We start from the raw sequence: 56,260 nt of genomic DNA on the forward strand, positions 1-56,260 counted from the left end.
CACGGCGGAGTTCATCTTTCTCTTCCTTGCGCTGGACCTCACCAGTGTCACCCGTTCCTCGGTCATCTTCTATTCCATGCCGGTCTGGCTAGCGATTGCGGCGCATTTCATGCTGCCGGGCCAACGTCTCACGCCGACCAAATGCGCCGGCTTGCTCGTGGCCTTTGCCGGGGTCGGCTGGGCGATCGTGAACCGCACCGGTCCGGCGGGCGAGGTCTCCCTCGCTGGTGACCTGTGTGCCCTGGCCGCGGCCATCAGCTGGGCGGCCATCACCTTGCTGGCCCGCGGCACCCGTCTCGCGGAGGTCGGCGCGGAGACGCAGCTCTTCTGGCAGGTTCTGGTATCGGCTCCCCTCCTTCTGCTCGTGGCGCCCTTCTTTGGCGACTTCCTGCGCGACCCGGAGCCTATCCACTGGTGGGGTCTCCTGTTTCAGGCGGCGATCGTGGTCTCTCTGGGCTTCACGGCATGGCTGTGGCTGTTGTCGATCTACCCGCCCGCCTCGGTGGCCGCCTTCAGTTTCCTGACCCCGATATTCGGCGTCAGCCTTGGCTGGTTGCTGCTGGGCGAAAGCCTCGGTCTCGGGCTGCTTGGTGCCTTGGCAATGGTCACCCTCGGCCTGATCCTGATCAATCGGCCTCCAAGGCACCGGGCGGCCTGAGAGATACACTGACCCGGTGAAACCCGTTCGGACAGGCGTTTCCGAGCGCAGGCGCCACCGTGGTCTCACGTGCCGCAGAAGGTCCGCTGAACACGTTCATCTTCTGTCGGCGGGCGCGTCAGCGCGTCATGGCACTCCGGCACATCCTCGAACGGGCGGGACAGCGCATCCACCAGCCGTGTCGCCGGGCCGAGGTCCCCGTTGACCGCTGCGGAGATTGCCTGTTCAACGCGGTGGTTGCGGGGGATCAGCGCCGGATTGGCGGCCTTGAGACGCGCGGCCAGCCCGTCCTGCGGCTCGCGTTCCAGCCGTGCGGCCCAGTCTGCTGCCCAGCCGTCGTAGGCATCCGGATCCAGGAAATGATCCCGGGCAGTGCCATCGGACAAGCCCCTGAAGGTGTTCGTGAAATCCGCTCCGCCTTCGGCCATCCGTTCCAGCAGGTTGGCGGCCAGCGCGGTGTCGCCGTCCTCGGCCGACACGAGCCCCAGCTTGGCCCGGAAAGTCGCGGTCCATCCCGCGCGCACGAGATCGCCGAACCCGTTCATGACGCTCTGCGCCGCCTCGATCGCCGCGTCCTGCTCCTCTCCGAACAGGGGGAGCAGCGCCGTGGCAAGCTGCGCGAGGTTCCATCCGAGGATCTCCGGCTGCCGGCCATAGGCGTAGCGCCCTCCATGATCGATGGAACTGTAGACGGTCGCAGGGTGGAAAGTGTCCATGAAGGCGCAGGGCCCGTAGTCGATGGTCTCGCCGGAGATCGAGGTATTGTCGGTGTTCATCACCCCGTGGATGAATCCCAGCCCCAACCATTGGCAGACCAGCGACGCCTGACGTTCCAGCACCGCGGAGAGCAGATCGAGCGGCGACCCGGCCTCCGGGTAGTGGCGGGCAACGACGTGTTCGTAGAGCTTGCGCAACCCCTCGATATCGCGGCGCGCGGCAAAGAACTGGAAGGTACCGACGCGGATGTGGCTGCTGGCCACGCGGGTCAGCACGCCTCCGGGTTCCAGTCCCTGCCGCCGGACATGCTCGCCGGTGGCAACTGCCGCGAGCGAGCGCGTGGTGGGCACACCCAGTGCCTGCATCGCCTCGGCGACGATGAACTCCCGGATCACAGGGCCGAGCGGCGCCCGTCCATCGCTGCCGGGTCGGGAGAACGCGGTGAGCCCCGATCCCTTGAGCTGGATGTCCCGCCGCCGGCCGCCCGGATCGACGATTTCACCCAGCAGCAGGGCACGTCCGTCGCCGAGTACCGGGGAGAATCCCCCGAACTGGTGTCCGGCATAGGCGAGCGCCATGGGCTCGGCTCCGGCGGGCAGGGCGTTTCCGGCCAGCACCGCGACCCCGTCGGGCGATTGCAGCGCCGCCGGGTCCAGCCCCAGCTCCGCAGCAAGGCCGAGGTTCAGCAGCAGCAGCTCAGGCGCCTTGACCGGCACCGGGTTCTGACGGACGAAGAACTGCCCCTCCAGTCGGGCGAAGCTGTTGTCGAAGGGGATGTCGAGCACTTCCCGGGGCAAGACGTCCATGAGCCCGATCTCCTGATCTGCTGTCGTTCTACCCTGATATGGCGGCGATTGGTGGCGCGACAACCGCTTCGTGCTCAGCGCCCCAGTTCGGCCGTCATCAGGCAATACCGGTCGCGCTTTGCAAATCCGAGGCGCGCATAGAGCGCCGAGACCGGGCTGTCCCGGTCGACCTCCATGTGCAGCGCCTTCACGCCCGCGTCCCGGAGCGCCGGGATCAGTGCGGAAAGCGCTTCGCTCCCCATGCCCTTGTTGCGCACGGCCGGGCGGATCCAGAACTCGTCGACAACCCCGTCGATGCCACCCAGTTCGATCGACCAGCCGAAGCTGATGGCAATGTAGCCGACCGGCGCGTTGCGCGGCCCGATAATGTAGATCACACCGAGCGGGTTGCCCTCCAACAGCGGCGCAACGCCTGCAAGGCGCGTGTCGCTGTCCATCTCTATCCCGAACTCCGTCTGGAAACTCTCGACCATGGTCAGGAGTTTGGGCAGGTCGTCCGGCTTGGCCAGGTGCAGCTTGGTCTTCATCGGCATCGATCCGGACATCAGAGCCTCCCCAGACGGTCGCTCAGAAGATCGAAGAACCCGCTGGCATCCAGATCGCCGATGAACAGGGCGTTGGGTGCACGGTCGGTGACACCCCACCAGTCGGCCACGGTCATGCCGCGCGTCAGGTCGCTCTGGGTCTCGATTTCCACGTTTATGCGGCGACCGGTGAACAGCTCCGGCTTCAGCAGCCAGGCGATGACACAGGGATCATGCAGCGGCCCGCCCGCGCCGCCGTATTTCTCGATGTCGAAGCGCTCGTAGAAATCCAGCCAGCTGCAAACCACATCGCCAACATGCGTCCCCAGCGCCTTCATCCCTTCCAGCCAGGGCGCCGTGATCAGCGCCTTGTGGGTGACATCCAGCGGCATGATCGTAATATCAATGCCGGATTTCATCACAATGTCAGCAGCTTCCGGATCGACGTAGATGTTGAACTCTGCCGCGGGCGTAACGTTTCCAACCTCGAAATACGCCCCGCCCATCAGCACGATCCCGGCGATACGCTCGGCGATGTCCGGGGCAGACATGAGCGCGGTTGCGATGTTGGTCAACGGCCCCAGCGGGCACAGCGTCACCGTGCCGGGCGGTTCGCGGCGGACGTGGTGGATGATCGCCTCGGCCGCCGACAGGCTGGCCACGGGCATTGTCGGCTCCGGCAGGTCGTAGCCATCGAGGCCGGATTTCCCATGCACGTATTCGGCGGTGACCAGCGTGCGGCGCAGCGGGGCCTCGGCGCCGTCGTGCACCGGCACGTCGGTGCGGCCGGCCAGTTCACAGATCACCCGCGCATTGCGCGACGTTCTGTGCAGCGGCACGTTCCCGGCCACGGCGGTGATTGCCAGAACTTCCAGATCCTGCGGGCTTGCAAGCGCCAGCAGAATGGCCACGGCGTCGTCCTGCCCGGGGTCAGTGTCAATGATGATCTTGCGCGGGGCCATGGGTCTCTCCGAAAGGGTCGGGGCGACCTTGACCGCAGGGGCGGTCGATGTCCAGCAGCCGAGGCGCGGAGGCGCCGCCCTGTCCGGAATTACGCCGAGCAGCTGGCTCCGCCAAGGACACAGAACTTCGCGCAATGGGGATGGTTGAGAGCCACGTCGCGTTCGGCATCGGCCAGGGTCTTGCCGAGATCGAAGGCCGAATCGTATGGCAGCAGGGTACAGGCCGCGACGCTGGGAGTGGCGGCACCTTTGTGTTTCACCACCATCCTGGAGGTGGCGCACATCACTGAACGGGGCGACTTCCCGAGGATATCCCAGCAGGCCGTGGTGATTTCCGGAACCTCCGAGGTGTCGTCCATTTCCGGGAAGATCACTGTCATTCCAGGGTCTTGTGCGTCGATGTCAAAGTCGTTCTCGGCGTAGAGACGGGCGTAGCCGGCGCGCGCGTCCTCCTCGCTCTCGCCCCAGACGCTCCGGCCCGCCACCGCCATGCGGATGCCGACATCCCGCAGCCATCGCATACCCCGGAGCGTGTGTGCGAAGCTGCCGCGGCCCCGTTCAACGTCGTGGAGCCGTTCCGACCAGTGATCGACCGAGATCCGCAAGGTGAGTTTTGCCCCGTACTCGGCTTGCAACGCGCGCAGGCCGTCGCGTACACGCGGACGCATCATGGGCAGCATAGCATTGGTCAGGATCAGAACGTCGTAGCCTCGGGCAAGGCTGCGGCGGGCCATTTCGACCATCTCGGTGTTCATGAACGGCTCGCCGCCGGTGAAGCCGATCTCGCGCACCTGCCAGCGCCGTGCCTCCAACTGGTCAAGGTATGCGCTGACCTCGTCCGCGGTCAGGTAAACAAGGGCATCGTTGGTCGGGGAGGACTCGATGTAGCAGTTCCGGCATTCGATATTGCACAGCGTGCCGGTGTTGAACCACAAGGTCTGTGGATCCGTCAGCGCGACACGGGCGCGGGGAGAGCCATCGGCTGTCAACTCCGGGTCTATGAACTTGCCGGAGTTGGCTTCACCCATGTCCTTCATGAAAAATGCCCCATGTCTTCATCGCTTTCGGTTCCGGAAACAGCTAGTCCCTGATATCACCGGAGGAAAGAGTGCAGCCGACGTCTGACAGTGTTGTGAAGGCTTGGAGTGTCGCGCTGTTTGCGCTAACAGTGGCCTCGCGCGGCTGAGCGCGGCGGAGAGCAGGAGCATGGACATGGTCGCACGCATCATTCCGGTAGAGCCATTCGATCTGGTGATTTTCGGCGGAACCGGGGATCTCGCCCGGCGAAAGATCCTCCCGGGGCTGTATCGGCGGCTTGCCGATGGGCAGATGCCGCCGGAGGCGCGGGTCATTGGCGCGGCGCGCAGTGACATGGACGACGCGGCATTCCGGGCTTTGGTGGGGGAGGCGCTGGAAGAGTTCCTGCCCGACAACGCAAAAGACCCCGAGCGGATCGCGGAGTTCCTCGAATTGCTGTCCTACGTGCGCGTGGATGCTACCGGCGAAGATGGATGGGCCGCGTTGAAGGAGCATATCCGGGAGGGCACGGTTCATGCCTTCTACTTTTCCGTCGGGCCATCGCTTTTTGGCCCTATCGCGGAGCGGCTGAAGTCGCAGGGGATCGCCGACGACAAGAGCCGGATCGTGGTCGAAAAACCCTTTGGCAAGGATCTTCAGACGGCACGTGCGCTCAATGAAAGCCTCGCGTGCCATTTCGACGAGACTCAGATCTACCGGATCGATCACTATCTCGGAAAGGAAACCGTCCAGAACCTGATGGCGGTCCGCTTCGGCAACATGCTTTTCGAGCCGCTGTGGAACAGTCGGTACGTCGACCATATCCAGATCACCGTGGCCGAAACTGTCGGTGTCGGCGGGCGTGGCGAGTATTACGACCGGTCTGGCGCGATGCGGGACATGGTTCAGAATCACCTGCTGCAGCTTCTCTGCCTGATCGCGATGGAGCCGCCGGGACGGTTCGAGGACGAGTCGGTGCGGGACGAGAAGTTGAAGGTGATCCGGGCGCTGAAGCCAGTGGCGCCGGAGGACATCGTGCGCGGCCAGTATGCCGATGGCGATGAGCCGGGCTACAAGTCGGCCGTGAACAATCCGTCGAGCAAGACCGAGAGTTTCATCGCACTTCGGCTGGGCATTGCCAACTGGCGCTGGTCCGGCACGCCGTTCTATCTGCGGACCGGCAAGCGGCTGAAGGCACGGGCCTCGGAGATCGCCGTGGTGTTCAAGGACGCGCCTCATTCCATCTTCGACGGACCTCCGGGGCAATCCAATGTGCTGTCGATCCGGCTCCAGCCGAACGAGGGCATGGAGATGGTGGTAACCATCAAGGAGCCGGGGCCGGGCGGCATGCGGCTGATCCAGGTGCCGCTCGACATGTCCTTTGCGGACGCGCTCGGCGAGCAGGCGGAGGACATCCCCGACGCCTACGAACGCCTGATCATGGATGTGATCCGCGGAAACCAGACCTTGTTCATGCGTGGTGACGAGGTGGAGGCGGCCTGGGCCTGGACCGATCCCGTGATCGAGGGCTGGGAGGATCGCGGAGCGACGCCTTCCCCCTACGAGCAGGGGAGCACCGGACCGGAGGAAGCCCTGATGCTTCTGCATCAGGACGGGCGCAGATGGAGGGAAATCAAGGCATGAAATTCATCGAGTATCCCGACCGCGATCTGATGATGATCGACCTGGCGGACAGGATTTCCAGCGAGTTGAAGAACACGTTGCTGACGCAGGATAGGGCGACGCTCTGCGTTCCGGGCGGGACGACCCCCGGGCCGGCTTTCGATTCTCTCTCGGCGTCGGTGCTGGACTGGAGCCGGGTCACCGTGCTCCTGAACGACGAACGCTGGGTGCCGGAGGATCACCCCCGGTCCAACACCCGTCTGCTGCGCGAACGGCTGCTCGTGGGGCAGGCGGCGGCGGCGAACTACCAGCCGCTGCATGCGGATACGGAAACACCGGAGGACTCGCTGGAGATGCTCGGCGCGCAGATACGCGACGTGCTTCCGATCACGGTGCTCCTGCTGGGTATGGGCGTTGACATGCATACGGCTTCGCTCTTTCCGGGGGCCGACAAGCTGGACCAGGCGCTGTCGGATGACGCTCCGGCGCTCATGGCGCTGCGGGCCGATGCCGCCGGCGAGCCGCGCATGACGCTGACCGCCCCGGTGCTGAAAGGCGCTCTATCCACCCATATCCTGATCACTGGCCCCGAAAAACGGGCGGCACTGGAGCGGGCGCGCACCTTGTCGCCTCGCGAAGCGCCGGTGAAGACGGTACTGGGTGACGCAACCGTACATTGGGCAGAATAGGGATCCCCATGTGGAATGATCTGACATCGTATCGCGCCTCGGTATCGGAGCGCTCCATTCTCTCGCTGTTCGACGATCCGGGCCGGGCGGAGACCTTCTCCGCCCGGTTCGGGGACATGCTCTTCGATTTCTCGAAGACGAATATCGACGGGCGGGCGCTGGACCTGTTGATCCGGCTCGCGGAGACGGCCGACGTGGCTGGCGCCCGGGATGCCATGTTCGCGGGTGAAAAGATCAACGAGACCGAGGGCCGCGCGGTTCTGCACACGGCCCTGCGCAACCTCGACGGCGGACCGGTGGTGGTCGATGGCACCGACGTGATGCCCGAAGTTCTCGGCACGCTCGACCGGATGGACGCCTTTGCGGAGGACGTCCGGTCGGGTCGCTTTACCGGGCAGGGGGGCAAGATCACCGACGTGGTGAACATCGGTATCGGAGGATCGGACCTTGGGCCGGTGATGGCGGTGCAGGCACTGTCGCCCTATGCCGATGGGCCACGCTGCCATTTCGTCTCCAACGTGGATGGGGCACATGTCGCCGACGTGCTGCGGCCACTGGACCCCGCGACGACGCTTGTGATTGTTGCCTCCAAGACCTTCACCACCATCGAGACGATGACCAATGCGCAGACCGTGCGGGCCTGGATGAGCGAAACGGTGAGCGATCCCGCTGCGCAGTTCGCGGCGCTTTCCTCTGCCGAGGACAAGACCGCGGCCTTTGGCATCGACTCCTCCCGCGTGTTCGGCTTCGCCGATTGGGTCGGCGGACGCTATTCCATGTGGGGTCCGATCGGTCTCAGCCTGATGATCGCCATCGGCGGCACCGCTTTCCGCGCCTTCCTGCGCGGCGCGCAATCGATGGATGTTCACTTCAAATCGGCCGACTACCGCGAAAACCTGCCGGTCCTGCTGGCGCTTGTCGGCATCTGGCACCATCAGGTCTGCGGCTACCCGACCCGCGCCGTGCTGCCGTATGAGCAGCGCCTGATCCGCCTGCCGGCCTATCTCCAGCAACTGGAGATGGAGAGCAACGGCAAGCGGGTGAACATGGACGGCGAGGATCTGGAGACGGTCTCCGGCCCGATTGTCTGGGGCGAGCCCGGCACCAACGGTCAGCACGCTTTTTACCAGTTGATCCACCAGGGCACCGGCGTTGTTCCCTGTGAGTTCATGGTCGGCGCGAAGGGGCATGAGGAAGACCTCGGCCACATGCACACCCTGCTGGTCGCCAACTGCCTCGCCCAGTCCGAGGCGCTGCTGCGGGGGCGGTCTCTGGAGGAGGCGACGGAGATCATGGCCGCGAAGGGGCTGGAAGGTGCCGAGTTGGACCGTCAGGCCCGCCACCGCGTCTTCCCCGGCAACCGCCCGTCCACGACGCTGATGTACCCGCTGCTCACCCCCGAAGTGCTGGGCCAGATCGTGGCGCTCTACGAGCACCGTGTCTTCGTGGAAGGCATCATCCTCGGCATCAACTCCTTCGACCAGTGGGGCGTTGAGCTTGGCAAGGAGCTTGCCAAGGCGCTGGAGCCGGTGCTTTCGGGCGATGAGGGCACCGAGGGCAAGGATGGCTCCACCGCGGCATTGGTGGGCTACATCAAGACGCACGGCTGATGGGCTTCAGGCGTAGCGGCGACCCGCACGCGTCTCTGCGAGAGCTAAGGTTGGCCGCTGTGCGGCCAACCCGGAGAGGCATTCAGGCGGCGACCGGCCTACGCAAGGCGATGATACCAGCGACGGCAAGACCGAGTTCCAGAACGAGGTAAAGTACTAGGATCGGGCTCGGCATCCCATCCAGGACGAGGCTCAGGGCGCGGCCGGCGGCGAGGCCGCCCATGAAGAGCACCAGCACCCAGAGGGCGGGTTTCCGCAGTTCCGGCAGGAACGCGCCGGCGATCCAGAACGCGGCATTGACCAGGTAGAGCCCCATCACTGCGCGAAACACGTGGGAGAGGTTTACTGTCTCCACCTCGATACCCAGCAGCCAGCCAAGCGAACTGGACGGCATCGCGCCATAGGACAAGGCAATCGGCACAAGTCCGATTGCAGCAACGATGAGAAGTATCCGATCGGTCATTGCCCGGCCTTCCTGTATTGGAGCGGGCGCGACATGCCCCCGGTTTCGTACCAGCCTTTCGGTCGGCCGCGCTACCGGAAAGTGCCCTTGCCAGTGGCTTCGGATCAGCCGTCCAGCGTCACCAACGCATGGCGTTTCTTGCCGGCGGAGAGTTTGACCGGGGAGGCGAGGGCCGCCGCGTCGAGCATCATGCCCGCATCGGTGAGCGGTGCGTCGTCGATCTTCGCGCCGTTGTCCGCGATCAGCCGCTTGGCTTCCTTGCCGGATTTCGCCAGACCGGAGCGCACGATGAGTTGCACGATGGAGATGCCGTCCCCAACCTCGTCGGCGGACAGCGCCAGCGTCGGCAGATCATCGCCCACGCCACCCTTCTCGAAGACCTCGCGCGCGGTCTGCTCCGCCGCAACGGCCGCCTCGGCCCCGTGCAGAAGCGTCGTCACCTCGTTTGCCAGCCGGATCTTGGCATCGTTGATTTCCGAGCCTTCCAGCGCGCCAAGCCGCTGGCATTCGTCGATCGGCAGTTCGGTGTAGAGCTTCAGGAACCGCCCGACATCCGCATCCGTCGTGTTGCGCCAGAACTGCCAGAACTCGTAGGGGGACAGCATGTCGCCATTGAGCCAGATGGCGCCGGATTGTGACTTGCCCATCTTCTTGCCGTCGGACGTGGTCAGCAACGGTGATGTCAGGCCGTAGATCTCGTGGTCCAGCACACGCCGGGTCAGGTCGATGCCATTGACGATATTGCCCCACTGGTCGGAGCCGCCCATCTGAAGCGCGCAGCCATAGCGGCGGTTCAACTCCAGGAAGTCGTAGGCCTGGAGGATCATGTAGTTGAACTCCAGGAAGCTCAGCGACTGCTCCCGGTCCAGCCGCGACTTCACGGATTCGAACGACAACATCCGGTTGACGGAGAAGTGCCGCCCGATATCACGCAGGAAATCGAGGTAGTTCAGCCCGTCCAGCCATTCGGCATTGTTGATCATCAACGCGCCGGTTGGTTCGTCCGAGTAGTCGACATAGGCCGAGAACACCCGCTTGATCCCGGCGATATTGTCGTCGATCTGATCGGGCGTCAGCAGCGGGCGTTCATCGGCACGGAAGGACGGATCGCCAACCTTCGTCGTGCCGCCGCCCATCAGCGTGATTGGCTTGTGGCCGGTCTTCTGCAACCAGCGCAGCATCATGATCTGGATCAGCGAGCCGACGTGCAGCGATTTCGCCGTGGCGTCAAAGCCGATGTAGGCCGGCACGATCCCGTTCGACATGGCTTCGTCCAGCCCCTGCATGTCGGTGCAGTCGGCCATGAATCCGCGTTCGATCATCACGCGGATGAAGTCGGATTTCGGGTGGTAGGTCATGCGTTCTCGGTCCATTCTCGGCAGTTGAGCGCCTATGTAGCGGCGCGGGCAGCCGAGGGAAAGGGCATGTTGAAAACGGGGGTGATGAAGGCGCTCGGAACCATGTCGGGCACCTCGCTCGATGGCGTGGACGCGGCCGTGATCGAAACCGACGGAATAGAGATCGCGGGCTTCGGCGATCATGCCTACAGGACCTATGCCACCGAAGAGCGCGATATCCTGCGCGCGGCGCTGGGGTGCTGGCCGGACGACCCGGGCGCTGAGGTGGCCGCGCGGCTGGTGACACGCGCACATGCCGAGTTGATGGCCGGGTTTCCAGATGCGGCCATCGCCGGGTTCCATGGCCAGACGCTGGCCCATGACCCGGCCGGACGTGGCACGCACCAGGCTGGTGACGGGGCGGCGCTGGCCCGGCAACTTGCCCTTCCCGTGGTCTGGGATTTCCGGACGGCGGATGTGCGGCTCGGCGGGCAGGGGGCACCCCTTGCGCCGGTCTATCACTTCGCATTGGCGAAGTGGATCGGGGCGGAGGCGCCGCTGGCGTTCCTGAACCTCGGCGGGGTCGGCAACCTGACCTGGGTCGACCCGTCGAAGGCGGCGCCCGAAGCGGACGGTGCCCTGCTGGCCTTCGATACCGGGCCGGCCAATGCGCCGATCAATGACCTGTTGATGCGCCGCCGTGGGCTGAGCTTCGACGAGGGCGGGGCGCTGGCGATGAAGGGCAGTGTCGCGGGCGATGTTCTGGACCGCTTTGCCGAACATCCGTATTTCTTCAGGATGCCGCCCAAATCCCTGGACCGGGATGACTTTGCGGCCCTGTCGACACAGGTCGAGGGCCTGTCGGATGCCGATGCCGCTGCAACGCTCACGGCGGCGGCGGCGGTTGCAGTCGTGCGCGGCGCGGAGCACTTTCCCGTCCCGGTCGAGCGTCTGCTGGTGACGGGCGGTGGGCGGAAGAACCCGGTGCTGATGACGATGATCGCCGAGGGCCTCGGATGCGATGTTGTCGCGGTCGAGGAGGTTGGTCTGGACGGTGACATGCTTGAGGCGCAGGCTTTTGCCTATCTTGCCGTGCGGGTGGCGCGTGGCCTGCCCACCTCCTTCCCGTCGACGACAGGCGTTGCCGCCGCGGTTGGCGGTGGAGAGATTTCCTATCCGGGAGCGACGCAATGACAGCCTGCAATCTGACGACGCTCGACGGCACGACACTGTCGCGGTTCTGTTTCGGCGCCATGCAATTCGGCGGCACGGCCGACCGGGAGGCCTCCCGCGCGATGTACGATGCCTGTCGCGCTGCCGGGATTAATTTCTTCGACACCGCCAATGTCTACACCGACGGGCTGAGCGAAACCTGGCTGGGAGAGATGGTCCGGCAGGAGCGGGAAGCGGTCTATGTTTCCAGCAAGGTTGCGGCCCGCGGCGGTTCCGGGCGGCAGAACATTCTCGCCCAGGTGGAAGAGAGTCGCCAGCGGCACGGGCTGGAGACGGTCGACGGGCTGTACCTGCACCGGTTCGATGACGCGACACCGTTGGAAGAGACATTCGAGACGCTGGCGGAACTGGTGCAGGCCGGGCAGGTGCGCCATGTCGGCGTGTCCAACTTCGCTGCCTGGCAGGTGATGAAGGCCCAATGGACCGCGAGCAGGTTCGGGCTGGAGATTACCCTGATGCAGCCGATGTACAACCTCGTGAAGCGTCAGGTCGAGGTTGAATTGCTGCCCTGCGCACAGGACCTAGACATCGCTGTTGTGCCCTATTCGCCGCTTGGTGGCGGGCTGCTGACCGGCAAGTTCGCGCGCGGCGGCTCTGGCCGAATTGCGGAAAACCCGATGTACGCGGCCCGCTACAAGTCGGCATGGATGCACGATGTCGCGCGGGAGCTTGCCGGGATCGGCGAGGAGGCCGGCGTGTCGCCTGCAACACTTGCGGTGGCCTGGGTCGCGGCGAACCCTGCGGTGGCAGCGCCGATCATCTCCGCGCGTTCGGTGGAGCAACTCGCGCCTTCGCTGGCGGCGATGGATTTCGCCCTGTCGCCGGAATTGCGCGAGCGGATCACCGCGTTGTCGCCGACCCCCGCACCGGCGACCGACCGGCTGGAAGAGGTTTAGGAGGAGAGAGCCATGAATGATGCTGTTCTCAATCGAGAGTCCGTTGCCGTCGTCACCGGCGCTGGCGCCGGGATCGGCCTCGCCATCGCGACCGGGTTCGCGAGGCTGGGCATGGCCGTTGTTGCGGTCGATATCCGTGCCGACAAGGTCGACGCCGCCGCAGCGGGGCTGCGCGCAACCGGCGCCCGGGAGGTGATGACCAGCGATGCCGACATCACCGATCCCGCCGCTCTCGCCAAGCTGGAGTCCACCGTTGCCGAACGTTTCGGCGGCACAGATGTGCTCGTGAACAACGCCGGAATCCAGCCCGGCAGCACGATGTTCGGCCCAAGAGACGCCTGGGAACGGGTCTTGCAGACCAACCTCTGGGGCGTGATCAACGGCACCCGGGCCTTCGCGCCGCGCATGTGCGCGCGGGGGCGTCCGGGGCTGATCGTGAACACCGGCTCCAAGCAAGGCATCACCACCCCTCCCGGTGATCCCGCTTACAATGTCGCCAAGGCCGGTGTGAAGGCCTATACGGAGGCGCTCGCCCACGAGCTTCGCAATACCGACGGGGCGCAGATCTCGGCGCATCTGCTGATCCCCGGCTTCGTCTTCACCGAGCTGAATGCCAGGGGACGAACCGAGAAACCCGACGGGGCCTGGACGCCGGAAGAGATGGCCGCGTTCTTCCTCGAACGGCTGCGGGCGCGGGAGTTCTATATCCTCTGTCCCGACAATGACGTGACACGGGCGATGGATGAAAAGCGCATGGCCTGGGCCATTGGCGATATCATCGAGAACCGTCCGGCATTGTCGCGCTGGCATCCGGAGTTCGCGGCAGAGTTCGAGGCCTTCATGAAAGGGTAGGGGCGCGGTTCGCGCGTGCAGGAACGGACACCGGAGACTGAAGTGCCTGTGCCGCGCTGACCGCTTGCAGTGCGTGCCCGGATGCGTTGCACGGAGGCCCGCCGGGATGACCTTTGCGTGTAATTGCCCTTTGCAGAGTGCAAACCTGCCCCAAGATGGTGTATTCCCGACAGGGAGAGGAAGGAAGTGCCATGCTGGAAAGACAGGAAAGTCTGGCGACTGTGGACCCGGTCTGGGCTCGGATCAGCCAGGAGGCCGAGGCGGCCGTTGCGGCGGAGCCGCTTCTGGGGGGGACGATCCACCAGAGTATCCTTCACCATGCGAGCTTCGAGCGGGCGCTGTCCTACCGCGTGTCGCTGAAGCTGGCGTCCGGCGAGATGTCGGAGCAGATCATCCGGGAAATCGCGGACGAGGCGATTTCCTCCGATCCCGGGATCTCAACCGCCGCGCGTGCCGATCTCGTGGCGACCTACGAACGCGACCCCGCCTGCCACCGGTTCCTGCAGCCAATCCTTTTCTTCAAGGGATACCAGGCCGTGCAGGCCTATCGCATCGGCCACTGGCTCTGGCAGCAAGGCCGCAGCGACATGGCCTACTTCCTGCAAATGCGAATCTCTGAGACCTTCGGGATCGACATTCATCCGGCGGCCCGGATCGGGCGTGGGATCATGATCGACCACGCGCATTCCATCGTGATCGGCGAAACGGCGGTCGTTGGTGACAATGTCTCCATGTTGCACGCGGTGACGCTTGGGGGGACCGGCAAGGAAGACGGCGACCGCCACCCGAAGATCGGCAACGGCGTATTGATCGGGGCGGGGGCGAAAGTCCTTGGCAATATCAGCGTCGGGCAGTGCAGCCGGATCGCGGCAGGTTCCGTCGTGCTGGAGGATGTGCCAGCGAAGACGACCGTGGCCGGGGTTCCGGCGCGGATCGTGGGCGAGGCGGGCTGCTCGCAACCCTCCGTGACCATGGACCAGTTGATCGGCACCAAGTGATCCCGGACGGGGAGGCCGCACCCCGGAATCACCCCGAACGGATTGCAACTCCCGTGCTCTCGCGTCAGATGGAACACGAGAGGCAGACGAGGTGCGCATGGGCACGTGGAACGAGTCCGGTTGGGACGAACGCTGGCGGCGGGTGCGGGATCCGTATTGGTGGATCGCCCGGGCGGAACGTCCTTTCACCTGGGCGCATCGGCGGTTTGGCCGGGCCGGGTTTGGCGAGGGCGTGCCGCGGGTGGTGTTCCTGATCAAGCTGGTGGGCCAGAGGGACGCCAGCGATTGGAATGGCGTCCGGGAGCGCCTCCAAATGACCCTCGCTTCCATCGATCGGCAGGATGGGGCGGACATTTCCACCTTCATTTGCGGGCAGGACCTGCCGGAGGGGTTGGAATGCCATCACGACCTGCACTTCATTCCGGCGCCGGAGCGGCTCAACCGCATTCAGGGCATCGACAAACACCCGAAACACCGGATAGCCGCACGGGCGATTGCCGACCGGCTGGACGGTCCTGCCTACGTTGTGTTGATCGATGCAGACGATATCGCCCATCCAGGGCTCTGTCGTTTCCTGATTGAAGACAATAATCGGCATGGATACCTGATTGATGACGGATTCATGTGGGATGTGACCGGGCCACAGGTCGTGCGGCTGTCGCAGGACGTGTCCGGCATGCCTTTCCATGAAATGTGCGGATCTTGCCTCGCGGTGGCGGTGGATCTGTCCGACACGCGGAACGCGAAGCGCATTCTGTGTACACTGCCCTTCAGCCACAAGCTTCAGGCCCGGTACCTTGCGCGGATGGGGCAGCCGGTGGATCCGGTGCCGTTCCCGGCGATGATCTACGCAGTGAACCACGACGGCAACACCAGCACGCGGCACGGGAGGGATGGCGCCCGGCAGCGGTTGTTTCGGGAGTTTGGGCTCCACCGGGCGGAGGGTGAGGCCTTGCTGCGGGATTTTGGCCTCGCGGCTCCGGATGGCGGCTGCGTCGAGCCATTGGCCTCCGAGTGACGTGAAACGGCGGGTTGTCGATCCGTATCAGCGGTGGAAGAAGACCCCTCTGACGTCGGGCTTGTCGGCTGGGGGGGCGTTTCACCTCGCTGAGATGACATGCGGGGATCGCAATCAACCTGCGCACAACTGGCCGGGCTTGCCACTAGAGACTGGTCATCGCTCCCCTTTGGAAACGGTATTGTGCAGGAATATCTAGCGTCAGCAGACAGTTGCCTTGCGGACGCAACGTCCGGCCGCGAAGAGGTGCTGAAAAAGAAAACGCGCGGACCGAAGGCCCGCGCGTTGGTGTTTCGATCCGGGAGCCGATCAGGCGAGCATGCCGAGCGGGTTCTCCAGATTGTCGACAATGGCTTGCAGAAGCTGTGCTCCGAGCGCGCCGTCGATGACCCGGTGATCGACGGACAGTGTCACCGACATCACGGTCGCGACCGTCAGCTCTCCGTCGTCGCCCACTACAGGTTTCTTCGCGCCGGCGCCAACAGCGAGGATCGCACCGTGGGGCGGGTTGATGACCGCGTCGAAATTGTCGATGCCGAACATGCCGAGGTTGGAGATCGCGAAGGTGCCACCGACATATTCATGCGGGGCAAGCTTCTTGTCGCGGGCACGCCCGGCGAGGTCCTTCATCTCCGCCGAGAGGGCCGAAAGCGACTTCATCTCAGCATCCTTCAGGACCGGCGTGAACAGGCCACCATCGACGGCCACGGCCACCGCCACGTCCGAGGGCTTGAGCTGCAGCATGCGATCGCCGGCCCAGACGCGATTGGCTTCCGGCACGGATTGCAATGCAAGCGCGCAGGCCTTGATGATGAAGTCGTTCACCGACAGTTTCGCACCGCGCGCCTCCAACTGCTTGTTCAGCGTCGCGCGGAACTTGAGCAGGGCGTCGAGCTTGATGTCGCGGCGCAGGTAGAAATGCGGGATCGTCTGCTTGGCCTCGGTGAGGCGTGCGGCGACGGTCTTGCGCATACCGTCGAGGGAGATCTCCTCGAAGTCGCGGTCGGCATAGGTCTTGAGGACCGCATCGGTCGAGGGACCGGCCGGGGCGGCTGCGGGAGCCACGGCCTTCGGAGCCTCTGCCGCCGGTGCCTTGGCAGGCGCCGCGGTCGCGTTTTCCACGTCGGCCTTCACGATCCGGCCGCGCGGGCCGGAGCCCTGGATCTGTGTCAGGTCGAGCCCCTTGTCCGCGGCGATGCGGCGGGCCAGCGGGCTGGCGAAGATCCGGGCGCCGTCGGCCGCGGCGGGCGCCGCCGGGGCAGGGGACGAGGCGGCGGGTGCCTCGGAGGCCGCTGGCGCGGCCGCCTCGTTGCCCGCGTCGGTGGCCGGGGTCTCCGACGGGGCGGCGGAGACCTCCCCGATATCGTCGGCGCTTTCGCCCTCGGCCAGCAAAACGGCAATGGGTGCGTTCACGGCGACGTTCTCGGTGCCCTCGGCCACCAGGATCTTGCCGATCACACCTTCATCCACGGCTTCGAATTCCATCGTCGCCTTGTCCGTCTCGATCTCGGCCAGCAGATCTCCGGAGGAGACTTCATCCCCCTCCTTGACCAGCCATTTTGCCAGCGTGCCTTCCTCCATGGTCGGAGACAGGGCAGGCATCAGGATTTCAGTCGGCATGTCTCGCTCCTCAGCGGTAGGTCACGGACTTGACGGCCGCGATCACCTCGTCGGTGGTCACGAGCGCAAGCTTCTCGAGGTTGGCGGCATAGGGCATGGGCACGTCCTTGCCGGTGCAGTTCACCACCGGTGCATCGAGATAGTCGAAGGCGTTTTCCATGATGTAGGCGGACAGGTGGTTGCCGATGGATGCCACCGGGAACCCTTCTTCCACCGTCACGCAGCGGTTGGTCTTCATGACCGACGCAAGCAACGTGTCATAGTCGAGCGGCCGCAGGGTCCGCAGGTCGATCACCTCGGCGGAGATGCCATCCTCGGCAAGCTTTTCGGCGGCCTCGAGCGCATATTGCATGCCGATGCCGAAGGAGACGATGGTCACGTCGTCGCCCTCGCGCCAGATGCGCGCCTTGCCGAAGGGAACAGTGTAATCCTCCAGATCCGGCACGTCGAAGGTGCGCCCGTAGAGGATCTCGTTCTCGAGGAAGATCACAGGGTTCGGATCGCGGATCGCCGACTTGAGCAGACCCTTGGCATCGGAGGCGCAATAGGGCTGCACCACCTTCAGGCCGGGGATCTGCGCATACCAGGCGGCGTAATCCTGGCTGTGCTGGGCGCCGACGCGGGCGGCGGCACCGTTCGGTCCGCGGAACACGATCGGGCAGCCCATCTGGCCGCCGGACATGTAGAGCGTCTTCGCGGCGGAGTTGATGATCTGGTCAATCGCCTGCATGGCGAAGTTGAACGTCATGAACTCCACGATCGGGCGCAGGCCGCCGAAGGCAGAGCCCACCGCGATGCCGGCAAATCCGTGCTCGGTGATCGGTGTGTCGATCACGCGCTTGGCGCCGAACTGATCCAGAAGCCCTTGGGACACCTTGTAGGCGCCCTGGTACTCGGCGACTTCCTCGCCCATCAGGTAGACGCTGTCGTCCCGGGTCATCTCCTCGGCCATCGCATCGCGCAACGCCTCGCGGACGGTCTGGGTCTTGAGCGCGGTGCCTTCCGGGTAATCGGGCTCCAGCGTGACACTTGCCACCGGCGCCGCCGGAGCAGCGGCGGCGGGCGCCGCAGCAGCAGGGGCCTCCGCGGCGGGGGCCTCGGCGGCAGCGGATCCGGCAGAGGCGACGGCCGCATCCACGTCTTCGCCTTCCTCGACCATGATTGCGATGGGGGTGTTCACGGCGACACCCTCGGTGCCGGCGGACACCAGGATCTTTCCGATGATCCCTTCGTCGACGGCTTCGAATTCCATCGTCGCCTTGTCGGTCTCGATTTCGGCCAGAATGTCACCGGAGGAGACGGTGTCACCCTCCTTGACCATCCATTTCGCCAGCGTGCCTTCCTCCATGGTCGGCGACAGGGCGGGCATCAATACTTCGGTTGCCATGTCTGTTCGTCTCCCTCAGGCGTTCTGCGGCGCCACGTCGGCGTAGATGTCGGTCCAAAGCTCTTCGAGCGCGGGTTCGGGGCTTTCCTTGGCGAACTCGGCGGACTCGTTGACGATATCCTTGATCTCCTTGTCCACGGCTTTGAGCTCGTCCTCGGTGGCGTGGTTGCCAGTCAGCAGAAGCTGGCGCACGGATTCGATCGGATCGCGCTCCTCGCGCATCTTCTGGACCTCCTCGCGGGTCCGGTACTTTGCCGGATCCGACATGGAGTGACCGCGGTAGCGGTATGTCTTGACTTCGAGGATATAAGGCCCCTTGCCGGAGCGGCAGTGGGCGACGGCCTTTTCGGAGGCGGCCTTCACGGCCAGCACGTCCATGCCGTCGACTTCCTCGCCGGGAATGCCGAAGGCGGCGCCACGCTTGTAAATCTCCTGGCTGGATGTCGAGCGTTGCTGGGCCGTGCCCATGGCATACTGGTTGTTCTCGATCACGAAAATCACCGGCAGATCCCAGAGGGCAGCCATGTTGAATGCTTCGTAGACCTGGCCCTGGTTCGCCGCGCCGTCCCCGAAATAGGTGAAGGTCACGCGACTATTGTCATTGTACTTGTCGGCGAAGGCGAGGCCGGCGCCGAGCGGCACCTGCGCGCCGACGATGCCGTGGCCACCGTAGAAATGCTTCTCCTTGGAGAACATGTGCATGGAGCCGCCCTTGCCCTTGGAATAACCGCCTTCGCGGCCCGTGAGCTCGGCCATCACACCCTTGGGGTCCATGCCGCAGGCCAGCATGTGGCCATGATCGCGGTAGGAGGTGATGCGCTTGTCGCCTTCCTCGGTCGCGGCTTCCAGACCGACCACGACGGCCTCCTGTCCGATATAGAGGTGGCAGAAGCCGCCGATGAGCCCCATGCCATAAAGTTGGCCGGCTTTTTCTTCGAAACGCCGGATCAGGAGCATGTCCCGATAGTAGCCAAGCAACTCTTCCTTGGAGACATTTGGTTTCTTGGTGGTCCGTCGCGCTGCCATTCGCAGAGCCTCCCCTCGCCGAGAAATAGTTTAACGTTGAATTATCATCTATCAGAGGGCGTTCGATGTCGCGACCAAAAAAACGCCGTAGGGGAAACAATGAATAGCAGGCATGCGGAGGGTGGGACGGTTGCGGTCACCAAAGAAAGGGTGGCGCCCTCTTTGGAGTGGTGGTTCCGGAGGGCTGGTGGTCTCGGCAACTGCATCAGGCGTCCCGTCGTTGGGACGAACCGGGCGGATGATTTGAGGTGGGGCATGCAGACCCATTCACGCCGGGGTGTTGGCATGTGTATGCGTGCTGTCTGGGACGGGTGGAGCTAGCAGAAGGCAGTGCGAAGCCAGCCGGGGTCAGCGGATCACGATCTCGTCGGTGCGTATCAGGCCCAGAACATCCCGAGCGCGCTCGTCCAGCAGGTCTAGGTCAAGGAACTCGTCGGAGAGCCGGAGGGTGAGGTTCTCCATCCGCGCCACCTGCGCCTGAAGCAATTCCCGTTCTGCGACAAGGACGCGGGACTCGGCCTCAATTTCGACACGCCGAAACAACCCGAAATCGCCCTGCACCGCCGCGAATGTGAAATACATCGCGAGCGAGAAACTCAGGGTGATGAAAAGCGCCGACTTGAAAGCCGGCCGGGATGTGGAACCACTCATGTACTCTGCCTCTGCCCACCTCTTTGCGGGTGGATGGCTCGAGTCTGTCACAGGCGACTCGCTTTGTGAATCCCGGAAATCCCCCGTTGCTGCCGTGCCGGGCGCGGCCGCGTAAAGTGAGTCGGATCGGCAACAGGTTTGCCTGAGGGGCCGCCTGATCGCGTCGGGACACCGCTGGTGTGATCGTCATCGGCCAAGGTGTCTGGTGGTAAACACATGCGACGGGACGACCGGCCATGTGCTAGGCTCCACAGATGTCGCAATCCGGGAGGACACCCACAATGTCGGAGACCATTCCACAGGATGGCTGGAAGCAGACCGGCGTCCGCGTGATCAAGGCGGGCGATCTGGATGACAATACGCCCCAGACACCGGGCATGAGCCGCGCCGCCGCGATCAACTTCGCGCGCGTCGGAGCGCAGAAGATCTGGGCGGGAACCGTTGATGTGCAACCCAATGCCAAGACGGGCGCCCATCATCACGGCCATCTGGAGAGCGTGATTTACGTCCTGCGCGGCAAGGCGCGGATGCGATGGGGAGAGCGGTTGGAGTTTACTGCCGAGGCCGAGCCCGGCGACTTCATCTATGTGCCGCCCTACGTGCCGCATCAGGAAATCAACGCATCGCCGGACGAGCCGCTGGAATGCGTGCTCGTGCGCTCCGATCAGGACCCGGTGGTCGTCAACCTGGATATCACGCCGGCCGAAGCGGTCGAGGAGGTGCTGTGGGTCGATCCGAACCATCCGGAGTGACCCCCGGACCTGGCTAGACGCAACTCGGGGCACGAAAAAAACCCCGCGCGAATGTGCGCGGGGTCGGTTTTCAAAGGGCGGGTCACCGGCAGGCGGTGGGCCGGGTCAGGCCTTTCCCTTGTAGATGTCGACCAGGTTCGAGAACAGCTGCAGGGCCTCTTCGCGCGGACGCTGGAAGGAGTTGCGGCCGATGATCGAGCCGTTGCCGCCGCCGTCGCGGATCGCGCGGGCATCGTCATAGACACTGTCGGCACCTTTCTTGGCGCCACCGGAGAAGACGACGATGCGCTTGCCGGCAAAGCAGTTGTCGACACAATGCTTCACGCGTGCGGGCAGGGTGGAGATGTCGACGCCGGTCTCTTCGTAGACCTTGCGGGCCTCGTCCTGCATGACGTGATCGGTGGTCAGCTTGATCTTGATGATGTGGGCGCCGAGCAGTGCCGCGACATGGGCGGCATAGGCGCCAACGTCGATTGCCGTCTCGCCGTCCTTGGTCACGCCTTCGCCGCGCGGGTAGGACCAGATCACGGTGGCGATGCCCTTGGATGCGGCTTCCTTCCGCATCTCGACGATCTCTTCGAACATGTTGAACATGGCGTCGGAGCCCGGGTAGATCGTGAAGCCGATCGCGGAGGCGCCGATGCGTAGTGCATCGTCGACGGAGGCGGTCACAGCCTGATCCTTGGCGGCGGTGCCGGACATCAGGGAGTTGGCCGAGTTGACCTTGAGGATCGTCGGGATCTGGCCGGCAAAGGTGTCGGCGCCGGCTTCGAGCGAGCCAAGCGGTGCGGCGTAGGCGTTCAGCCCGGCATCAACAGCCAGTTGGTAGTGGTAGTGCGGGTCGAAACCGGCGGGGTTCGGGCAGAAGGAGCGGTGCCCGCCATGTTCGAAGCCCTGGTCGACGGGCAGGATGATCATCTTGCCGGTTCCGCCCAGCTTGCCAGCCATGAGCATACGGCACAGGTTGGCCTTCACGCCGGGAGTCTCGCCTTCGTAATTGGCGAGGATCTTTTGAACGGCACGGGTGGCTTTCATGGATTCGATCCCTAATAGTTATGGATTGCACGTGCGAGGTATTTTGGACGGTTGCGCCGTGCAAGCCGGATGACGGAAAGTGGTCGCTAAGTCGCAGTTTTACCCCTCTGAAGCAATTGTTTTGCGCTCTCAGAGCCGGTTTCGAGCGTTTTTTGCGGTTCCGCTATGATCCTCTTGCAAGGCTCGGGGACCGGCCGTGGGCCTCGGCCGGACGCATCGTTGCCCGTGTGTAGCGGTTTCACGGCCGGAGGCCGAGCCGGCCGGGCAGGTCCTGTTCCACCCAGGCCTGAAGCGCGAGCGCGCTGGCGTCGTTGCGCTGCCCCTGCCACAGCTCCCGGGCCGCCGGAGAGGCGAAGCGGACGCGTTCGTCGATTTCCTCCAGGATGGCCGTGCCCTCCGGTGCGCCCGCGGCCTTTGCCAGCGATGCCCACATCGCAGCGATGGCATAGGACCGAGGCTGCCCCCGTCCGGTCATGCGTGCGCGTGCTTCGTCCAGGATCAGCGGCAGCCGGTCGAGAGCCTGCATCGGATGGGTGACATTGGCAGAGAAATCCGCCTGCAGGGACAGCACGCCTTCCAACGTCAGGTCCGCCTCCAGCCGGTCGAGCAGGTCGCTGGCGCCCGGCTGCACCGTCGCGCCTGCAAGGAGCGCCATCCTGTACGATTCCTCCGGAGCGCTGTCCTTCAACGCCCGTGCCAACGCCATCGCGGCCACCCCGTCGCCCTGTTTGGCCCGTTCGTTGAGGATTGTGGCGCCGAGCCCCTCGTCGCGTGGTGCACCCTCCCCGGTGATCAAGGCCATGCCGACCCGGCGCAGGTCCTCAGGGGACAGCTCCGATATCTCGCCCATCCGGGCTTTCTGCAACAGGTCCAGGTCGAGAAGGGCCGTGCCCGTGGCAGAGGCGGTGGCCAGGCGCGGGCGCAGGTCCGCGAAGATGACCTTGGGGTCGTCGGCGTAGAACTCGAAGTCGAGGAAGACATCCTCGCCGTCGGGTATGTCCGTCTCCAGCACCAGCTTCTGCGGCGCGGCGAGGAAAGCACCCCATGTGGCGGCCAGCGAAGAGACAAAGGCGCGCTGCTCCTCAGTCAGCGCGCTGGGGTCGCCGGCCTCGCTGTCGTCGGCGCTCTCCCTGTTCGCCTCTGCCAGCATCGAACCGACCAGCCCTTCAAGCGCGAGGGGCGCCTGTTCAGCATTTGCAAAGGGCGGTGGAACAAGGACCGAGAACCGCTCCCACGCGCCAAGGTTCTCCAGAGTTACGCGGGCTTCCGACAAGAAGAAGACGGGCAGTGGCTCTTCCATGTCGTCGCGCCCATCGAACCAGAAGTAGGGGAAATGCGCCTCCGCCCGGATTGCGGCCAGGTCGGTGGCCACAGCATCCACCGAGACCTTTGCCGCGGCGCTCGGGATGTCATAGCCGATCCGAACGGCTGCTTGCGGCAAGGCGATTTCCTGCAACCCCGCCATTTGCGCCATGGGTCGCACATCGGGAGGCAGACAGATGAGCGGCGCGGACAGGCCGTAGGCGGCCACATCGGCCCGGTAGGCGTCGGCCCGGTCAAGAGCCGATCCCTTGACGACCACCCGGCTGGCGCGGACCACGCAATCGCCGTTCGCGTCCCATTCGGGCAGGGGCCAGATTTCGAGGTCGTTCAGCGCGATCCGGCTTCCACCGAGCCAGACCGACATGCCGGAGTATTTCAAGTCGACCTGCGTGCGCAGCGCCATGATCCCGGATTGCACGACATGCTGGATCAACCGCTCCGGCCGGATCAGGTCGAGAAGCGACGGACTCTCCTGCGCCCGGGCGACAGGGGCCGCGAACGCGAGCGCGGCAACAAGCATGTTGATACGACGGGAAAATGGATAAAGGGCCGGCATGGTGTCCTCCCAACAAGGTTTCAGGAGTCCATTAGGCGGCATGTGCCCCCTCTGGATCAAGCATGGCGTCCGGGTGCGATAGCCGCGCCATCCGTCCGGCAGCGGTTGGTTGGGGCCGCGCCGTCGTGTCGTGTCCGGCCCGAGGCCCCGATCTGGCGTCTGGCTGGGTTAGGCAGGAGCCTGCCGGCACCGGTAATCCGGACGGATCCGGCGGTCGGGGTCCTGAGTGCCCGTTCTGCTGCCGTAACGCGTCCGGAAAGTGGCACCCCTCCGTTTCTTGGGCCTCAACGCTCCGGGATCAACTCGTCGAAGCGGGCGAGAAGGTCGAGGTAGTCGGGGTCGTGGTCCCAGTCGGGCAGCCCTTGCAGGATCACTTCGCGCGACAATCCCGGGTGGGCGGCAAGCCATTTGCGGCCTGCCTGGATGGCGCCCTCCCGGTCGCCCTTGAGCCAGAGCGTGCCAAACAGCATCCGATAGGCCCAGACCGCACGCGGGGCGGCGCGCAGGCCTTTCTCGATCATCGCGACCGCGGCATCGTACTCCTTGATCGAGCGCAGGCAGGCGGCACGGCCGAAGTCGATGTTGAACAGGAAGGGATCGAGCGGGCTCAGCATTTCGGCGCGGTCGAAATGCGACAGACCTTCCTCCGGCCGCGCGAGATAACAGGCGATCCAGCCCATGCGCAGCCAGCCCCAGGCGTTGTTGGGGTCGATATCCAATGCCCGCCGCGCGAGATCCTCTGCCGTCGCGTTGTCCTTCACGGCCATCGCCGCCGCTGCGCTGAGTGCGGTCAGCGAGGGCGCATGATCACCTACCAGCGGCAGGGCCGCGGCGAAATCGGCGCTGGCGGCATCGCGGGCTGTCTCGGGCTCCAGCGTCCAGAGGTAGCAGCACCGATGCGCGTGACACCAGGCCCGTTGCGCCAGCGCCGCGCCGAAATCCGGCGCCTTCGCCAACGCCGCGTCCAGCATCGCGATGGCGCGATCGTTTTCGGCCGGATCGTGGACCCAGAAGTGGGGCAGGGCGGTCAGCAGCAATTCATAGGCCGACCGGCTTTCCGGGGGCGTGTGACCGGCGCGCAGGATCTCGGCGGTGCGCAGGTTCGGGGCGAGGTGCCCGGCGACCTGCGTCGCAATCCGGTCCTGCAAGTCAAATAGGTCGTCCAGCCGGTCGTCGAAGCGCTCCGACCAGAGCGTGTAGCCATCGTGCCCCCGCACCAGTTGAACGGAGATCCGGACCCGCAGGCCGGATCGGCGAACGCTGCCCTCCAGCAGGTAGTCGGTGCCAAGCGCCTCTGCGGTTTCCGGCGCCGAAAGCACTTGCCCACGCAAAGCAAAGGCGGACTGCCGGGCGATCACGTGGAACGCCTGCACACGGCTCAGCGCACCGGTGATCTCCTCGACGACGCCTTCGGCGAACATGTCGCCCTCCTGCCCGCCGAGTTCCTCGAAGGGCAGGACCGCCAGCGAGGGCCGGTCGTGCCGTCCGCCCGCGATATCCATCGCTGGTTGGGGGGAGGTGTCGTCAAGTGCCGCCCGTCGGGTACGTAACCAGTCCTCGAATCCCTCGGACGGCAGATCGAACCCTTGCAGAAACGTGCCCGAGCCCTCGACACAGGCAATCCGGTCGGGGTGAAGCCAGACAGCCTGTCGGTCGGCGGCGATCACCCCATCCGGGAGTGTCCGCTTCAGAACCGACAATTCCTGCCGGAGCGAGGCCCGTGCCTGCGGCTCGGACCGGTCTGACCACAGCAGATCCGCCAGCGCACCGCGTTCGGCCCGTTGCCCATCCTGGTGGGACAGATAGGCAAGCATGCCCTGGCCCCTCCGGCTCACTCCGGAGAGCGGCTTGCCGTGCCGATCGGTCAGGCGAAACGGGCCTGTCAAATGAAGCGTCAGGTCGGGCATGGCGGGATGGGACCGGGCCTTTTACGATTGGAAGGGCACTTTTCACGGAATTATTACACGCGGCCAGTCAAAACGCAGCCCGGTTCTTGCGCTGCTTTCACGGCGCTCCGTCAGTGTGGTGGCATTGGTAATCCCCAAGCGGAGAACAGAGCGATGACCACAAATCAGATTTCCAGCAGCGTCCGCCAGACCGGCCAGGGCACATTTCTGTCCCGAATCGTATCTTTGTTGCGGGCGAGCCGTTGCCTCGCAAGCGATAACCACAGGATGAAATCGTTACCTTCCGATCGCCTCGACGACATGGGCATCGCTCCGCGCACCGACGCCAACGCCCGCTCCAGTGGCGAGGCCGGGCCGATCCCGCGCGCCGATCTCTGGTAGGCGGAGATTTTTTCCGAAACGCGTGGCGTCGGCATCGCGCCGGCGCCACGATTGCGAAATGGGTGCGCGTTTGCCGTCGTCCGGCGGGGATGAGCGCCTCTTTGTGGCCCGACAGTCCTCTTCCCGTTCGACGAGGCGGCGCGTTCAGCCGTGGGGCACTGCGGCCTGACTGCGGCATAGGTGCCCGGTCAGAAGACAAAATCGCCGCTGTCGAGATCGCCTGCCTTCGTGTCGTCGAACCAGATCATCACATTGGCGAATTCGACAATCGCATTGTCGCCGTCCTGGCTGATCTGCAACTGGGCGAAATCCGAGGCGCCGCTGTTGATCTGCACAACATCGCGAGAGGGATCGAAATCGTCGATCTTGTTGCGGCCGTCGCCCCTGTTGAAGACAAACGTGTCGGCGCCACCGCCGCCTTCAAGGACATCATTGCCCTTGCCTCCAACCAAGGTGTCCCGGCCACCGTTCCCTTCCAGCTTGTCATCGCCCTTGCCGCCTTTCAGGACATCGGCGCCCTTGCCGCCTTCCAGATCGTCCTGGCCGTTGCCACCGAAAAGGCTGTCATTGCCGCGGCCGCCTTCGAGGTCGTCGTTCCCGGCCTGACCGTAGAGCTTGTCGGCGCCCTGGCCGCCATCGATGTCGTCGTCGTGCGATCCGCCCTTGAGGGTGTCATTGCCGGCGCCACCGTCAAGCTCGTCCTCGCCCGCGCCGCCCAGCAGCAGGTCGTTGCCCGCCGCGCCTTGAAGATCGTCCTCTCCCGCGCCACCGTAGAGCCTGTCGTTGCCGTCATCGCCGTCGAGGCTGTCGTCGCCGGCGTCGCCATGAATCCGGTCATTTCCGCCATTGCCATCGAGGTTGTCCTCACCTTCACCGCCCTTCAGCGTGTCGAGGCCGCGCCCGCCATAGATGTCGTCGTCACCCTTGCCACCGAACAGGGTGTCGCGCCCGTTTCCCCCGAAGAGGCCATCGTCCTCGGCATTCCCGCGAAGCGTGTCGTCGCCGCCCAGTCCCTTTATGATGTCCTGTTCGGGCGTCCCGTTGAGGACGTTGTCGCCAATATCGCCGGTTATGTTCATGAGTCTCCCCCCTCAAAAAAAGTCACCTGAATTGAAGTGTATCGCCGGAAGACGGGCTGGCAATCATTCAGATGCACACGATCTCGTTGATTTTTTTTGGCCTCTCGTCGCGCAGTCAACCTGCGGTCGGGGTCCGTTGGATCGGGAGGTGCCGGTCGGATTTTGGGCAGGAAGACTGGTCCCGACGGCCCGCACCCGTTGCGCTCAAGGAAAAAAGCCCGGGTTCGCGTTCCAGTTCGATCGATCAGCCGGGAAAGGTGCCGGGGCTCGCGCACGCGGTCGGGCGCCATTGCGAAACGTATGGCGACAGACGCAGACGCCCCGCCAGAAAACTGGCGGGGCGGTGTTGTACGACGACTGGTTCGACTCGAGGTGCAGGTCGCTCGCGTTTCGAGTTTCACCCGCCAGGACGGGGTGTCAGCCGAGCGCGGCGACGCCGGGCAGTTCCTTGCCTTCCATCCATTCGAGGAAGGCGCCACCGGCGGTGGAGATATAGGTGAAGTCCTTCGCCGCCCCCGATTTGTTGAGCGCAGAGACAGTGTCGCCGCCGCCTGCCACGGTGATCAGTTTGCCGTCTGCGGTGAGGGCGGCGGCGGCCAATGCGGCGTCAAACGTGCCCTTGTGGAAGGGCTCGATCTCGAAGGCGCCAAGCGGGCCGTTCCAGATCAGCGTCTTGCACTCCGCGAACACGCCCTTGAGCGCCTCGACCGTGGCGGGGCCGGCATCGAGGATCATCTTGTCGGCGGGGCATTGATCAACGGGGAGCGTCTCGTTGGCAGCTCCGGCGGCGAACTCACCCGCGACGACGATATCGACCGGCAGGTGGATCTTGCAGCCCGTGGTTTCCGACTTGGCGAGGATCTCGCGAGCGGTGTCGGCCATGTCGCGTTCCGCCAGCGACGTGCCGATCTCGACACCCTTGGCGACGAGGAATGTGTTGGCCATGCCGCCGCCGATAACGAGGTGATCGACCTTCTCGATCAGGTTGGACAGCAGGTCCAGCTTGGTCGAGACCTTGGCGCCGCCAACAACCGCGACCACCGGGCGTTCGGGCTTGCCAAGCGCGGCTTCCAGCGCACCCAGCTCCTGCGCCATCAGGCGCCCGGCGCAGTTCGGCAACAGTTTCGCCACGCCTTCGGTCGAGGCGTGGGCCCGGTGCGCGGCAGAGAAGGCGTCATTGCAATAGAGATCGCCCAGCGAGGCCAGGAACTGGGCCATCTTCGGATCGTTGTCGGTTTCCATCGCGGTGAAACGGGTGTTCTCGACCAGCACCACCGTTCCCTCGGGCAGGGCGGCGATCTCGTCGCGGGACGGTTTCTCGATGAAGGTAACAGGCTGGCCGAGCTTTTCTTCCAGTGTAGGCACCGTGATCTTCAGCGACATCTCCGGAACGACCTGTCCCTTGGGACGCCCGAAATGGGCGAGCATGACCGGCTTGCCGCCCTTCGCCACGATGTCCTTGATCGTGGGCACGATGCGCTCGATACGGGTGGCATCGGTCACAACGCCATCCTTGACCGGCACGTTGATATCGACACGGACCAGCACGATCTTGCCTGCGAGGTCCATGTCGTCGAGGGTTTTCCAGCTCATGAGGATGCTCCTTGGTGAGAGTTGGCCCTGATCTATCGCAAGCGCCAACGCGCGCCTATGGGCTTTAGGTTTCCGCTAACGCGGTTTAGGGTCGCGCCGAACCGCGGGGGGAATACCCGCCATGCGACTCAGGAAGGACACCCAATGGCCGAGATCAAGGATCCCGAAAACACCGTCATCATCGAACTCAAGGATGGCAATGTCGTCGTCGAATTGTTGCCGGACGTGGCGCCGCAGCATTCCGCGCGGATGAAGGAACTGGCCCGCTCCGGTGCCTATGACGGCGTGGTCTTCCATCGCGTGATCGAGGGCTTCATGGCCCAGACCGGCGACGTGGAACACGGCAAGGCCGGGGGCGAGATGCGCCGCGCCGGCACCGGCGGATCCGACCTGCCGAACCTGCCGGCCGAGTTTTCCAAGCTGCCGCATGCGCGTGGAACGCTCGGTGCGGCCCGCTCGCAGAACCCGAACTCGGCCAACAGCCAGTTCTTCATCAACTTCAAGGACAACGACTTCCTCAACGGGCAGTACACCGTCTATGGCCGCGTGATCGAGGGCATGGAATTCGTCGATGCCATCACCCGTGGCGAGCCGCCCGCGAATCCCGACCAAATGATCTCGGTGAAGGTGGCCGCCGATGTCTGATGGAAAGGTATTCGCAGGCAGCATCTTCGCTGTCGGACTGGCGTTCCTCGCCGCGTTCTTCCTGTTCACCAACGCCTCGACCACTCAGGCGGTCGCGGCGGAGGACGGTGCGGGCCCGAACCTCGTGATCGAGGTCGCGGGCGAAGGGAATGGCACCATCGTCATCGACCTGTTGCCCGAAGTTGCGCCGAAGCACGTAGAGCGGCTCGTAGCGCTCGCCGAGAGCGGTGAGTACAATGACGTGGTCTTCCACCGCGTTATCGACGGTTTCATGGCGCAGACCGGTGACGTGCAATTCGGCAAGGCCGGCGGCGACACGTCGCGCGCGGGCACGGGCGCGTCGTCCATGCCCGATCTGCCGGCGGAATTCTCCGACGTTTCGTTCGAACGCGGCGTGGTTGGCATGGCCCGTTCGTCCAACCCGAACTCGGCCAACAGCCAGTTCTTCATCATGTTCGCGCCGGCGCCGCATCTGAATGGCCAGTACACCGTTCTGGGCCGTGTGGTGGAAGGCATGGACGTCGTGGATTCGATCAAGAAGGGGCGTGGTGGCAACGGCGCCGTGAGCGACCCGGACCGGATCGTCAGCGTCACCGTTCAGCCTTAACCCGACGCAGTTCCCGTACGATCAGAGGCGCGCCTGTCCGGGCGCGCCTTTTTTCATGCCGATCATGGCCGGGGCGAAGGCGGGGGGCTGTGTCAGGTGCTGCCGGATCCTGCCCGCGCAGGAGGTGCCCGCAACATACCACCCAACATTGGGTCACCGGGGGGAGTTCGCGACCGCCAGTGCGTCCATGTCGCTGCGTCCATCGCCTGACACGTTGTCCGGGGATGGCGGATTGCGGTCGCGGGTGAGGATGCATCCGGAACGCCATGCACTTCCGGTGAAATGTGCGGCCGTTGCCCCGGCGACATCGCGGGCATGGCAGCATTTCCTTCCCCGGCCCAGATGCGGGCAATGCCAGGGCCGCCTTCAGGTTCCGACCTTGCCATTCGGGCAGCAGCAGAGTGTAGCAACATCGAAATCGCCTGGCATGCAGAGCCGTCCCATATCTATGGGCCGGGGCAGGATGCCGGATAGTCCGACATCAGCCGGTTGCCGGTCGGGCCTTTGCTTTCGCCGTTGCCGGACGTGCCGCGAACGCTCCCCAGGTCGAGTTCCGTGAACTGCGGCCGCATTCTCGGCCATGGCCATTTGCGCGGTGTGATTGACGCGCGTTGCGGGCGGGTGAAATCCCGGTCCGCCCCGTTTGCGGCAGGGGGCGGGCGCCGAACGCTGCCACACGTCTCCTGAACCCTGCGTGAGCAGGGCTATCCCGGCGCGGCATTCCCTGACAGGCTTGTCCCGCCGGACAGGAAAGGAACCCCCATGCGCCTTGCCGCCCTCGCCGCCGCCGTTCTCATCTCTGCCAGCGCCGCCACCGCGGACCCGGGCGCCTGGAAGACCGAATGGCCCGACACCGATTTCACCCGTACCAATATTGCCAACTGGTCGGAGATCATGTCCGGCGGCCCCCCGAAGGACGGCATCCCGGCGCTCTCCAGCCCCGCCTTCAAACGGGTCGCCAACGAGCGCCGTATCGGCGACCGCGAGCCGGTGATCACGGTAGAGATCGATGGGGCCGACCCGCGTGCCTATCCGATCCGCTACCTGACATGGCACGAGATCGTGAATGACAGCGTCGGCGGCGTGCCGGTCGCGGTGACCTTCTGTCCGTTGTGCAATTCCGGCATCACCTTCGATCGCCGTGTCGGCGGGCGGACCCTCACTTTCGGTGTCTCCGGAAAGCTCAGGAACTCCGACATGGTGATGTACGACATGGAAACCGAAAGCTGGTGGCAGCAGGCCATCGGGACCGGCATCGTGGGCCACTACACCGGCACCGAACTCCGGCAGTTGCCGACCTGGATGGAGAGTTGGGCCGAGTTCAAGGCGCGCAATCCCGATGGGCTGGTCATGGCGGAGCCGGACTATCCGCGCGCCTACGGCCGCAACCCCTATACCAACTATGACAGTTCACAGCGCCCCTTCCTCTACAATGGAGAGATGCCGCCCCACGGCATTGCACCGCTCGCCCGCGTGGTAAAAGTTGGTGCCCGGGCGTGGCCGGTGGAGCGGCTGGCGACGGCGGGTGAAATCTCCGAAGACGGCCTGACCTTGAGCTGGCGGGCAGGGCAGGCCTCTGCGCTCGACAGCCAGAGCATCGCCAAGGGGCGGGACGTGGGAACGATCCGGGTGAAGGACGCGCAGGGCAGGGACGTGCCCCACGACGTGATGTTCGCCTTCGCCTTCCATGCCTTTCATCCCGACGGCACATGGATGCTGAAGTGACCGATGCGGGCGCCGCCGCTGCCGCGCCAAGATAGAAGGGCCGGTGCCAACGCGTGGCCCGGCCCGTTCCATCTGGAGAGATAGCATTCTGTGCGCGCGCCGTCCGTGACGGCGCCGCGCGTGTGATCAGGGGATGATCCGGCGGTATTTCGTGCCGCCCAGCGTTGCACCCGCGATTACCCCGGCCTGGGCAAAGACCAGTGCAATGATGGGCTCGGGGGTGGTCAGCGTCTCCGCCGAGAGGTTGCCGCCCTGGTCGATCCAAGCGTATTCCGCATCCGCCCCGACAGACCAGCCATGCGAGGTCCGGAAGCTTTGCAATGCCTCGGGCGTCATGAAGAACAGCGCATGGGCATATTGTTGAGCCCCGGCCTGGAAGCCGACGTTGGCCTGCAGCGCCTCGTAGTAGTCGACCGTGGTGTTCTCGATCCGGAGCGCGCCGGTGCCGTAGCTGCCGCCAACGCCGAAACCGGCCTTGGTGATCAGCGGCATGAAGAGCACGCCGGAGGATTTCTGTTCCAGCTCGGCCGTGCCGGGATAGGTGGTGAAAAGGAAGTTGCGCGTGGCGTCGACGCGTTGATCGATCCGCAGCGCGCCATTGGAGCCGACGGGGTTGGAGCACCCGGCCATTGCCGCCGTGCCGGCCGCCGCAGCCGCAAGGAACCCGCGACGGGATAGGGTGGTTTTGGAATCCATGAGTCTGTCCTGGAATCTGCCTGAATTGCCTCGGTTCCGGCGTGTTTGCCGCCGGTTGAGCCAAGTATACGTGACTGGAGCCGCCATGTCACGCTGCCGTTGGGGCAAGCGCAAGGGCCGGCGGGCTCTCGCCGCATTCGGCAGAAGACAGCAATGGTCGGCCCGCCGCTTCAGCCGTCTTTCAGCAGCCGGGCGACACGAGGGGCGAAATAGGTCAGGATGCCGTCACATCCCGCGCGTTTGAACGCCATCAGGCTTTCCAGCATCACCTTCTCGCCATCGATCCATCCGTTCTGCGCCGCGGCCTCGATCATCGCGTATTCCCCTGACACCTGGTAGGCGAAGGTCGGAGCGCCGAAGGTCTCCTTCACCCTGCGGCAGATATCGAGATAGGCCAGCCCGGGTTTCACCATGACCATGTCGGCGCCTTCCGACAGATCGCGCTCGATGAGCCGCATCGCCTCGTCGGAATTGGCCGGGTTCATCTGGTAGGTCTTCTTGTCACCTTTCAATGCCCCGCTGGCGCCGACGGCATCCCGGAAGGGACCGTAGAAGGCCGAGGCGTATTTCGCAGCATAGGACATGATCGTCACGTTGGGGTGCCGTGCCTGCTCCAGCGCCGTGCGCAACGCACCGATCCGCCCGTCCATCATGTCGGACGGGCCGAGGATGTCCGCCCCGGCCTCCGCCTGCGCCAGGCCCATTTTCACCAGCGCCTCCAGCGTCTCGTCGTTGACGATCTCACCGTCGACGACGATCCCATCGTGGCCATTGATATTGTAAGGATCGAGCGCGATGTCGGTCATCACGGCAATCTCGGGGACTTCGCGCTTGATGGCTCGGATCGCCCGGTTGGAGAGGTTTTCCGGGTTCCAGGCTTCCTCGCAGCCTTCGGTCTTCAGCGCCGGGTCGGTGTAGGGAAAAAGGCAGATCGCCGGGATTCCCAACTCGGCCGCCTCGGCCGCCGCCTTCACAGTCAGGTCGACGGAACGCCGCTGCACGCCGGGCATCGAGGGCACGTCTTCGGTCACGCCGTCACCGTCGCGGACGAAGACCGGCCAGATCAGGTCCCCCACGCCAAGGGTGGTTTCCTGTACCATCGACCGCAGGGCGGCTGAGCTTCTGGTTCGGCGGAGACGGCCGGCGGGAAAGGGGGCTTGCGTCGGGCGCATGTGCTGCCTCTTGTGTGCTCTATAGGTCGCAGTGGCGCGCAGAATGCACGTCTCCGGGCCTCTGCTCAAGCGTGACAAAGCGCGCGTGCCGCCGACAGCTTGCGCTGTGCCTCGCAGGGGGCTAGGTCATCCGACAGAGCAGTGCCCAGGCGACGGGCAGGAAGCCACGTGGAGAGGCCCACTTGCAGGACTGGTACCAGACGGCATTCGAGGTAATCGACCTGCGGTCGTTCTCGAACCTGTGGTACTGGATCGTCCTCGCGGTGGTCTGGTCCTCGTCCAGCCACTGGGTGCTCGGCGTTCCCTACGACATGGTGTCCCGCGCCCGCCGCCTCGGCGGACAGGCGGAAGAGGACCTTCACGACCTGGTGCGGATCAACGTGAACCGGATCCTCTATATCATCGACACCGCCGGCTATCTGCTCGTTGGATTCGCGTTCTTCCTCCTGACCACGCTGGCCCTCTTGGGCTTTGTTTACTGGGTGGAATTCGCGCAGGCGGTATTCCTGTTGGCCTTGCCCATGAGCGGTGTCTTCGCGCTCTCGGTTCGCACCGCGCGCCGCATCCGCGCCGCTGATGGCGAGGGGCTCTACCACATGTTGCAGGTGCATCGCTTCATCACCCAGGTGATCGGCATGGGCGCAATCTTCGTGACCGCGTTCTGGGGCATGTGGCAAAACCTGACGCTCGGGGTTCTCTGAGCCGAACGACGCGCGCCACCGTTCCGGTTGCTGGCGCGCCGCGCTAGCTGGTGCATGTGGTTTTGCACCGGGCTACACGACTGGAAACTGAACCCGTGCTGCCAGCCGGATCCCGGCTGTTTGCAATGCCGTTGCCGTCGGCAAGGCAGATCTGATCACAGCGCAGGGTCCGCGCTTTGACATCCCGGCAGAATGGGGCGCCCTGCCCATCGAGAACGCGATGCACCATGGGCCGCCCTGTGTTTGACCGCCCGGGGCGGAAGGCAAAAGGATCGCCACGCTTGCGCCTTGCGGCCACAGTTTCAGGAGCCGAATGCTCCCCGATCCGATGGTCGTCTGGCAGATGCGTCGGCCATGGAACACGTTCTCCTGACAGGCTCCCGAGTGAACGGGATCAGCCGTTGCCGTTGAATGGAAATCCTGTTTGTCCTGACCGGCTGGGTGGCCGATTGGTCTGCGACGGTATGGGCCGGGTCGCGAGTTTCGAAACGCCCGGCTGCCTGTTGCAAACCTCCAATTCGTCCTGCCCCGTTGACATCGCCACTGGCTTCAATAGGTGACAGCCATCATGAACACGCCTCAGCATATCACTGCCGGCGGGGCGCCGGAGGGATTCGACGCGCTGCTCCTCGCACGCGAACTGGAGAAGGGGACGCCGGTCGTCCACGTGGCCCGCGATGACAAGCGGCTCGCGGCGATGCGCTCTGCGCTCGCCTTCCTCGCCCCGACAGCGGTGGTGCTGGATTTTCCGGGCTGGGATTGCCTGCCCTACGACAGGGTCTCGCCAAATCCGGATGTGTCCGCCGCCCGAATGGCCACGCTCGCCGCGCTTGCCACCGGAGTGCCGGGGCCATTTGTCCTTCTGACCACCCTCAACGCCGCGACTCAGCGGGTCCCGGCCCGCGACGTGCTGCGGGAGGCGGCCTTTACCGCGCGCGTCGGCGACCGCGTGGACGAGGCCGCGCTCAAGGCATTTCTGGTCCGCATGGGGTTCTCGCAGGCGCCGACCGTCATGGAACCCGGGGATTACGCGATCCGTGGCGGCATCATCGACATTTTCCCGCCCGGACACGATGGCCCGGTGCGGCTCGATTTCTTCGGTGACGTGCTCGATGGTGCGCGCCGGTTCGACCCGGCCAACCAGCGCACGGTCGAGAAGCTTCAGGTGGTCGAGCTGGCGCCGGTCTCCGAGGTTATCCTCGACGAGGCCGCGATCACCCGTTTCCGCCAATCCTACCGGATCGAGTTCGGTGCCGCGGGCACGGACGACCCGCTCTACGAGGCCGTCAGTGCCGGTCGAAAACACGCAGGGATGGAGCATTGGCTGCCCTTCTTCCACGACCGGCTCGAGACGCTCTTCGACTACCTGCCAGACGCGACGATCCTGCTGGACGATCAGGTCGAACCGGCGCGGATCTCCCGTTGGGAGGGGATCGAGGACAGCTACGACAACCGTGTCGAGGCGATGAAATCCAAGGCGCGGATGGATTCCGTCTACAAACCCGCCCCTCCTGCCGCGCTTTATCTTGACGAGGTAGCCTGGGGAGAGGCGACCTCCGGCCACCGGGTGATGAAACTCACTGCATTGCCGCAGGCGACCGGCCCGGGCGTGATCGACGCGGGCGGTCGCATCGGGCGCAATTTCTCTCCAGAGCGTCAGCAGGAAAGTGTAAGCCTTTTCGGCGCCTTGGCGGAGCATGTGAAGGCAAAGCGACAAGTTGGACAGGTCATCGTCGCCTCCTATTCCGACGGTGCGCGGGAGCGTCTTGCCGGGCTGATGGAGGACGAGGGTGTCGTCGGCGCGACCGAGATCACCGATTTCCGCGACGTGCCCGAAGGCAAGGGCGGCCTGTTCCTCGCCGTCTGGGCGCTGGAGCACGGGTTCGAGGGGCCGCATGAAAACGGTGGCCTGACGGTCATTTCCGAACAGGACGTTCTGGGCGACCGGCTCATCCGCAAGCCGCGCAAGAAACGCCGGGCGGAGAATTTCCTGACCGAGGCGCAGTCGCTCTCTCCGGGCGATCTGGTGGTGCATGTCGACCATGGCGTCGGGCGCTACAAGGGGCTGGAGATCGTGAACGCGCTCGGTGCCGATCACGAGATGATCCACCTTGAATACGCGGAGAAGGCGCGTCTGTACCTGCCGGTGGAGAATATCGAACTGCTGAGCAAGTTCGGCCACGAGGAAGGGTTGCTGGACAAGCTCGGTGGCGGCGCCTGGCAGGCCAAGAAGGCCAAGCTGAAGGAGCGCATTCGCCAGATCGCCGACAAGCTCATGCGAATTGCCGCGGAACGGGCCTTGCGCAAGGCGCCTGTCGTGCAGCCGGAGCACCACGCCTGGGAGGAGTTCTCCGCCCGCTTCCCCTATGAGGAAACCGACGACCAGCTCAAGGCGATCGAGGATGTCCTCGAAGACCTGGAGCGCGGGATGCCGATGGATCGCCTGATCTGCGGCGACGTCGGTTTCGGCAAGACGGAGGTCGCGATGCGCGCGGCCTTCATCGCCGCAATGTCCGGCATGCAGGTCGCCGTAATCGCGCCGACCACGCTGCTGGCCCGTCAGCACGCAAACTCCTTCCGGGATCGCTTCCGGGGGTTTCCGCTCAAGGTTCGGCAGCTCTCGCGGTTTGTGACCACGAAGGAGGCGAACGAGACCCGCAAGGGGATTGCCGACGGCTCCGTCGATATCGCCATCGGCACCCACGCGTTGCTCGCGAAGCAGGTGAAATTCAAGAACCTCGGCCTGTTGATCATCGACGAGGAGCAGCATTTCGGCGTCCAGCACAAAGAGCGCCTGAAAGAGATGCGCTCCGATATCCACGTGCTGACGCTGACCGCGACGCCTATCCCGCGCACGTTGCAGATGTCGCTTTCGGGTGTGCGCGACCTGTCCATCATCGGGACGCCGCCGGTCGACCGGCTGGCAATCCGCACCTACGTGAGCGAGTTCGACAGCGTCACCATCCGGGAGGCGCTGCTGCGCGAACACTATCGCGGCGGGCAGAGCTTCTATGTCGTTCCACGAATCTCCGACCTGCCGGAGATCGAGGCGTACCTGCGCGAACAGGTGCCGGAAGTCTCCTATGTCATTGCCAACGGCCAGATGGCGGCCGGCGAGCTCGATGACAGGATGAATGCCTTCTACGATGGCAAGTTCGATGTGCTGCTGGCCACGACCATCGTGGAATCCGGCCTCGACATTCCGACCGCGAACACGATGGTGGTGCATCGCGCCGACATGTTCGGCCTCGCGCAGCTTTACCAGATCCGGGGCCGGGTGGGGCGCTCCAAGACTCGCGCCTACGCCTACCTGACCACCAAGCCGCGGGCCCGGCTCACCGACACGGCGGAAAAACGGCTGCGGGTGCTGGGATCGCTCGACAGTCTGGGCGCAGGGTTCACCCTGGCCAGCCAGGATCTCGATATCCGCGGTGCCGGCAACCTCGTGGGAGAGGAGCAATCCGGCCAGATGCGGGAGGTCGGCTACGAACTGTACCAGAGCATGCTGGAAGAGGCGATTGGCAAGATCAAGTCGGGCGAGTTTGACGGTCTGATGGACGACGATGGTCAATGGGCCCCGCAGATCAACCTCGGCGTGCCGGTGTTGATCCCGGAGGATTACGTGCCGGATCTCGACGTGCGTCTCGGCCTCTATCGCCGCCTTTCGCAGCTGTCCACCAAGGTGGAACTGGAAGGGTTCGCGGCCGAACTGATCGACCGGTTCGGCAAGCTGCCCCGAGAGGTGAACACCTTGCTGCTGGTGGTCCGCATCAAGGCGATGTGCAAGCGGGCCGGCATTGCCAAGCTCGACGGCGGGCCGAAGGGGGCAACGATCCAGTTTCACAACGACAAGTTTGCCAACCCGGCGGGGCTTGTCAGCTTCGTGCAGGCCCAGAACGGGCTGGCCAAGGTGCGGGACAACAAGATTGTCGTCCGCCGTGACTGGAAGAACAACGCCGACAAGATCAAGGGCGCCTTCGCCATTGCCCGCGACCTTGCCGAGCAGGCGCGTGCGAAACCGGTAAAGGCGAAGGTCTGAGCCCCTCTCAGCCGGTATGTCACCGGTCCGGTGGGCCCCACCTGCGCGACCTGCGCCGTCCGTCCGGACCGGCGCGCATGCTGGTCATCATCCCCGCGTTGTGCCGGGTCGGCGACACCCTTACGATCGGCACAGGCAACACTTTCCGGAAGGGTGGGGATGACCAACTTCGTTTTCATCGCGACGAGCCTTGATGGGTACATCGCCGACCGGGACGGCGGATTGGGCTGGCTCGAAGCGGTGCCCAACCCGGAAGGGGACGACGGGGGCTTTGCCGCGTTCATGGAGCACGTAGACGCGGTGGTTCTTGGGCGCGCCACCTTCGAAGCCGTCGTCGGGTTCGATGTGGGGTGGCCCTATCCGAAGCCGGGTCTGGTCCTGAGCTCGACCCTTGATGCGGTTCCTGCGGGGTTCGAGGACCATGTGCAGATCGCCCAAGGGGCGCCGGCTGAGATCGTCGCGATTGCCCGCGGCAAGGGCTACCGCGATCTCTACATTGACGGCGGCCGGACGGTGCAACGCTTCCTGGCGGACGGCCTGATTGACGAGATGATCCTCACGGAAGTGCCCGTGTTGCTTGGCGGGGGCACGCGGCTCTTCGGCCATTTGGAACGCGCCGAGGCGTTCGAGTTTCTGGGCGCGGAAGTCATTCGCGCGCAATTGCTCCAGAAACGCTATCGGCGAAAGCGACCCTAGGGATCGGGCCATCTCCATTCGCCCGATGCGCGGGCTCGAATAGTTGACGTGTCAGGGCCGTCCGTTCGGATCTGTTCCGGCGCTGTGGGGTGTCTATCCGGCCTCAGCCGGTTCGATCAGGTCCCACAGGTTGCCAAAGGCGTCTTCCCAGACTGCGACCGTGCCGTAGGGTTCCTGCCGTGGATCCTCGTGAAAGGCCACACCCGCCGCGACCATTGCGGCGTGGTCCCGGGTGAAATCATCGGTGTTCAGGAAGAAGCCAACACGACCGCCAGTCTGGTTGCCGATGGCGGCACGCTGCGCCTCGGTCTCTGCGCGGGCGAGGACCACACGGCACTGCCCGCCCGCCGGCGCCACGACCACCCAGCGTTTCCGCCCCTGGTCGATGTCCTCCAGCACATCCCATCCAAGCTTGCCCACGAAAAAGGCGATACCGTCGTCGTAGTCGGGAACGACAATGCTGACGGCGGCGAGGACTTGCATGCGCGTCAGCGACGTGTCGGGCGTGTGTCGGGCAGGGTGATCTTGGCGACCTGTTCGGCAATGGGCTCGACCGACAGCGGATGGGTCACGCTGTCATGCTGCCCGGGATCGCCGATGGGCTGCCAGGTTTCGTCCTTGTAGATCTCCAGCGCGTTGAACCCGGCCTTGTAACCCATCTTCGCCGAGCCGGGCACCCAGTAGCCGAGGTAGACATAGGGCAGGCCCGCAGCCCGCGCGATCTCGATATGGTCGAGGATCACGTAGGTGCCGAGCGACAGCTTTTGCAGGTTCGGCTCGTAGAAGCTGTAGACCATGCTCAGCCCATCCTCGAGCACATCGGTCAGACAGACCGCGGCGATATCGCTCTCGGGCCCGTCCTGTTCGGCAAGTCCGGGCATCCGGTACTCCACCACGCGGGACCGCACGGGGGTTTCCTCCACCATGGCGGCGAACTCGAAGATATCCATATCCGCCATGCCGCCATCCGCATGCCGGCTGTCCAGGTAGCGGCGAAACAGCGTATATTGCTCATCCGTCGCCCAAGGGGAGGTCGCCTCCCGCTGCATGGGCGCATTCCGGCTGAGCGTCCGCCGCTGGCTGCGAGACGGTGTGAAATCGGCCACCCGGATGCGTGCGGACAGACAGGCGGTGCAATCGGCGCAGGCCGGGCGGTAGAGCACGCTCTGCGAGCGGCGAAAGCCCTGCTTTGAAAGTGTGTCGTTCAGCACCTCGGCATGATCGCCTTGCAGCGCGGTGAACAGCTTTCGCTCCATGCGGCCCTGAAGATAGGGGCATGGTTGCGGCGCAGTTACATAGAACTGCGGAGCGAGGGGAAGAGTGTGGCGCATTCCGTTGCGACGTCCGGGGATCTTACAATTTTCCTAAACGGTAGCAGGGGCTGGCGGTCACGCCAACCCCTGCCAGAGGATCTAGGGTTCGGTCGTTCGGTATCAACGCCCGGTATACAGGGATGGCTATCGCCTGCGGTTCAACGCCGCTGTGCCGAGCGCGAGGTCATGCAAGCCCTGTGCCTTGGCCGTGGTCAGCATCAGCACTGCCGAAATGATCTGTGGCACGAGGAAGGAGACGCAAAGCGCGTAGAGCAAGGTATGGAGCAGGGCCTCTCCAAATCCGAAACGTTCGTCTCGCCATGTGCGCAACTCGATCGACACCAACCGCATGCCGAGCGTGGCCGACCCGCTGCTGATCGAGATCACCCGGTAGAGGACGCTCACGAGGACCCAGAGCGCAGGGTAGAAGAAGATGGCGGTGAAGGCCGTGAACGGCAGGACCAGCAGCGTCAGGCCGAAGATCACGAACGCGTCCACGACCCAGGCGAACAGGCGCTTGACGGGCACGTCAGCATAGAGCTCGGCGTTGTATTCCGGGTCGGGAAGGCCACGCATGGGATCGGTCATGTAGGTCATCTGTCACTCAATATGCAGCCTTGCAATGGCTGTCTGTCATGGATCGGGCATGGATCGGCGCGCGAGGGGCTCGCGCGCCGTTTCCGGGGATAGGCGCCCGAGAAACGGGCACCGGTTTTTTCGATTACGCCGGTTCGGTGGCTTCCACGGGGCCGCTGTCGCCATTGGTGGACTTGGCGGCACGTGCGCGGTCGTCCATGAATGCGTCGAATTCCGACTTGTCCTTGGCTTCGCGCAGCCGCTGAAGGAAGGCCTCGAAGGCATCCTGTTCTTCTTCCAGGCGGCGCAGCGTTTCCGACTTGTAGGCGTCGAAAGCACTGTTTCCGCTGGACTTCATCGCGGTGCGGATATGGCGGTGGTGCGCCTTGCGGGCGCTTCGGCAAGAACCGTTGAACATGCGTTTGCTCCAGATCATGTAGGCGAGAAGGGCGAGGCCAATCGGCCAGAAGAAGATGAATCCAAGGATCATGGTCGCGATCCAGGCGCCCTTTCCGCGGTCATCGAGCCAATTCTCGGCCCGGGCGAGCCAGGACGGGTTGGCGGCATGTGCGGTGGTCATCGTAATCTCCTCGTTTCGATCAATGTGAATGCTTTTCACATTACAAAGATGGGGAGGGATCCCGAGTCGGTCAATGGGTAATGTGAAAAGTTTTTACATTGTCGGGGTGAAAATTCAATAAGATACGGAAATTTATAGAATAAATGGAGTTCAGTTTGTGCTTAAATACCTAGTGGAAACAGCGTGCCAATGTTCCAAAGGATGTGGCCCAGCCGCAATCAGGGCTTGTGGTGCGTCGTGATGGCGTGCCCGGAGGCGCGCAAGGAGACGGCTATAAGACGCCGCGACAGCCCTGCCGCCAATCCGGGCGAGACCGGCGTCACCGGGCAGTGCGGAGTAGGGTCGCCGGGCTTGAGTACCGATGGAGTTCGGATCCGCGTCGCGCACCAACGATGCACAAGGGACTTGGGAACCGGGGAGGGCAGGAGCGAAACCTCCGCGTCATTCAGTGAACGTGGCGAGTTGCGCGGCCGCAAGATCCCGCAGCGTGGCCGGATCGATGCCAAACACATGGCGCGGGGTGCCGGCAGCGGCCCAGACCTGTTCGAAGTGGTTCAGTCGCGGGTCAAACCAGGCCCTGATCGGTGTCTTGTGCCCGATAGGAGACACTCCACCGATGGCAAAGCCCGTGACCTGCCGGATCCGGGCGCCATCTGCGGGATGGGTCGGTTCACCCAGCAACCCGGCGATGGCCCGGGTGCAGACACGGTTGCCGCCCGCCGTCACAAAGAGGGAAAGCGTCCCCGAGCTTTCGCCCTCCACAACTATGGACTTGGCAATCTGGTCGAGCGTGCAGCCGATAGCATCGGCCGCCGCCTGGGCGGTTCGGGTGCTGTCCGGCATCTCCCGCAGATCGAATGTCGCACCTGCACTTTCCAAAACCGTGCGGACCCGTTTCAGGCTCTTGCTCATTCCCCACCTCGTGCCTGTGGTGGTCAGACTATTCCCAAACCGCCGAAAAGCTGCAAGGCTCCGCGCAGAGGAGGCGCCATGTCACGCTCGGATCTCGAAACCATCCTGCACCATGAAAAGCAGGTCTGGGACGCACTTGCGACGGGGGACCGCGCGGCGGAGGAGCGGCTGCTTTCCGATGATTTCCTTGGCGTCTACGAGAGCGGGACCGGTGACAAGGCAGAGCATGTGGGCCAGCTCGCCGCGGGGCCGACCGTGGCGCGCTACGCGATATCGGACCCGATCCTGCGTGAGCTTGCACCGGGGCTCGTTCTGCTGGTGTACCGCGCCGACTACCTGCGGGTCGGGGCGGCGCCGGGGATGGACGAGGCGATGCGCGTGTCCTCCATCTGGCAGCGGCATGAGGACGGAGGCTGGCGAAACATCTTCTCTCAGGACACCGCCGTGGGCAGCATCCGCCCGGTCTAGGGACCCTCTGCTACATTGACCCGGGGCCGATGGCGCGCCATCAAGCGCGCATGAGTTTCGCCACTGCCATCACCCGCTCGCCCATCGCATTCGACCCACAGGCCGGTGCAGATGCCGCCGCGCCCTTCGCCAACGAGTCGCCGGAGCTGCGTGAGGTCCTCGCCGGGACCGCCGGATGCAGCCCTTTCCTGCGTGGGCTGATGGCCCTGGAACAGGAATGGCTGCAAGAGGCGCTCGCCAATGCCCCCGATGCCGTGCTGCCGCAACTGTTCGACGGGCTGCGGACGCTGTCTCCAGCGCAGTTGAAATCCGGTCTGCGCGAGGCGAAGCGCCGTGTCGCGCTCTATACCGGCCTCGCGGACCTTGCCGGGGTGTGGTCGCTCGAACAGGTCACCGGTGCGCTCACCGATTTCGCCGATCTCTCTGTCGATCTGGCCATGAAGGGTGTGCTGTCGCGGGAGATGGAGCGCGGGAAGTTCCCCGGGCAGACCGCCGAGGATTTGCCGCTGGCCGGCGGTATGGTGGCGCTCGCCATGGGCAAGATGGGGGCGGGGGAGTTGAACTATTCCTCTGATATCGACCTCATCATGCTGTTCGACGACAGCCGCTATCCCGATGGCGATTATCTCGAAGCCCGGGCGGGATTCATCAAGGCAACGCGCAAGATGACGGCGCTGCTCTCGGAGATCACAGGGGAGGGGTATGTCTGGCGCACCGATCTGCGCCTGCGACCGGACCCGTCGGTCACGCCCGTCTGCCTCTCCATGGAGGCCGCGGAACGGTACTATGAATCGGTCGGTCGAACATGGGAACGCGCGGCCCACATCAAGGCCCGTCCCTGCGCCGGCGACATCGCTGCCGGAGAGGCCTACCTGGAGCGCCTGCGTCCCTTTGTCTGGCGTCGCCACCTCGACTTCGCGGCCATTCAGGACGCCCATGACATGCGCTTGAAGATCAAGGAACACAAGGGCTTGCATGAGACAGGTGAACTGGAGGGCCGAAACCTGAAGCTTGGTCCCGGTGGCATCCGCGAGATCGAGTTCTTCACCCAGACCCGGCAGATCATCGCCGGCGGCCGCGATCCGGCGCTGCGTTCGCGCGGAACCGTGCCGGCGCTGGCGCAACTGGCCGAGGCGGGCTGGATACCGCAGGACCTTGCCGAGGATTTCACTGATAACTACCGCTACTTCCGCGAAATCGAGCATCGTGTGCAGATGGTCGCCGACGCCCGCACCCATTCGCTGCCGACCTCGACGGAGGGGTTCGACCGCATCGCAAGGATGTGCGGGCAGGGCGACACGGCCGCGTTCCGCGCCGATCTGCGCGCACGGCTGACCAGCGTGCGCGAAACGGCCGAGGGGTTCTTCGCTCCCGACGTGACCGGCAACAAGACCGCGCCGGAGATCGACGAGCCGGAGGTCGTGGAACGGTGGCGGCACTATCCCGCGCTCCGGTCCGCCCGCGCGCAGGAAATCTTCGAACGGCTCAAACCGGACCTGCTGGCGCGCCTCTACGCCGCTCCGAAGCCGGAGGAGGCCCTTTCCGCCTTTGACGGGTTCCTGTCTGGCCTACCTGCCGGTGTGCAGCTTTTCTCCATGTTCGAGGCCAACCCCAACCTGCGGGCGCTGATCGTTGACATCGCCTCCACCGCACCGGCGCTTGCCAGCTACCTGTCGCGCAATTCCCGCGTGCTGGATGCGGTGATCGGCGGGACCTTCTTCGAACCCTGGCCGGGCCGTGTCGCACTCTGTATCGAACTCGACGAGGTGCTCTCGGAAAGCGACGACTACGAGCGGCAACTGGATGCCGCGCGGCGCTGGATGAAGGAATGGCATTTCCGCGTCGGTGTCCACCATATGCGCGGGATCGTCGATTCCTCGGAGGCGGGCCGCCAGTTCGCCGATATCGCCGAGGCTGTCCTGACGGCCTTCCTGCCGGTTGTCGTCGACGAGTTCGCCCAAAAACATGGCCGCCCGCCGGGGCGGGGCGGGGTTGCGGTCGGCATGGGGTCGCTCGGCGCCGGCTGGATCAACGCGCGCTCCGACCTCGACCTGATCATGATCTATGATCCGGGCGATGCCGAAGGGTCCGACGGGCCGCGCCCGCTGCCGGTGGCGACCTACTACGCCCGCCTGACCAAGGCGATCCTGACGGCGGTGACCGCGCCGACATCCGAGGGCCGCCTCTACGAGGTCGACATGCGCCTGCGCCCGTCGGGCAAGCAGGGGCCTGTGGCGACGTCTCTGTCCGCCTTCGACAAGTACCAGCGCAACGAGGCCTGGACCTGGGAGCACCTTGCGTTGACCCGCGCCCGTCCGGTCGCCGGCAACCCGGAACTCATGGACGATATCGAGGCGGTGCGCCTCGACGTGATCGGACAAACCCGCGATGCGGCGCGGATGCTGGAAGATGTGCGGGACATGCGCCGGCGTCTTGCGGAGGCCAAGGGGCAGCAAGGTCCCCTCGACGTCAAGCGGGGTCCCGGCGGCCTGCAGGATATCGAACTGGTGGCGCAGACCGGGGCGGTGCTGGCGAAATCGCGGGCCCATCGCGTCGCGCCGCAGATCCTTGCCGCCGCGCGGTCGGGCTGGCTCACGCGGGCGGAGGCGGACGTGCTGACCCGGACCTACCGGCTGGCGCGCTCCGTGCAATCGGTGGGACGATTGCTGGTCGACGGGCCGCTCGATCCCGAGACGCTGGGGCAAGGTGCGCGGGACGTGCTGGCGCGGGAGACCGGGCAGACCGATCTTGGGGCGCTTGTGGCCCGCCTGGCCGAGAGCCGTGCCGAAGCTGCCGCTATCGTCGACACGGTACTCGAACGGGTGCCGGCGGAAACGGGGAGCCCGGCATGAAGGGAGACGCGAACGATCCGAAGGCGCTGATCCGGGAGGCCTACCGGATCGACGGGATCACGGAGGCGGAATGCCGGTCGATCTTCATGGACTGGGCATTGTCGCTGCCTGACGGGGTGGAGGCGCGGGATGTGATCCCGGAGTTGGCACGGCGCCACGCGGAGGCGGATCCCGACCACCCGATGTCGCTGGTTCTGCGCGAGGGCGCGGCGACTGCCCGCCCGCCCGCCCGTCGCGGCGGTTGGCGCGGGCGACGTGGCCGGTCCGGCGAGGATGGGCGCTAGTACGGGGTTTGGAAGGCCGGTCCGCGCGGGGGGCGATCTCGCGTGGTGCCGGGCAGGATGCGCTTGTTCTGACGGCTTGGAGACGGAGATAATAGGTAAGTTTCACTCCGCAGGGTGTTGAAATTATGTAATTTCTGCCCTTTCTTTGGAGCGTGCGACGATCCTGCGCAGTCCGACCCTTTCGCAATGATTGCCATTCATCGGCGTGCATATCGGTCTGGCGCCACGCCTTCACTCGCGCCGCCGGGGCGTTAGGTGCCAGCTGAGTTTGCTTGGATCGAACACGCCACCGGATGGCCGGACCGTGCCGCTTCGGTCACGACGTCCAACCACCTACTTGGGTTTGCTGAGGTGCCAGACCTGTTCGGAGGGATATGCCTTCGCCCAGTCTGCCGGAATGGCGAATCGGTCCTTCTGCTCGGATTCGGGGGCAAAGAGTTCGAGGTAACGCACCACCTCGAAGCCAACCTCGCCAAAGAGCCGCATCCAGCCGGAGATGGTCAGGTTGAACTCGATCCCGCCGGGATCGATCTCGACCGCTGTCCAGTCGATGGATTGCAGGCCACGGTAGGGGCGGTGCAGCACCCGTTCGGAGGGTGCGCCGCTCTCCGGCGCGGTCACCAGCGCCAGCGGGTGTGTGCCCAGAAACACAAGCTCTCCGCCAGGACGTAGCAGGCGCCAGGCTTCCCGCAGCCAGATCTGCGGATCACACCAGATCGCCGCGCCATATTCCGAAATCGCGACATCGAATGCCGCATCTGGCAGCCCCGTCGCCTCGGCATCGCCTTCCACGAAGGTGATGTCAGCCTCGTGCGCCTCTGCCAGGCGATGTGCGGTCGCGAGTTGCTCGGCAGAGATGTCGATCCCGGTCGCGCGCGCCCCGCGCCGGGCCATCCAGCCGGAAACATATCCGGTGCCGCATCCCAACTCGATCGTGTCCTTGCGGTCGAGATTGGTGGGCAGCAGCGAAAGGTCTGCTTCCGGCAGGCCCCAGATGCCCCACCTGGGGGCCTCGCAGCGCCAGAGTTGCTCGCCGAGCGCAATCCAATCGGCTGCCATGCCGTTCCAGTAGTCGCGGTTCACGGGGACATGCTGGCCGGTCATGGCTTGCCTCATCGGGTGTCATGGGGACATGAACGGTCCGCGCTGTGAGCAGACGTCCCCGGAACCTCCGGTGTACCGCACCTGTTGCAAAACGCAAAAGATCCGGCCGAGGCCGGGCCTTCCTGATGGTGCTATCCGCTTCAGCGAGCCAGCGCGGCAGCTTCCCGGGCCAGTTCCTCGATGGCGGCCCAGTCCTTGGCTTTCACCAGGTTTGCAGGGCAGACCCAGCTGCCGCCAACGCATAGCGTGTTCGACAAGCCAAGGTAATCCGGTGCATTTTTCGGCGTGACGCCACCCGTGGGGCAGAATTTCACCTGCGGGATCGGTGCGCCGATGCCCTTCAGCGCGGCGGCGCCGCCCGCTGCTTCGGCGGGGAAGAACTTTTGCACGGTGTAGCCGCGCTCAAGCAATTGCATCGATTCGGTTGCTGTGGCCGCCCCGGGAAGCAGGGGCAGGTCATTGGCTTCGCAGGCATCGAGCAGCAGGTCGGTCACGCCGGGGGACACGCCGAACAAGGCTCCGGCGGCCTTTGCGGCAGCGACGTCCGCCGGGGTGAGCAGGGTGCCTGCACCGACGACACCGCCCTCGACCTGCGCCATCTCCCGGATCGCGTCGAGCGCGACCGGTGTGCGCAGGGTCACCTCCAGCGCCGGCAGGCCGCCGGCCACGAGCGCCTCGGCAATCGGGCGGGCGTCGGCGACGTTGTCGATCACCAGAACGGGAACGACGGGGGCGAGTTGGCAGATCTCGGCAGCTTGCTTGCTGGCTTCGGCAGGGGTCATTCTAGGGTCCTCATCTTTGCCGGAACGCTGTGGTGCGACGGGGAAACGTCATGCCTCCGGCGGGGATAGTGGCTGACAGATGGTGCGCGCCGGATCCGGCGCGCGCAGGGGTGGGACGGTGTATTCTCCCGGGTCGGCGCGCTTGGTCGCACAAAACCCTTTCCGGGCGAGAGGTCAAGGGGCACAGGCGCCGCGCCCCTTGCCAGTGTGCTCAGTACAGGGAGCAGGCGCCCTCGGTGGAGGGGCCGGCATTGGCCCGGAAGGTGGCGAAGAGCTCGCGCCCGATACCGGCATGGTTGCCGCTCAGGTCGGTCTCGACGGCGGACCGGTCTGCGAAACCCTCCTCCAGCACATCGAGCGTGCCGGTCGCTGCGTCGAGCCGGATCATGTCGCCATCGCGAACCCGGGCAATCGGACCGCCGTGGGTGGCCTCCGGGCAGACGTGGATGGCGGCCGGGACCTTGCCGCTGGCGCCAGACATGCGGCCGTCGGTGACCAGCGCAACCTTGAGTCCGCGATCCTGAAGCACCGCGAGGGTCGGGGTCAGGCTGTGAAGCTCGGGCATTCCGTTGGCGCCGGGACCCTGGAACCGGACGACGACGATGGTGTCCTCCGTGAACTCCCCGGCCTTGAACGCGGCCTTGACGGACTCCTGATCGTGAAAGACCCGCGCGCGAGCCTCGATCACATGCCGCTCCGGCGCCACGGCAGAGACCTTGATGACGCCGGTGCCGAGGTTGCCATTCAACTGCTTCAACCCGCCGATGGGCTGGAACGGATCGGAGGCAGGCCGGAGGATCCTGTCGTTCTGGCTGGTGCCGGCGCCGTCTTCCCAGACAAGTGCGCCGTCCTTCAGCTTCGGCTCCCGGGTGTAGGTTGCGAGTCCTTCGCCAGCGATGGTCCGCGTGTTGGGGTGCAGGAGCCCGGCCTCAAGCAATTCGCCGATCATGTATCCCAGCCCGCCGGCCGCGTGGAAATGGTTCACGTCCGCCAGCCCGTTGGGATAGACGCGGGCCATCAGCGGGGTGACCTCCGAAATCTCCGCGAAATCCTCCAGGGTCAGCGCGATACCGGCCGTGCGGGCCATCGCGGGCAGGTGCAACACCAGGTTGGTGGACCCGCCGGTTGCCATCAGCCCGACGATCCCGTTGACGAAGGTCCGTTCATCCAGGATCTCGCCGGCGGGAGTGTAGTTGTTGCCGAGCGCGGTGATCTCGGCGGCGCGGGCGGCTCCGGCGGCTGTCAGCGCATCGCGCAGCGGCGTGTTGGGCGGCACGAAGGACGCGCCGGGCAGATGCAGACCCATGAACTCCATCAGCATCTGGTTGGAATTGGCGGTGCCGTAGAACGTGCAGGTGCCGGGGCCATGATAGGAGGCCATCTCGGCTTCCATCAGCTTCTCGCGGCCGATCTCGCCGGCGGCAAACTGCTGGCGAACCTTGGCTTTTTCGTCATTGGGCAGGCCGCTCGGCATCGGACCGGCTGGCAGGAAGACGGCCGGGATATGGGAGAACGTCGCTGCGGCCATCACCAGCCCCGGTACGATCTTGTCACAGACGCCGAGGTAGAGGGAACTGTCGAAGGTATTGTGGCTGAGCGCGACCGAGGCCGCCATGGCAATCACATCGCGCGAGAAGAGCGAGAGCTCCATTCCCGCCTGGCCCTGGGTGACGCCGTCGCACATCGCGGGCACACCACCGGCGACCTGAGCCGTCGCCCCGGCTGAGCGGGCCGCCTCCCGGATCAGGTCCGGGTAGCGTTCGAACGGCTGGTGGGCAGAGAGCATGTCGTTGTAGGCGGTGACGATGCCGATGTTGGGCGCACGTTCGGCGACCAGCGCCGCCTTGTCCTCGCCCATCGCGGCATAGGCGTGGGCCTGGTTTCCGCAAGCAAGGTGGGCGCGGGCTGGCCCCTGTTCGGCGGCCGCGTGCATCCGGTCCAGATAGGCGCGGCGGCTGTCGCGGCTGCGTTCGATGATCCTGTCGGTAACCCTGGCGATCGTGGGGTTGAGATCCATGGGACTCTCTCCTTCGCTGTTGCCCGCGCTGTATCAGGTTAGCGCTAACGTATCAATTTCTTCCTTGCCTCGACGGCCGGAGAGATCTGTTTATTGGGTTTATGTCGGATGCGCGACGGGATAGGTCAAGCGCCATGTCAGAAAACACCCCTATGCCCTCGCTGCCCGTCGTCCGATTGCGCCCGAAAGCCGATGCCCGCGCCCTGCGGCATGGCTTCCCTTGGGTCTATGGCGACGAGCTTGTCACCGATCGCCGGACCAAGGCCCTTGCGCCGGGGACGCTGGCGCTGCTCGAGGATTCGGAGCGGCGCCCGATGGGGGTTGTCGCGGTGAACACCCACTCGAAGCTCATTGCCCGGATGCTGGACCGCGATCCTGAGGCGGTGGTGGACCGGGACTGGCTGGCCGCCCGTCTGCGCCGGGCGTTGCACCTGCGGGAGCGGCTATTCGATGCGCCGTTCTACCGGCTGGTTCACGCGGAGGCGGATGGATTGCCGGGCGTGGTGATCGACCGTTTTGGAACGGCGGCGGTGATCCAGCCCAACGCGGCCTGGGCCGACGTAGTGATCGAGGATCTGGCCACCGCCGTTCAGGAGGTGACCGGGGTCGACACGATCGTCATCAACGGGACCGGCCGGGCGCGCACGCTGGAAGGCCTCGACGAAGTGACACGGCTCCACACCGGCGCCCTCGAAGGTCCGATCCGGGTGCCGATGAACGGCGCGACCTACATGGCCGACCTTCTTGGCGGGCAGAAGACCGGCCTGTTTTACGACCAGCGCCCGAACCACGCCTTTGCCGCGGGGCTGGCGCAGGGCGCGCGGGTTCTGGATGTCTTTTCCCACGTCGGCGGGTTCGGGCTGGCGTCGCTTGCTGGCGGGGCGCAGGCGGCGCTCTGCGTTGACGGATCGGCTGCGGCGCTGGAGCTGGCGGAAGCCGGGGCCGGGGCCATGGGCCTGTCCGACCGGTTCGCCACACGCAAGGGTGACGCGTTCGCCACGATGGAGGCGCTGGCCGGAGAGGGCGCGCATTTCGACGTGGTCATCTGCGACCCGCCCGCGTTCGCCCCGTCGCGAAAGGCGCTCGACGCCGGATTGCGCGCCTACGAACGCGTCGCGCGGCTCGCCGCACCGCTGGTGGCGCCGGGTGGGTTCCTCGGGCTCTGCTCCTGCTCCCATGCCGCCGACCTCACGAAATTCCGCAATGCCTCTGCACGCGGGATCGGTCGCGGCGGGCGGCGCGGGCAGCTTCTCCATACGGGCTATGCCGGCCCGGACCACCCGATGCTGCCGCAACTGGCCGAAAGCGGCTACCTCAAGGCGCTCTTCTTCCGGCTCGACGGATGAGAGTGCTGATCGACGCCTGCGTGCTCTATCCGACCGTGATGCGGGAGGTGGTGCTGGGCGTGGCCGGGCAGGGGCTGTTTACCCCTCTCTGGTCGGAGCGGCTGCTGGAGGAATGGGCCCGGGCCGCCGCCCGTCGTGGCCCGTTGGACGAGGCGCAGGCCCGGGGGGAGATCGCGGTGCTCCGCGCCAGGTGGCCAAAGGCGTCCGTCCAGCCCCGCGACGGGGATCTCAATCGCCTCTGGTTGCCGGATGAAAACGACATCCACGTTCTTGCCGCCGCCATCGCCGGCTCGGCCGACCTTCTGCTGACCCTCAACATGAAGGACTTTCCGCGTCATACGCTGACAGAAGAAGGTGTCGGTCGGGCCGACCCCGACGGTTTCCTCGTGCAACTTTGGCACGATCACCCAGCAGAGGTGAGTACCGCTGCGAACAATGTCCTCCGGCAGGCGGAGAAGATGGACGACGCGCCCCATGACATGCGCAGGTTGCTGAAAAAGGCCCGTCTGCCGCGCCTCGCGAAGGCTCTTGCAAGCTAGGCGCCGCGACGGATTGGCCGATCCACAATCGACTGGCCCGATGTTCGGAAGCTCAGCCTTCGATGCCCGGACCGGCGGCCCAGCGGGCCTCCCGCGCCTCGATCGCCGCGATCCGTTTCTCGGCGGCGGGGTGACTGAGCAGCCATGCCGGCGGCCCGCTCCCCAGACTGCCCGTCAGTTGCCCCATCTTGCCAAACAGGCTCTTCTGCGGCCCGGTTCCGATGCCGGCCTTCACCAGCAGCGCGGAGGCGTAGGCATCTGCCTCGAACTCGTCCTGCCGGCTCAACCGCGCCGCCAGAAGCGAGGTCAGACCAGCGGCCAGCATGGCACCCAATCCCGGGAGGAAACGGTTCAACAGCCCGGCAAGCGCCAGGCGCATCGCGTTCTGGCCAGAGAAATCGATCATGCGGCGCCTGGAATGCCCCAAGGCCACGTGACCAAGCTCGTGTGCGATCACGCTGGCCATTTCGTCCGCCGACACCGCGCCCTTGCGGTACTGGTCATAGAACCCGCGCGTGATGAAGATCCGCCCGTCCGGCGCCGCCAGCCCGTTGATGGGCGCAATCTCGTAGATGTTCACCCTAATCCGCTCCAGCCCGAGCGCCTCTGCCATCCGGTCGGTCAACACCTTCAGCATCGGGTCTGCCAGCTCTGTCGATTTCGCATCCAGCTCCCGTGCCGTTTTCCAGGCAGAGAACCGGTACATGACCACGCCGTAGGCGATCATCAGCAGGATCGGAGTGAGCTTCAGCATGGTTCAGATATGGGGCCACGGGCGGGGCAGGGCAAGCGGGTTCATTTCTCCAGCGCTCTTGAGAACGTCTCGGCCAGACGGGCGTCAAGTTGCCGGTGCGGCTCCGCCGAATGCCCGTAGTGCAGCTCCGCAAGGGCCGCGATGCCGTTGAACAGGACTTTCACCCCGCCGTCCTCGGTTTCGTGGAGAAACAGCTTCTGGCAGAAGGCATCAAGGCCGATGGAGGGAAAATCCGCCATCGCAACACCGCCAGGTGCAGGACCACCAAACAGCAGCAGCGTCGCGCCCGGTAGCTCCACGCCGTTGGTCGCCGCACGGGCCTGAAAATCGTGCTCGCCAAACCAGACCGTGTCGCCCTCGGCGAGGATTGTGTCCCTCAGGCGTTGCACGGTCTCGGCAAGATCGTAGGGCGAGTCCAGTTCGATGATCCCGTCGTCCTTGCCAAGACCCGCCACGGGGGCCGCTGCCGACAGGTCGGCCTGCGCGGCCAGAATTGTCTCCAGCGTGGTCTCCCAGGTTTCCAGCGCCGGGATGTCCGGCAGGCCATGGCGCAGTTGCAGGAACTCGGAACCGGTTGCGCGTATCGCAACGCTTCCGGCGGCATCGAAACTCAGGATCCGATAGGGCAGGTCGAGCCCGGCGCGGATCTCCGCTGCGAGGATCGCGCTGTCGACGGCCGCATCCGAGAAAATCTGCACGCGGGAGGGGGGCATCTCCACGCCCTCCTGTGCCGCCAGTCGTGCGTGGTCGATAGAGGCCACAGGATCGAGCCCCAGCGTCGCCACCTCGGTCGCGACCCTCTCGAAACTTGCGTCAACCGCGTCCTGGTTACTCTCCGCCTGAAGTGGAGCCGGAAGCAGCAGGGCACAGAGTGCGATCATGTGGCGCGAAATCATCTTCTCCTCCAATCCACCCGGCCCTTGCGGGTCATGTCAGGGCCTTCATCCCGCGATCGATTCCGGCCAGCGTCATCGGTACCATGCGCCCATCGAAAATCTGCCGGATCATCTCGATCGATTGAGTGTATTGCCAATGCTGCTCCGGCGTCGGATTGATCCAGAGCATGTCCGGCCATTGCTCGATCGCCCGCCGCAGCCAGACCTCTCCCGCCTCCGCGTTCCAGTGCTCGTTCGCGCCGCCGGGATGCAGGATCTCGTAGGGGCTCATCGAGGCGTCGCCGACGAAGATGCACTTGTAGTCGGGTCCGTAGGTGTTGAGCACCTCCCAGGTCGGAACCTGCTCGCTCCAGCGCCGCGTGTTGTCCCGCCAGACACCCTCGTAGATGCAATTGTGGAAATAGTAGTATTCAAGGTGCTTGAACTCCGCCCGCGCGGCTGAAAACAGCTCCTCGACCACGCGGATGAACGGATCCATCGAGCCGCCGACATCGAGGAACATCACGACCTTCACCGCGTTGTGCCGCTCGGGGCGCATCTTTACGTCGAGATAGCCATGGTCGGCGGTCGCGCGGATGGTTTCGTCGAGGTCCAGCTCCTCGTGCGCCCCGTGCCGTGCCCATTGCCGGAGCCGTTTCAACGCCACCTTGATGTTGCGCGTACCCAATTCCACCGTGTCGTCGAGATTGCGGAACTCCCGCTTGTCCCAGACCTTCACCGCCCGCTGGTGGCGGCTCTTGTCCTGGCCGATACGGATCCCTTCAGGGTTGTAGCCATAGGCGCCGAAGGGGGAGGTTCCGGCCGTTCCGATCCATTTGTTGCCGCCCTGGTGGCGGCCTTTCTGCTCTTCCAGGCGCTGCTTCAGCGTCTCCATGAGCTTGTCGAAACCGCCAAGCGCCTCGATTTCCGCCATTTCCTCGGGAGAGAGGTGTTTCTCGGCCATCTTCCGCAGCCAGTCTTCCGGAAGGTTCACCGCCTCCAGAACCTGCTCCACGCTGATCGATTCCATGCCTTCAAAGGCCGTCGCGAAGGCGCGGTCGAAGCGGTCGAGGTGCCGTTCGTCCTTCACCATGGCCGTGCGGGCGAGGTAGTAGAACCCTTCGACGTCATACGTCACCAGCCCCGCAGACATGCCTTCGAGAAACGCAAGGTATTCCCGAAGGGAGACCGGGACTCCAGCGGCGCGCAGGGCGTCGAAAAAAGGCAGGAACATCGGACCTCCGGGATCAGGCCAGTGCAGCATCTCCCCGGCGCGACGGCCCGTCAAGCACCCGAGCGCAGGTACCACGGCCGGGATTGCCGGGGGAGGGGGAGGCGCACAGGACGCGCGGGCGAAAGCTGCCTCTCGCTGCATTCCACCTCGGTCAGGGGCGCGGGAGTCCCGTCTTGGGGCAGGCGTTCAGCCGCGCCGCCGCCGGCGGGTCCGGGTTGCCGGGGCGTCACCATCGGTGCCGTCACTGGCCGAGGAATAGCCGCCGAGTTTTTCCGCGATGCCTTCCAGCGTCGGCCGTGCACCCCTCGGCTGACTCTCGAGGGCGGCGCGCATCGCGGTGAGGTGTTCGGGCGTCGTGCCGCAGCATCCGCCAATGATCTTGGCACCGGAATCCCGCGCCAGCACGGCATACTCGGCCATCAGGTCCGGCGTGCCGTCATAGTGGATGTGACCATCGACATACTTTGGGATGCCCGCATTGCCTTTCGCCACCACCGGGATCTCCGGCGCCAGCGCCGTGAACCCGAGGACCGTGCGCAGCAGGTCCGACGATCCCACCCCGCAATTGGCCCCGAAGGCCAGCGGTGCGTGATCGAGCTTGCCCACCAGGGTCACCATGTCGGCGGACGTCACGCCCATCATGGTGCGACCGGCAGTGTCGAAACTCATCGTGCCAACCCAGGGCATCTGCGCCAGAAGGCAGGCTTCGGCGGCGGCACGGTATTCCTCGGGGGCGGAGATCGTCTCCACCCAGACGACGTCGGCGCCGCCTTCTTTCATGCCCTCGGCCTGCTCGTGGAACATTTCCACCGCCAGCTCGTGGGTCAGGCTGCCCATCGGCGCCATTATCTCTCCGGTCGGTCCCATCGATCCGGCGACGATAACCGGCCGGCCGGCCTTGTCCGCCACTTCGCGCCCCAGTGCACAGCCCAACCGGTTCAACTCCCGAACACGGGACTCGGCGCTGTGAAGCTTCAGCCGGGAGGCGTTGCCACCAAAAGTATTGGTCAGGAAAATGTCGCTGCCCGCATCGACCGGCCCCTGGTAAAGAGCCCGGATCTTTTCCGGCGCGTCCGCGTTCCAAAGTTCCGGCGCATCGCCCGATTGCAGCCCCATGTTGAACAGTGTTGTGCCGGTGGCCCCATCGGCCATCAACCAGTCCCGTTCGGCCATCAGCCGGGAAAGCGCATCACTCATCGAAGCAGGTCCGTTCCTTGGTGGCCGCACCGCTTGCGACCCGATGGCTGCTGATGTCACAGGTGCCCAGCCGGTGCAATTGATTAGCAGTCATGAAGATCATGAGGCTGGCAAATGGTCGGCACGCCGGGGCAGCCATACCGCTGGGGTACCTGCGTTGGGTTTCGTTCCGCGTCAAAGGCGGTCGATTGCCTTGCGGCGCCGTGCTGGCGGATTGCCGGTCGGCGTGCGCAAGCCAATGTCGCTAAAGGCGTTCTGAACAGCGCAAGCGTGCCGCTTCCGTTGCACGGCAATCCTGTCGGGTCCACGATCAGCGATTGGCCCTGAACAGAAAAAGCGCGCAAAAACGGCGCGCTTTCCTTCTTTACTCGGCCCGAAGGGTCACAGCACCGTCACGATGCCTTCCTCGCTCGCCTTGATGCGCGCCTCGTTC

Annotated in this window: 51 protein-coding genes (2 of these 51 cut by a window edge); 21 read left to right on the forward strand and 30 right to left on the reverse strand. The window is 65.0% G+C overall.

What is annotated here, in order from left to right; genetic code table 11:
• A protein-coding gene (locus tag CLV78_RS18085; RefSeq protein WP_106206650.1) for a DMT family transporter crosses the window boundary here: on the forward strand, positions 1–658 show its 3' portion. The gene continues 242 nt to the left of window position 1, outside the view; the window shows 658 of its 900 coding nt (coding positions 243–900); its start codon lies off the left edge, out of view; its stop codon occupies positions 656–658.
• Between the two features lie 65 nt (positions 659–723).
• Here CLV78_RS18085 and CLV78_RS18090 read toward each other — a convergent pair whose 3' ends face one another.
• The 4 genes from CLV78_RS18090 to CLV78_RS18105 form a co-directional block, all read right to left on the reverse strand.
• A complete protein-coding gene (locus CLV78_RS18090; protein WP_106206652.1) occupies positions 724–2,181 on the reverse strand; it encodes a protein adenylyltransferase SelO in 1,458 nt (485 codons plus the stop codon).
• A 74-nt stretch (positions 2,182–2,255) separates the two neighbouring features.
• Positions 2,256–2,726, reverse strand: a complete 471-nt coding sequence (locus CLV78_RS18095; RefSeq protein WP_245925152.1) for a GNAT family N-acetyltransferase — start codon at positions 2,724–2,726, stop codon at positions 2,256–2,258.
• Complete coding sequence (locus CLV78_RS18100; RefSeq protein ID WP_106206654.1) at positions 2,726–3,667, reverse strand: nucleoside hydrolase; 942 nt, start codon at positions 3,665–3,667, stop codon at positions 2,726–2,728. The genes CLV78_RS18095 and CLV78_RS18100 overlap by 1 nt, the downstream gene beginning before the upstream one ends.
• Positions 3,668–3,756: 89 nt before the next feature.
• Positions 3,757–4,704: a radical SAM protein gene (locus CLV78_RS18105; RefSeq protein WP_106206656.1), complete on the reverse strand. Its 948-nt coding sequence runs from the start codon at positions 4,702–4,704 to the stop codon at positions 3,757–3,759.
• A gap of 175 nt (positions 4,705–4,879) precedes the next feature.
• On the opposite strand from CLV78_RS18105, the gene zwf reads away from it, so the two are divergent.
• The 3 genes from zwf to pgi are packed head-to-tail and all read left to right on the forward strand — an operon-like array spanning position 4,880 to position 8,606.
• Positions 4,880–6,328 carry a glucose-6-phosphate dehydrogenase gene (zwf, locus tag CLV78_RS18110; RefSeq protein ID WP_106206874.1) on the forward strand — a complete coding sequence of 483 codons (1,449 nt, stop codon included), beginning with the start codon at positions 4,880–4,882 and terminating at the stop codon, positions 6,326–6,328.
• Positions 6,325–6,996 carry a 6-phosphogluconolactonase gene (gene pgl, locus CLV78_RS18115; RefSeq protein WP_106206658.1) on the forward strand — a complete coding sequence of 224 codons (672 nt, stop codon included), beginning with the start codon at positions 6,325–6,327 and terminating at the stop codon, positions 6,994–6,996. The genes zwf and pgl overlap by 4 nt, the downstream gene beginning before the upstream one ends.
• A gap of 8 nt (positions 6,997–7,004) precedes the next feature.
• Positions 7,005–8,606, forward strand: coding sequence for a glucose-6-phosphate isomerase (gene pgi, locus CLV78_RS18120; protein WP_106206660.1), 1,602 nt, complete (start codon positions 7,005–7,007; stop codon positions 8,604–8,606).
• An 82-nt stretch (positions 8,607–8,688) separates the two neighbouring features.
• On the opposite strand, the gene CLV78_RS18125 is transcribed toward pgi, so the two are convergent.
• Positions 8,689–9,069 (reverse strand): DUF4345 domain-containing protein, encoded by a 381-nt coding sequence (locus tag CLV78_RS18125; RefSeq protein WP_106206662.1) that lies wholly within the window; start codon positions 9,067–9,069, stop codon positions 8,689–8,691.
• 104 nt (positions 9,070–9,173) lie between these two features.
• Positions 9,174–10,427, reverse strand: coding sequence for a tyrosine--tRNA ligase (gene tyrS / locus CLV78_RS18130; protein WP_106206664.1), 1,254 nt, complete (start codon positions 10,425–10,427; stop codon positions 9,174–9,176).
• 66 nt (positions 10,428–10,493) lie between these two features.
• On the opposite strand from tyrS, the gene CLV78_RS18135 reads away from it, so the two are divergent.
• The 5 genes from CLV78_RS18135 to CLV78_RS18155 all read left to right on the forward strand — a co-directional run bounded on the left by CLV78_RS18135 (position 10,494) and on the right by CLV78_RS18155 (position 15,403).
• Positions 10,494–11,600, forward strand: coding sequence for an anhydro-N-acetylmuramic acid kinase (locus CLV78_RS18135; protein ID WP_106206666.1), 1,107 nt, complete (start codon positions 10,494–10,496; stop codon positions 11,598–11,600).
• Entirely contained in the window at positions 11,597–12,535 is a 939-nt protein-coding gene (locus tag CLV78_RS18140; RefSeq protein WP_106206668.1) for an aldo/keto reductase, read from the forward strand. Before CLV78_RS18135 ends, CLV78_RS18140 begins: the two co-directional genes overlap by 4 nt.
• A 12-nt stretch (positions 12,536–12,547) precedes the next feature.
• Positions 12,548–13,387 (forward strand): SDR family NAD(P)-dependent oxidoreductase, encoded by an 840-nt coding sequence (locus CLV78_RS18145; RefSeq protein WP_106206670.1) that lies wholly within the window; start codon positions 12,548–12,550, stop codon positions 13,385–13,387.
• A 191-nt stretch (positions 13,388–13,578) separates the two neighbouring features.
• On the forward strand, positions 13,579–14,385 hold the full coding sequence (gene cysE / locus CLV78_RS18150; protein ID WP_106206672.1) for a serine O-acetyltransferase: 807 nt from the start codon (positions 13,579–13,581) through the stop codon (positions 14,383–14,385).
• 97 nt (positions 14,386–14,482) lie between these two features.
• The gene (locus CLV78_RS18155; RefSeq protein WP_106206674.1) at positions 14,483–15,403 is read left to right on the forward strand and encodes a hypothetical protein; all 921 of its coding nucleotides are present in this window, start codon (positions 14,483–14,485) and stop codon (positions 15,401–15,403) included.
• A gap of 309 nt (positions 15,404–15,712) precedes the next feature.
• Here the strand turns inward: CLV78_RS18155 and CLV78_RS18160 are convergent, their stop codons facing one another.
• The 4 genes from CLV78_RS18160 to CLV78_RS18175 all read right to left on the reverse strand — a co-directional run bounded on the left by CLV78_RS18160 (position 15,713) and on the right by CLV78_RS18175 (position 20,087).
• Entirely contained in the window at positions 15,713–17,023 is a 1,311-nt protein-coding gene (locus CLV78_RS18160) for a pyruvate dehydrogenase complex dihydrolipoamide acetyltransferase (protein ID WP_106206676.1), read from the reverse strand.
• A gap of 10 nt (positions 17,024–17,033) precedes the next feature.
• Positions 17,034–18,410, reverse strand: a complete 1,377-nt coding sequence (locus tag CLV78_RS18165) for a pyruvate dehydrogenase complex E1 component subunit beta (protein WP_106206678.1) — start codon at positions 18,408–18,410, stop codon at positions 17,034–17,036.
• Positions 18,411–18,425: 15 nt separating this feature from the next.
• A complete protein-coding gene (pdhA, locus tag CLV78_RS18170; RefSeq protein WP_106206680.1) occupies positions 18,426–19,436 on the reverse strand; it encodes a pyruvate dehydrogenase (acetyl-transferring) E1 component subunit alpha in 1,011 nt (336 codons plus the stop codon).
• Positions 19,437–19,784: 348 nt separating this feature from the next.
• Positions 19,785–20,087 (reverse strand): FtsB family cell division protein, encoded by a 303-nt coding sequence (locus CLV78_RS18175; protein WP_106206682.1) that lies wholly within the window; start codon positions 20,085–20,087, stop codon positions 19,785–19,787.
• A 281-nt stretch (positions 20,088–20,368) separates the two neighbouring features.
• Here CLV78_RS18175 and CLV78_RS18180 point away from each other — a divergent pair, with 281 nt between their 5' ends.
• Complete coding sequence (locus CLV78_RS18180; protein ID WP_106206684.1) at positions 20,369–20,839, forward strand: cupin domain-containing protein; 471 nt, start codon at positions 20,369–20,371, stop codon at positions 20,837–20,839.
• A gap of 105 nt (positions 20,840–20,944) precedes the next feature.
• Here CLV78_RS18180 and CLV78_RS18185 read toward each other — a convergent pair whose 3' ends face one another.
• From CLV78_RS18185 to CLV78_RS18210, 5 genes are all read right to left on the reverse strand, one after another.
• Positions 20,945–21,874 carry a class I fructose-bisphosphate aldolase gene (locus tag CLV78_RS18185; protein WP_106206686.1) on the reverse strand — a complete coding sequence of 310 codons (930 nt, stop codon included), beginning with the start codon at positions 21,872–21,874 and terminating at the stop codon, positions 20,945–20,947.
• Between the two features lie 238 nt (positions 21,875–22,112).
• On the reverse strand, positions 22,113–23,753 hold the full coding sequence (locus CLV78_RS18190; protein WP_106206688.1) for a hypothetical protein: 1,641 nt from the start codon (positions 23,751–23,753) through the stop codon (positions 22,113–22,115).
• A gap of 284 nt (positions 23,754–24,037) precedes the next feature.
• The gene (locus tag CLV78_RS18195) at positions 24,038–25,567 is read right to left on the reverse strand and encodes a hypothetical protein (protein ID WP_106206690.1); all 1,530 of its coding nucleotides are present in this window, start codon (positions 25,565–25,567) and stop codon (positions 24,038–24,040) included.
• Positions 25,568–26,229: 662 nt separating this feature from the next.
• Positions 26,230–27,120, reverse strand: coding sequence for a calcium-binding protein (locus CLV78_RS18205; protein WP_106206694.1), 891 nt, complete (start codon positions 27,118–27,120; stop codon positions 26,230–26,232).
• A gap of 417 nt (positions 27,121–27,537) precedes the next feature.
• A complete protein-coding gene (locus CLV78_RS18210) occupies positions 27,538–28,713 on the reverse strand; it encodes a phosphoglycerate kinase (protein ID WP_106206696.1) in 1,176 nt (391 codons plus the stop codon).
• Between the two features lie 144 nt (positions 28,714–28,857).
• On the opposite strand from CLV78_RS18210, the gene CLV78_RS18215 reads away from it, so the two are divergent.
• The 3 genes from CLV78_RS18215 (at position 28,858) to CLV78_RS18225 (ending at position 31,690) form a co-directional block, all read left to right on the forward strand.
• On the forward strand, positions 28,858–29,358 hold the full coding sequence (locus tag CLV78_RS18215) for a peptidylprolyl isomerase (protein WP_106206698.1): 501 nt from the start codon (positions 28,858–28,860) through the stop codon (positions 29,356–29,358).
• The gene (locus CLV78_RS18220; RefSeq protein ID WP_106206700.1) at positions 29,351–29,965 is read left to right on the forward strand and encodes a peptidylprolyl isomerase; all 615 of its coding nucleotides are present in this window, start codon (positions 29,351–29,353) and stop codon (positions 29,963–29,965) included. The genes CLV78_RS18215 and CLV78_RS18220 overlap by 8 nt, the downstream gene beginning before the upstream one ends.
• Positions 29,966–30,727: 762 nt before the next feature.
• On the forward strand, positions 30,728–31,690 hold the full coding sequence (locus tag CLV78_RS18225; protein ID WP_106206702.1) for a DUF3179 domain-containing protein: 963 nt from the start codon (positions 30,728–30,730) through the stop codon (positions 31,688–31,690).
• A 126-nt stretch (positions 31,691–31,816) separates the two neighbouring features.
• Here the strand turns inward: CLV78_RS18225 and CLV78_RS18230 are convergent, their stop codons facing one another.
• Both CLV78_RS18230 and hemB read right to left on the reverse strand, forming a co-directional pair.
• Positions 31,817–32,386, reverse strand: coding sequence for a lipid-binding SYLF domain-containing protein (locus CLV78_RS18230; RefSeq protein WP_106206704.1), 570 nt, complete (start codon positions 32,384–32,386; stop codon positions 31,817–31,819).
• Between the two features lie 170 nt (positions 32,387–32,556).
• Positions 32,557–33,558 (reverse strand): porphobilinogen synthase, encoded by a 1,002-nt coding sequence (hemB, locus tag CLV78_RS18235; protein ID WP_106206706.1) that lies wholly within the window; start codon positions 33,556–33,558, stop codon positions 32,557–32,559.
• A gap of 182 nt (positions 33,559–33,740) precedes the next feature.
• On the opposite strand from hemB, the gene CLV78_RS18240 reads away from it, so the two are divergent.
• The 3 genes from CLV78_RS18240 to CLV78_RS18250 all read left to right on the forward strand — a co-directional run bounded on the left by CLV78_RS18240 (position 33,741) and on the right by CLV78_RS18250 (position 38,994).
• Positions 33,741–34,259 (forward strand): component of SufBCD complex, encoded by a 519-nt coding sequence (locus tag CLV78_RS18240; protein WP_106206708.1) that lies wholly within the window; start codon positions 33,741–33,743, stop codon positions 34,257–34,259.
• Between the two features lie 568 nt (positions 34,260–34,827).
• The gene (gene mfd, locus CLV78_RS18245; protein WP_106206709.1) at positions 34,828–38,298 is read left to right on the forward strand and encodes a transcription-repair coupling factor; all 3,471 of its coding nucleotides are present in this window, start codon (positions 34,828–34,830) and stop codon (positions 38,296–38,298) included.
• A 159-nt stretch (positions 38,299–38,457) separates the two neighbouring features.
• Positions 38,458–38,994 carry a dihydrofolate reductase family protein gene (locus tag CLV78_RS18250; RefSeq protein ID WP_106206711.1) on the forward strand — a complete coding sequence of 179 codons (537 nt, stop codon included), beginning with the start codon at positions 38,458–38,460 and terminating at the stop codon, positions 38,992–38,994.
• Between the two features lie 93 nt (positions 38,995–39,087).
• On the opposite strand, the gene CLV78_RS18255 is transcribed toward CLV78_RS18250, so the two are convergent.
• The 5 genes from CLV78_RS18255 to CLV78_RS18275 all read right to left on the reverse strand — a co-directional run bounded on the left by CLV78_RS18255 (position 39,088) and on the right by CLV78_RS18275 (position 42,375).
• Complete coding sequence (locus tag CLV78_RS18255; RefSeq protein ID WP_106206713.1) at positions 39,088–39,477, reverse strand: VOC family protein; 390 nt, start codon at positions 39,475–39,477, stop codon at positions 39,088–39,090.
• A 5-nt stretch (positions 39,478–39,482) separates the two neighbouring features.
• Complete coding sequence (locus CLV78_RS18260; RefSeq protein WP_106206715.1) at positions 39,483–40,325, reverse strand: arginyltransferase; 843 nt, start codon at positions 40,323–40,325, stop codon at positions 39,483–39,485.
• 126 nt (positions 40,326–40,451) lie between these two features.
• Positions 40,452–40,904 carry an RDD family protein gene (locus tag CLV78_RS18265; protein WP_106206717.1) on the reverse strand — a complete coding sequence of 151 codons (453 nt, stop codon included), beginning with the start codon at positions 40,902–40,904 and terminating at the stop codon, positions 40,452–40,454.
• 124 nt (positions 40,905–41,028) lie between these two features.
• A complete protein-coding gene (locus tag CLV78_RS18270) occupies positions 41,029–41,463 on the reverse strand; it encodes a DUF2852 domain-containing protein (protein ID WP_106206719.1) in 435 nt (144 codons plus the stop codon).
• Between the two features lie 441 nt (positions 41,464–41,904).
• Positions 41,905–42,375: a YbaK/EbsC family protein gene (locus CLV78_RS18275; protein WP_106206720.1), complete on the reverse strand. Its 471-nt coding sequence runs from the start codon at positions 42,373–42,375 to the stop codon at positions 41,905–41,907.
• Positions 42,376–42,453: 78 nt separating this feature from the next.
• On the opposite strand from CLV78_RS18275, the gene CLV78_RS18280 reads away from it, so the two are divergent.
• Genes CLV78_RS18280 through CLV78_RS18290 form a run of 3 tightly spaced genes read left to right on the forward strand, consistent with a single transcriptional unit; the run spans position 42,454 to position 45,979 of the window.
• Positions 42,454–42,843, forward strand: coding sequence for a nuclear transport factor 2 family protein (locus CLV78_RS18280; protein ID WP_106206722.1), 390 nt, complete (start codon positions 42,454–42,456; stop codon positions 42,841–42,843).
• A gap of 50 nt (positions 42,844–42,893) precedes the next feature.
• Positions 42,894–45,695, forward strand: a complete 2,802-nt coding sequence (locus tag CLV78_RS18285) for a bifunctional [glutamate--ammonia ligase]-adenylyl-L-tyrosine phosphorylase/[glutamate--ammonia-ligase] adenylyltransferase (protein WP_106206725.1) — start codon at positions 42,894–42,896, stop codon at positions 45,693–45,695.
• Positions 45,692–45,979 (forward strand): hypothetical protein, encoded by a 288-nt coding sequence (locus tag CLV78_RS18290; RefSeq protein ID WP_106206727.1) that lies wholly within the window; start codon positions 45,692–45,694, stop codon positions 45,977–45,979. Before CLV78_RS18285 ends, CLV78_RS18290 begins: the two co-directional genes overlap by 4 nt.
• Positions 45,980–46,312: 333 nt before the next feature.
• Here CLV78_RS18290 and CLV78_RS18295 read toward each other — a convergent pair whose 3' ends face one another.
• From CLV78_RS18295 to edd, 3 genes are all read right to left on the reverse strand, one after another.
• A complete protein-coding gene (locus CLV78_RS18295; protein ID WP_158263603.1) occupies positions 46,313–47,083 on the reverse strand; it encodes a class I SAM-dependent methyltransferase in 771 nt (256 codons plus the stop codon).
• A gap of 140 nt (positions 47,084–47,223) precedes the next feature.
• Entirely contained in the window at positions 47,224–47,865 is a 642-nt protein-coding gene (eda, locus tag CLV78_RS18300; RefSeq protein ID WP_106206731.1) for a bifunctional 4-hydroxy-2-oxoglutarate aldolase/2-dehydro-3-deoxy-phosphogluconate aldolase, read from the reverse strand.
• Between the two features lie 211 nt (positions 47,866–48,076).
• Positions 48,077–49,882, reverse strand: a complete 1,806-nt coding sequence (gene edd / locus CLV78_RS18305) for a phosphogluconate dehydratase (RefSeq protein WP_106206733.1) — start codon at positions 49,880–49,882, stop codon at positions 48,077–48,079.
• A 134-nt stretch (positions 49,883–50,016) separates the two neighbouring features.
• On the opposite strand from edd, the gene CLV78_RS18310 reads away from it, so the two are divergent.
• Positions 50,017–51,228, forward strand: coding sequence for an RSP_2647 family RNA methyltransferase (locus CLV78_RS18310; RefSeq protein ID WP_106206735.1), 1,212 nt, complete (start codon positions 50,017–50,019; stop codon positions 51,226–51,228).
• A complete protein-coding gene (locus CLV78_RS18315) occupies positions 51,225–51,767 on the forward strand; it encodes an RSP_2648 family PIN domain-containing protein (protein ID WP_106206737.1) in 543 nt (180 codons plus the stop codon). The genes CLV78_RS18310 and CLV78_RS18315 overlap by 4 nt, the downstream gene beginning before the upstream one ends.
• 52 nt (positions 51,768–51,819) lie before the next feature.
• Here the strand turns inward: CLV78_RS18315 and CLV78_RS18320 are convergent, their stop codons facing one another.
• The 5 genes from CLV78_RS18320 to CLV78_RS18340 form a co-directional block, all read right to left on the reverse strand.
• Positions 51,820–52,521, reverse strand: a complete 702-nt coding sequence (locus tag CLV78_RS18320; protein ID WP_106206739.1) for a M48 family metallopeptidase — start codon at positions 52,519–52,521, stop codon at positions 51,820–51,822.
• A 41-nt stretch (positions 52,522–52,562) separates the two neighbouring features.
• A complete protein-coding gene (locus tag CLV78_RS18325; RefSeq protein WP_106206741.1) occupies positions 52,563–53,417 on the reverse strand; it encodes a DUF302 domain-containing protein in 855 nt (284 codons plus the stop codon).
• A 31-nt stretch (positions 53,418–53,448) separates the two neighbouring features.
• Positions 53,449–54,630, reverse strand: coding sequence for a vWA domain-containing protein (locus CLV78_RS18330; protein ID WP_106206743.1), 1,182 nt, complete (start codon positions 54,628–54,630; stop codon positions 53,449–53,451).
• A gap of 186 nt (positions 54,631–54,816) precedes the next feature.
• Positions 54,817–55,827, reverse strand: a complete 1,011-nt coding sequence (gene bmt / locus CLV78_RS18335) for a betaine--homocysteine S-methyltransferase (RefSeq protein ID WP_106206745.1) — start codon at positions 55,825–55,827, stop codon at positions 54,817–54,819.
• Positions 55,828–56,208: 381 nt separating this feature from the next.
• Positions 56,209–56,260: the 3' portion of a DUF1476 domain-containing protein gene (locus CLV78_RS18340; RefSeq protein ID WP_106206747.1), read on the reverse strand. Its footprint extends 278 nt past the window's final position; only the last 52 of its 330 coding nucleotides appear in the window; its start codon lies off the right edge, out of view; it ends in the stop codon at positions 56,209–56,211.

This window comes from Aliiruegeria haliotis, assembly GCF_003003255.1.
Classification (GTDB): Bacteria; Pseudomonadota; Alphaproteobacteria; order Rhodobacterales; family Rhodobacteraceae; genus Tropicimonas; species Tropicimonas haliotis.

Bases quoted from the DNA above. Each gene is read 5' to 3' on its own strand.
- CLV78_RS18090 (WP_106206652.1), bottom strand. From the start codon at position 2,181: ATGGACGTCTTGCCCCGGGAAGTGCTCGACATCCCCTTCGACAACAGC.
- CLV78_RS18095 (WP_245925152.1), bottom strand. From the start codon at position 2,726: ATGTCCGGATCGATGCCGATGAAGACCAAGCTGCACCTGGCCAAGCCG.
- CLV78_RS18100 (WP_106206654.1), bottom strand. From the start codon at position 3,667: ATGGCCCCGCGCAAGATCATCATTGACACTGACCCCGGGCAGGACGAC.
- CLV78_RS18105 (WP_106206656.1), bottom strand. From the start codon at position 4,704: ATGAAGGACATGGGTGAAGCCAACTCCGGCAAGTTCATAGACCCGGAG.
- zwf (WP_106206874.1), top strand. From the start codon at position 4,880: ATGGTCGCACGCATCATTCCGGTAGAGCCATTCGATCTGGTGATTTTC.
- pgl (WP_106206658.1), top strand. From the start codon at position 6,325: ATGAAATTCATCGAGTATCCCGACCGCGATCTGATGATGATCGACCTG.
- pgi (WP_106206660.1), top strand. From the start codon at position 7,005: ATGTGGAATGATCTGACATCGTATCGCGCCTCGGTATCGGAGCGCTCC.
- CLV78_RS18125 (WP_106206662.1), bottom strand. From the start codon at position 9,069: ATGACCGATCGGATACTTCTCATCGTTGCTGCAATCGGACTTGTGCCG.
- tyrS (WP_106206664.1), bottom strand. From the start codon at position 10,427: ATGACCTACCACCCGAAATCCGACTTCATCCGCGTGATGATCGAACGC.
- CLV78_RS18135 (WP_106206666.1), top strand. From the start codon at position 10,494: ATGTTGAAAACGGGGGTGATGAAGGCGCTCGGAACCATGTCGGGCACC.
- CLV78_RS18140 (WP_106206668.1), top strand. From the start codon at position 11,597: ATGACAGCCTGCAATCTGACGACGCTCGACGGCACGACACTGTCGCGG.
- CLV78_RS18145 (WP_106206670.1), top strand. From the start codon at position 12,548: ATGAATGATGCTGTTCTCAATCGAGAGTCCGTTGCCGTCGTCACCGGC.
- cysE (WP_106206672.1), top strand. From the start codon at position 13,579: ATGCTGGAAAGACAGGAAAGTCTGGCGACTGTGGACCCGGTCTGGGCT.
- CLV78_RS18155 (WP_106206674.1), top strand. From the start codon at position 14,483: ATGGGCACGTGGAACGAGTCCGGTTGGGACGAACGCTGGCGGCGGGTG.
- CLV78_RS18160 (WP_106206676.1), bottom strand. From the start codon at position 17,023: ATGCCGACTGAAATCCTGATGCCTGCCCTGTCTCCGACCATGGAGGAA.
- CLV78_RS18165 (WP_106206678.1), bottom strand. From the start codon at position 18,410: ATGGCAACCGAAGTATTGATGCCCGCCCTGTCGCCGACCATGGAGGAA.
- pdhA (WP_106206680.1), bottom strand. From the start codon at position 19,436: ATGGCAGCGCGACGGACCACCAAGAAACCAAATGTCTCCAAGGAAGAG.
- CLV78_RS18175 (WP_106206682.1), bottom strand. From the start codon at position 20,087: ATGAGTGGTTCCACATCCCGGCCGGCTTTCAAGTCGGCGCTTTTCATC.
- CLV78_RS18180 (WP_106206684.1), top strand. From the start codon at position 20,369: ATGTCGGAGACCATTCCACAGGATGGCTGGAAGCAGACCGGCGTCCGC.
- CLV78_RS18185 (WP_106206686.1), bottom strand. From the start codon at position 21,874: ATGAAAGCCACCCGTGCCGTTCAAAAGATCCTCGCCAATTACGAAGGC.
- CLV78_RS18190 (WP_106206688.1), bottom strand. From the start codon at position 23,753: ATGCCGGCCCTTTATCCATTTTCCCGTCGTATCAACATGCTTGTTGCC.
- CLV78_RS18195 (WP_106206690.1), bottom strand. From the start codon at position 25,567: ATGCTTGCCTATCTGTCCCACCAGGATGGGCAACGGGCCGAACGCGGT.
- CLV78_RS18205 (WP_106206694.1), bottom strand. From the start codon at position 27,120: ATGAACATAACCGGCGATATTGGCGACAACGTCCTCAACGGGACGCCC.
- CLV78_RS18210 (WP_106206696.1), bottom strand. From the start codon at position 28,713: ATGAGCTGGAAAACCCTCGACGACATGGACCTCGCAGGCAAGATCGTG.
- CLV78_RS18215 (WP_106206698.1), top strand. From the start codon at position 28,858: ATGGCCGAGATCAAGGATCCCGAAAACACCGTCATCATCGAACTCAAG.
- CLV78_RS18220 (WP_106206700.1), top strand. From the start codon at position 29,351: ATGTCTGATGGAAAGGTATTCGCAGGCAGCATCTTCGCTGTCGGACTG.
- CLV78_RS18225 (WP_106206702.1), top strand. From the start codon at position 30,728: ATGCGCCTTGCCGCCCTCGCCGCCGCCGTTCTCATCTCTGCCAGCGCC.
- CLV78_RS18230 (WP_106206704.1), bottom strand. From the start codon at position 32,386: ATGGATTCCAAAACCACCCTATCCCGTCGCGGGTTCCTTGCGGCTGCG.
- hemB (WP_106206706.1), bottom strand. From the start codon at position 33,558: ATGCGCCCGACGCAAGCCCCCTTTCCCGCCGGCCGTCTCCGCCGAACC.
- mfd (WP_106206709.1), top strand. From the start codon at position 34,828: ATGAACACGCCTCAGCATATCACTGCCGGCGGGGCGCCGGAGGGATTC.
- CLV78_RS18250 (WP_106206711.1), top strand. From the start codon at position 38,458: ATGACCAACTTCGTTTTCATCGCGACGAGCCTTGATGGGTACATCGCC.
- CLV78_RS18255 (WP_106206713.1), bottom strand. From the start codon at position 39,477: ATGCAAGTCCTCGCCGCCGTCAGCATTGTCGTTCCCGACTACGACGAC.
- CLV78_RS18260 (WP_106206715.1), bottom strand. From the start codon at position 40,325: ATGCGCCACACTCTTCCCCTCGCTCCGCAGTTCTATGTAACTGCGCCG.
- CLV78_RS18265 (WP_106206717.1), bottom strand. From the start codon at position 40,904: ATGACCTACATGACCGATCCCATGCGTGGCCTTCCCGACCCGGAATAC.
- CLV78_RS18270 (WP_106206719.1), bottom strand. From the start codon at position 41,463: ATGACCACCGCACATGCCGCCAACCCGTCCTGGCTCGCCCGGGCCGAG.
- CLV78_RS18275 (WP_106206720.1), bottom strand. From the start codon at position 42,375: ATGAGCAAGAGCCTGAAACGGGTCCGCACGGTTTTGGAAAGTGCAGGT.
- CLV78_RS18280 (WP_106206722.1), top strand. From the start codon at position 42,454: ATGTCACGCTCGGATCTCGAAACCATCCTGCACCATGAAAAGCAGGTC.
- CLV78_RS18285 (WP_106206725.1), top strand. From the start codon at position 42,894: ATGAGTTTCGCCACTGCCATCACCCGCTCGCCCATCGCATTCGACCCA.
- CLV78_RS18290 (WP_106206727.1), top strand. From the start codon at position 45,692: ATGAAGGGAGACGCGAACGATCCGAAGGCGCTGATCCGGGAGGCCTAC.
- CLV78_RS18295 (WP_158263603.1), bottom strand. From the start codon at position 47,083: ATGACCGGCCAGCATGTCCCCGTGAACCGCGACTACTGGAACGGCATG.
- eda (WP_106206731.1), bottom strand. From the start codon at position 47,865: ATGACCCCTGCCGAAGCCAGCAAGCAAGCTGCCGAGATCTGCCAACTC.
- edd (WP_106206733.1), bottom strand. From the start codon at position 49,882: ATGGATCTCAACCCCACGATCGCCAGGGTTACCGACAGGATCATCGAA.
- CLV78_RS18310 (WP_106206735.1), top strand. From the start codon at position 50,017: ATGTCAGAAAACACCCCTATGCCCTCGCTGCCCGTCGTCCGATTGCGC.
- CLV78_RS18315 (WP_106206737.1), top strand. From the start codon at position 51,225: ATGAGAGTGCTGATCGACGCCTGCGTGCTCTATCCGACCGTGATGCGG.
- CLV78_RS18320 (WP_106206739.1), bottom strand. From the start codon at position 52,521: ATGCTGAAGCTCACTCCGATCCTGCTGATGATCGCCTACGGCGTGGTC.
- CLV78_RS18325 (WP_106206741.1), bottom strand. From the start codon at position 53,417: ATGATTTCGCGCCACATGATCGCACTCTGTGCCCTGCTGCTTCCGGCT.
- CLV78_RS18330 (WP_106206743.1), bottom strand. From the start codon at position 54,630: ATGTTCCTGCCTTTTTTCGACGCCCTGCGCGCCGCTGGAGTCCCGGTC.
- bmt (WP_106206745.1), bottom strand. From the start codon at position 55,827: ATGAGTGATGCGCTTTCCCGGCTGATGGCCGAACGGGACTGGTTGATG.